39 protein-coding genes and 1 pseudogene are annotated in these 56025 nt (G+C 68.0%); 20 read left to right on the top strand and 20 right to left on the bottom strand.

What is annotated here, in order from left to right:
* The first annotated feature begins 235 nt into the window (after positions 1-235).
* The 7 genes from ACAM49_RS11355 to ACAM49_RS11325 all read left to right on the top strand — a co-directional run bounded on the left by ACAM49_RS11355 (position 236) and on the right by ACAM49_RS11325 (position 11785).
* Positions 236-769 (top strand): DUF732 domain-containing protein, encoded by a 534-nt coding sequence (locus ACAM49_RS11355; RefSeq protein ID WP_369635424.1) that lies wholly within the window; start codon positions 236-238, stop codon positions 767-769.
* A complete protein-coding gene (locus tag ACAM49_RS11350) occupies positions 766-1749 on the top strand; it encodes a cutinase family protein (RefSeq protein WP_369635423.1) in 984 nt (327 codons plus the stop codon). The genes ACAM49_RS11355 and ACAM49_RS11350 overlap by 4 nt, the downstream gene beginning before the upstream one ends.
* A 473-nt stretch (positions 1750-2222) precedes the next feature.
* Entirely contained in the window at positions 2223-4145 is a 1923-nt protein-coding gene (fadD32, locus tag ACAM49_RS11345) for a long-chain-fatty-acid--AMP ligase FadD32 (protein WP_369635422.1), read from the top strand.
* Positions 4146-4260: 115 nt separating this feature from the next.
* On the top strand, positions 4261-9372 hold the full coding sequence (pks13, locus tag ACAM49_RS11340; RefSeq protein ID WP_369635421.1) for a polyketide synthase Pks13: 5112 nt from the start codon (positions 4261-4263) through the stop codon (positions 9370-9372).
* Between the two features lie 52 nt (positions 9373-9424).
* Entirely contained in the window at positions 9425-10969 is a 1545-nt protein-coding gene (locus tag ACAM49_RS11335) for an acyl-CoA carboxylase subunit beta (protein ID WP_369635420.1), read from the top strand.
* A gap of 54 nt (positions 10970-11023) precedes the next feature.
* Positions 11024-11494 carry a hypothetical protein gene (locus tag ACAM49_RS11330; RefSeq protein ID WP_369635419.1) on the top strand — a complete coding sequence of 157 codons (471 nt, stop codon included), beginning with the start codon at positions 11024-11026 and terminating at the stop codon, positions 11492-11494.
* 84 nt (positions 11495-11578) lie between these two features.
* Positions 11579-11785 carry a DUF5988 family protein gene (locus ACAM49_RS11325; RefSeq protein ID WP_369635418.1) on the top strand — a complete coding sequence of 69 codons (207 nt, stop codon included), beginning with the start codon at positions 11579-11581 and terminating at the stop codon, positions 11783-11785.
* A gap of 88 nt (positions 11786-11873) precedes the next feature.
* On the opposite strand, the gene ACAM49_RS11320 is transcribed toward ACAM49_RS11325, so the two are convergent.
* Positions 11874-15173 (bottom strand): arabinosyltransferase domain-containing protein, encoded by a 3300-nt coding sequence (locus ACAM49_RS11320; protein WP_369635426.1) that lies wholly within the window; start codon positions 15171-15173, stop codon positions 11874-11876.
* Between the two features lie 178 nt (positions 15174-15351).
* Positions 15352-18633: an arabinosyltransferase domain-containing protein gene (locus ACAM49_RS11315; protein WP_369635417.1), complete on the bottom strand. Its 3282-nt coding sequence runs from the start codon at positions 18631-18633 to the stop codon at positions 15352-15354.
* 64 nt (positions 18634-18697) lie between these two features.
* Between ACAM49_RS11315 and ACAM49_RS11310 the strand changes: the two genes are divergently transcribed.
* Together ACAM49_RS11310 and ACAM49_RS11305 are read left to right on the top strand one after the other, a co-directional pair.
* Complete coding sequence (locus ACAM49_RS11310) at positions 18698-20572, top strand: serine/threonine-protein kinase (RefSeq protein WP_369635416.1); 1875 nt, start codon at positions 18698-18700, stop codon at positions 20570-20572.
* A 34-nt stretch (positions 20573-20606) separates the two neighbouring features.
* Entirely contained in the window at positions 20607-22154 is a 1548-nt protein-coding gene (locus tag ACAM49_RS11305; RefSeq protein WP_369635415.1) for a serine/threonine-protein kinase, read from the top strand.
* A gap of 4 nt (positions 22155-22158) precedes the next feature.
* Here the strand turns inward: ACAM49_RS11305 and ACAM49_RS11300 are convergent, their stop codons facing one another.
* Entirely contained in the window at positions 22159-24024 is a 1866-nt protein-coding gene (locus ACAM49_RS11300; RefSeq protein ID WP_369635414.1) for a glycosyl transferase, read from the bottom strand.
* Between the two features lie 157 nt (positions 24025-24181).
* Complete coding sequence (locus tag ACAM49_RS11295) at positions 24182-26137, bottom strand: galactan 5-O-arabinofuranosyltransferase (RefSeq protein ID WP_369635413.1); 1956 nt, start codon at positions 26135-26137, stop codon at positions 24182-24184.
* Positions 26138-26296: 159 nt separating this feature from the next.
* Between ACAM49_RS11295 and ACAM49_RS11290 the strand changes: the two genes are divergently transcribed.
* The gene (locus tag ACAM49_RS11290; protein ID WP_369635412.1) at positions 26297-27217 is read left to right on the top strand and encodes an NAD-dependent epimerase/dehydratase family protein; all 921 of its coding nucleotides are present in this window, start codon (positions 26297-26299) and stop codon (positions 27215-27217) included.
* Between the two features lie 50 nt (positions 27218-27267).
* On the opposite strand, the gene ACAM49_RS11285 is transcribed toward ACAM49_RS11290, so the two are convergent.
* The gene (locus tag ACAM49_RS11285; protein WP_369635411.1) at positions 27268-28029 is read right to left on the bottom strand and encodes a decaprenylphospho-beta-D-erythro-pentofuranosid-2-ulose 2-reductase; all 762 of its coding nucleotides are present in this window, start codon (positions 28027-28029) and stop codon (positions 27268-27270) included.
* On the bottom strand, positions 28026-29504 hold the full coding sequence (locus ACAM49_RS11280) for an FAD-binding protein (protein WP_369635410.1): 1479 nt from the start codon (positions 29502-29504) through the stop codon (positions 28026-28028). The genes ACAM49_RS11285 and ACAM49_RS11280 overlap by 4 nt, the downstream gene beginning before the upstream one ends.
* A gap of 71 nt (positions 29505-29575) precedes the next feature.
* Here ACAM49_RS11280 and ACAM49_RS11275 point away from each other — a divergent pair, with 71 nt between their 5' ends.
* Complete coding sequence (locus ACAM49_RS11275; protein WP_369635409.1) at positions 29576-30031, top strand: GtrA family protein; 456 nt, start codon at positions 29576-29578, stop codon at positions 30029-30031.
* 5 nt (positions 30032-30036) lie between these two features.
* On the opposite strand, the gene ACAM49_RS11270 is transcribed toward ACAM49_RS11275, so the two are convergent.
* The 5 genes from ACAM49_RS11270 to ACAM49_RS11250 all read right to left on the bottom strand — a co-directional run bounded on the left by ACAM49_RS11270 (position 30037) and on the right by ACAM49_RS11250 (position 36634).
* Positions 30037-30654 (bottom strand): pyridoxamine 5'-phosphate oxidase family protein, encoded by a 618-nt coding sequence (locus tag ACAM49_RS11270; protein WP_369635408.1) that lies wholly within the window; start codon positions 30652-30654, stop codon positions 30037-30039.
* Between the two features lie 392 nt (positions 30655-31046).
* Positions 31047-31706: a Crp/Fnr family transcriptional regulator gene (locus ACAM49_RS11265; protein WP_369635407.1), complete on the bottom strand. Its 660-nt coding sequence runs from the start codon at positions 31704-31706 to the stop codon at positions 31047-31049.
* A 13-nt stretch (positions 31707-31719) separates the two neighbouring features.
* Positions 31720-33717: an adenylate/guanylate cyclase domain-containing protein gene (locus ACAM49_RS11260; protein ID WP_369635406.1), complete on the bottom strand. Its 1998-nt coding sequence runs from the start codon at positions 33715-33717 to the stop codon at positions 31720-31722.
* Positions 33718-33730: 13 nt separating this feature from the next.
* Positions 33731-35965 (bottom strand): molybdopterin oxidoreductase family protein, encoded by a 2235-nt coding sequence (locus ACAM49_RS11255; protein ID WP_369635405.1) that lies wholly within the window; start codon positions 35963-35965, stop codon positions 33731-33733.
* 192 nt (positions 35966-36157) lie between these two features.
* Complete coding sequence (locus tag ACAM49_RS11250) at positions 36158-36634, bottom strand: hypothetical protein (RefSeq protein ID WP_369635404.1); 477 nt, start codon at positions 36632-36634, stop codon at positions 36158-36160.
* A gap of 339 nt (positions 36635-36973) precedes the next feature.
* On the opposite strand from ACAM49_RS11250, the gene ACAM49_RS11245 reads away from it, so the two are divergent.
* The gene (locus ACAM49_RS11245; RefSeq protein WP_369635403.1) at positions 36974-37561 is read left to right on the top strand and encodes a DUF4282 domain-containing protein; all 588 of its coding nucleotides are present in this window, start codon (positions 36974-36976) and stop codon (positions 37559-37561) included.
* Between the two features lie 106 nt (positions 37562-37667).
* Positions 37668-38540: a helix-turn-helix domain-containing protein gene (locus tag ACAM49_RS11240; protein ID WP_369635402.1), complete on the top strand. Its 873-nt coding sequence runs from the start codon at positions 37668-37670 to the stop codon at positions 38538-38540.
* 10 nt (positions 38541-38550) lie between these two features.
* Here ACAM49_RS11240 and ACAM49_RS11235 read toward each other — a convergent pair whose 3' ends face one another.
* On the bottom strand, positions 38551-38982 hold the full coding sequence (locus tag ACAM49_RS11235) for a MarR family transcriptional regulator (RefSeq protein ID WP_369635401.1): 432 nt from the start codon (positions 38980-38982) through the stop codon (positions 38551-38553).
* Positions 38983-39068: 86 nt separating this feature from the next.
* Between ACAM49_RS11235 and ACAM49_RS11230 the strand changes: the two genes are divergently transcribed.
* Complete coding sequence (locus ACAM49_RS11230) at positions 39069-40535, top strand: MFS transporter (protein ID WP_369635400.1); 1467 nt, start codon at positions 39069-39071, stop codon at positions 40533-40535.
* Positions 40536-40635: 100 nt separating this feature from the next.
* On the opposite strand, the gene ACAM49_RS11225 is transcribed toward ACAM49_RS11230, so the two are convergent.
* Both ACAM49_RS11225 and rfbA read right to left on the bottom strand, forming a co-directional pair.
* Complete coding sequence (locus tag ACAM49_RS11225; RefSeq protein WP_369635425.1) at positions 40636-41202, bottom strand: dTDP-4-dehydrorhamnose 3,5-epimerase family protein; 567 nt, start codon at positions 41200-41202, stop codon at positions 40636-40638.
* A 20-nt stretch (positions 41203-41222) separates the two neighbouring features.
* Positions 41223-42098 (bottom strand): glucose-1-phosphate thymidylyltransferase RfbA, encoded by an 876-nt coding sequence (gene rfbA, locus ACAM49_RS11220; protein ID WP_369635399.1) that lies wholly within the window; start codon positions 42096-42098, stop codon positions 41223-41225.
* 246 nt (positions 42099-42344) lie between these two features.
* Here rfbA and ACAM49_RS11215 point away from each other — a divergent pair, with 246 nt between their 5' ends.
* Positions 42345-43322, top strand: a complete 978-nt coding sequence (locus ACAM49_RS11215; RefSeq protein ID WP_369635398.1) for an alpha/beta hydrolase — start codon at positions 42345-42347, stop codon at positions 43320-43322.
* Positions 43323-43467: 145 nt separating this feature from the next.
* Here ACAM49_RS11215 and ACAM49_RS11210 read toward each other — a convergent pair whose 3' ends face one another.
* Positions 43468-44187: a hypothetical protein gene (locus tag ACAM49_RS11210; RefSeq protein WP_369635397.1), complete on the bottom strand. Its 720-nt coding sequence runs from the start codon at positions 44185-44187 to the stop codon at positions 43468-43470.
* Positions 44188-44621: 434 nt separating this feature from the next.
* Between ACAM49_RS11210 and rfbB the strand changes: the two genes are divergently transcribed.
* Entirely contained in the window at positions 44622-45626 is a 1005-nt protein-coding gene (rfbB, locus tag ACAM49_RS11205; RefSeq protein WP_369635396.1) for a dTDP-glucose 4,6-dehydratase, read from the top strand.
* Positions 45627-45629: 3 nt separating this feature from the next.
* Here the strand turns inward: rfbB and ACAM49_RS11200 are convergent, their stop codons facing one another.
* Positions 45630-47213, bottom strand: coding sequence for a DUF2142 domain-containing protein (locus ACAM49_RS11200; RefSeq protein ID WP_369635395.1), 1584 nt, complete (start codon positions 47211-47213; stop codon positions 45630-45632).
* Positions 47214-47263: 50 nt separating this feature from the next.
* A complete protein-coding gene (locus ACAM49_RS11195; RefSeq protein ID WP_369635394.1) occupies positions 47264-48223 on the bottom strand; it encodes a glycosyltransferase in 960 nt (319 codons plus the stop codon).
* Positions 48224-48319: 96 nt separating this feature from the next.
* On the opposite strand from ACAM49_RS11195, the gene ACAM49_RS11190 reads away from it, so the two are divergent.
* Both ACAM49_RS11190 and ACAM49_RS11185 read left to right on the top strand, forming a co-directional pair.
* A complete protein-coding gene (locus ACAM49_RS11190; RefSeq protein ID WP_369635393.1) occupies positions 48320-48823 on the top strand; it encodes a GtrA family protein in 504 nt (167 codons plus the stop codon).
* Between the two features lie 93 nt (positions 48824-48916).
* Complete coding sequence (locus ACAM49_RS11185) at positions 48917-50833, top strand: glycosyltransferase (RefSeq protein WP_369635392.1); 1917 nt, start codon at positions 48917-48919, stop codon at positions 50831-50833.
* Between the two features lie 58 nt (positions 50834-50891).
* On the opposite strand, the gene ACAM49_RS11180 is transcribed toward ACAM49_RS11185, so the two are convergent.
* On the bottom strand, positions 50892-51707 hold the full coding sequence (locus ACAM49_RS11180; RefSeq protein WP_369635391.1) for an SDR family NAD(P)-dependent oxidoreductase: 816 nt from the start codon (positions 51705-51707) through the stop codon (positions 50892-50894).
* Between the two features lie 39 nt (positions 51708-51746).
* Positions 51747-52595, bottom strand: a complete 849-nt coding sequence (locus ACAM49_RS11175; protein ID WP_369635390.1) for an SDR family oxidoreductase — start codon at positions 52593-52595, stop codon at positions 51747-51749.
* 264 nt (positions 52596-52859) lie between these two features.
* Here ACAM49_RS11175 and ACAM49_RS11170 point away from each other — a divergent pair, with 264 nt between their 5' ends.
* Positions 52860-54044: a serine hydrolase domain-containing protein gene (locus tag ACAM49_RS11170; protein WP_369635389.1), complete on the top strand. Its 1185-nt coding sequence runs from the start codon at positions 52860-52862 to the stop codon at positions 54042-54044.
* 13 nt (positions 54045-54057) lie between these two features.
* Positions 54058-55581 (top strand): alpha/beta fold hydrolase, encoded by a 1524-nt coding sequence (locus tag ACAM49_RS11165; RefSeq protein WP_369635388.1) that lies wholly within the window; start codon positions 54058-54060, stop codon positions 55579-55581.
* Here ACAM49_RS11165 and ACAM49_RS11160 read toward each other — a convergent pair.
* A pseudogene (locus ACAM49_RS11160) lies at positions 55582-56025 on the bottom strand (LuxR C-terminal-related transcriptional regulator); the annotation flags it as partial.

The raw sequence follows: 56025 nt of genomic DNA, 5'->3' as shown, positions 1-56025 counted from the left end.
CCCCCGCACCGGCACCCGCTCCCGCGCCCGAGCCGGTGCCCGCCGAGCCCGCGGGTCCGCCGCCGGTCCCGGCGCTCGGTCCCGAGGTCCGTCCCAACTGAGACTTTCCGGGCGAAAAGGCCCTAACCGGCCCTAAGAAGTAAATGAGGTTCCGTTGCGACCCGGGCTTCGCGCCCGGGTTGCGGCTAGCCTGGGGGCGACCTTTTGCCCTTGGACAGATATAGGAAGCGAATAGATGCACGGAACCCGTGGAAAGGTATTCGGCGTGGTGGCCGCATGCGCCGCCGCCGGACTGCTCGCCGCGTGCGGTAGCAATGATTCCACCGCCAAGAGCACGCCCACGCTGACCACCACGAAGGCCCCGGCCGCCGCGACCACGACGCCCGCCGCAGGCGCGCCGTCCACGGATCAGCAGAGCCCGCAGCCCGCGCCGGATTCCGCCACCACCACCTCGCCCGAGCGGCCGCAGCCGGTGCCGAGCCAGTTCCTCACCACGCCGAACGGGTCGCCGGCCCTGTCGGACAAGGAGAAGGGCTTCATCGACGAGCTGAAGAAGGCCGGCATCACCCCGGGCTCCTCGGATATCGCGATCACCGCGGCCAATCTGGTCTGCCAGGGCAAGGCCGAGAACGCCCCGCAGGATCAGATCGTCACCTACGTGACCGCCATCGCCGGTTCCGATCCGTCCTTCGATCCGTCCAAGATGTCGGTCGAGCAGGCGGGCAAGATCTACTACGACGTCGCCTCGAAGAGTTACTGCAACAAGTGACGACGCGACGCCGAATCGGACGACGCCGGCCGCGCCCGGCGGGTTGCCTGCTGCTCGTCATCGCCGCGATCGTGATCGTGATCGTGGTGGCGCTGCTGCTGTGGTACCTGCTGGCGGGCCGGCTGCGCCTGCCCGGCCCCAAACCGCCGGGCCCGCACCGTCCGACGACGCAGTCGGCCGACTGCCCGGACGTGCTGCTGCTGTCCGTGCCCGGCACCTGGGAGTCGAACAGCAATGACGACCCCTACAACCCGAGCGCGAACCCGGCGTCGCTGATGCTGAACATCTCCAACCCGATTCGGGCCAAGTTCCCCAACGAACGGCTCGAGGTCTACACCACGCCGTACGTGGCGCAGTTCTCCAATCCGATCGCCATTCCGCCGGACGGCCAATCCTCTTACAACAACAGCCGTTCCGAGGGCGCCAAGAAGTCGGCCGACCATCTGGCCGAGACCTACAAGAAGTGTCCGCTCACCACATATGTATTGGCGGGCTTCTCGCAGGGCGCGGTGATCGTCGGCGATCTCGCCGCGCAGATCGGCGCCGGCAAGGGGCCGATACCGGAAGATCTGGTGCTGGGCGTGACCACCATCGCCGACGGTCGCCGCGATGTCGGTGCTCCGGGCGAGGCCACCGAGATCGGCCCGACCCCGCCCGGCGTGGGCGCGGAGGTGGCGCTCAAGGGCCTCAACGTCCCCGGCATCACCATGACCGGACCGCGCGGCGGCTTCGGCAAACTCGCGGGCCGCACCTTCACCATCTGTGCCGCAGGCGATTTGATCTGCGACTCGCCACGCCAGGCGCTCAGCCCCGCCAATATTCTCGGCAGCGTCAACATCCTGGTGCGCGCCGCGGGCAATCCGGTGCACAGCCTCTACAACGGCTACCAGGTGGACGACAACGGCACCACCGCCACCCAGTGGACCGTGAACTGGGCGTCGGGCCTCATCGAAAATGCTCCGCACCCGGCACATTCGTAAGTCTTTGCTCAGAGATCTTCAAGCGCCGCGGCGCAGCATGGTCCATGGGCACTCCGCCGGGTGTGTGAGCCCCACCGACCGACCCCCCAGTTTCGGGGTCACCCGGTAAAGTGCTCCGGGTTGCGACACAGCCGGGACCCGGCACGTGCGGCAACTCACATCCTTGTCCTTGTTGTGTCCTATGTGGGGCGCTCCCCACCTATTTGGAGGCATTCGCGCCGGTGAAGCACTAGCCCAGAGGTGTGAGCTGGGAGATGTTCGGCCGCTCCGAAGCATGGCCGCGCAGCCCCTCTGTAACATGTCCCTGGTTTGAGAACATCTAGCCAATAGACGGTCACCGCGCAGACCGCAACACAATTCTGCAGGTTGGCTCTCGCATGGAGCTCCCGCGGGCGAAGAGAGTCGGGGCCTCACAGGTAACAGCGGCAACGCATGCCGTCTCATGCCGCGTGTGCCTCGGAGGAGAAGAAGGAATGGACGAGACTTTCGACGATTACCTCGACGAAACGGGGAACATCACGATTCCCGAGGGACGCACCCTCGTCGACTACGTCGAGAAGCACACCCACGGTAATGACGCCAATGACTTGGCCTACCGCTACATCGACTACTCACGCGAGCGCGACGGTGAGTACCAGGACCTCACTTGGAGTCAGTTCGGCACGCGGCTGCGCGCGGTGGCCGCCCGACTGCAGCAGGTGACCAAGCGGGGCGATCGGGTCGCGATCCTGGCTCCGCAGGGGCTGGATTACGTCATCTCCTTCTTCGCCGCCATCTACGCGGGCACCATCTCCGTGCCGCTGTTCGATCCCGACGAGCCGGGCCACACCGATCGCCTGCACGCCGTGCTCGGCGACTGCACGCCCTCCGCGATCCTGACGGCGAGCTCCTCCGCCGCCGGTGTCCGCCAGTTCTTCCGGTCGCTGCCCGCGGCCCAGCGCCCGCGCATCATCGCCGTGGACGCGATTCCCGACAGCGTCGGCGAGTCCTGGGTGCGCCCGGACATCCGCGTCGACGACATCGCGTACCTGCAGTACACCTCCGGCTCCACCCGCGTGCCCGCCGGTGTGGAGATCACCCACCGCGGTGTCGGCACCAACGTGCTGCAGATGGTGAACGCGCTTGATCTGAACGAGAATTCGCGCGGCGTCACCTGGCTGCCGCTCTACCACGACATGGGTCTGCTGACGGTGATCCTGCCCGCCGTGGGCGGCAAGTACATCACCATCATGTCGCCGGCCTCGTTCGTGCGCCGCCCCGCGCGCTGGATCAACGAGCTGGCCGCGGTCGCCGACGGCGCCGGAACCTTCGCCGCCGCACCGAACTTCGCCTTCGAGCACGCCGCCGTGCGCGGCCTGCCCAAGCCGGGCGAATCGCTGGACCTGTCGAACGTGATCGGCCTGATCAACGGCTCCGAGCCGGTGACCACCACCTCGATGAAGAAGTTCAACGAGGCGTTCGCGCCCTACGGCCTGCCCAAGACCGCCATCAAGCCCTGCTACGGCATGGCCGAGGCCACCCTGTTCGTGTCGGCGACCCGGCACGAGGACGAGGCCAAGGTCATCTACGTCGACCGCAACGAGCTCAATGCCGGTCGCGTGGTGAAGGTCGAGCCGGGCACCGAGAACGCCATCGCGCAGGTGTCGTGCGGTTATGTCGCGCTGTCGCAGTGGGCGACCATCGTGGACGGCGATTCCATCGACTCGCCCGAGGGTGCCCGCGAGGTGGCCGACGGTCAGGTCGGCGAGATCTGGCTGCACGGCAACAACATCGGCATCGGCTACTGGGGCCGGGCCGAGGAAACCCAGAGCACCTTCCGCAACCAGCTGGCCCATCGCCTGCCAGAGGGCAGCCACGCCGAAGGCGTTCCGGCCGACGGCATCTGGCTGCGCACCGGCGACTACGGCGTCTATGTGGACGGCGAGCTCTACATCACCGGCCGCGTCAAGGACCTGGTGATCGTGGACGGCCGCAACCACTACCCGCAGGACCTCGAGTACTCCGCGCAGGAGGCCTCGAGCATGCTGCGGGCCGGCTTCATCGCCGCCTTCGCGGTGCCGGCCAACCAGCTGCCCGCCGAAGTCTTTGCCCAGGACAGCCATTCGGGCCTGAGCTTCGACGCCGACGATTCCAGCGAACAGCTGGTTATCGTGGCCGAGCGTGGTCCGGGCGCGGGCAAGGCCGATCCCGGCCCCATCGCGGACGCGGTCCGCGCCGCCATCTCCTCCCGGCACGGTGTCACCGCGCGTGACATCCTCCTCGTTCCGGCCGGGTCGATTCCGCGCACCTCGAGCGGCAAGATCGCGCGTCGTGCCTGCAAGGCTGAATACATCGGAGGGACACTGCGTGGTGGTTACACGCAGCAGGCCTTCCCCGATGCACCAGACGAGGAGTGAGACGACCGTCTCACAGATGAATGGCGCGAGCCGGTTCGGCTCGCGCCATTCATGCATGGATCACCACCCGGATTCACGCCGCGCACCGTACGCAGACAGGTAGCTTGAGGAACTGATGGCTGAGAACGAGGGCATCGACCCGAACCAGACGACCGACAACGCTCCGACGGCCGGCGCGCCCGCGAACACCGATATGTCGGTGGCGGAGATGCAGGAGTGGCTGCGCCGCTGGGTTTCCGGCGCGACCGGCCAGCCGATCGAGAACATCACGGTGGACCGGCCGATGGAGGAATTCGGCCTGGCCTCGCGCGATGCCCTCGCCCTCGGCGGCGATATCGAGGAGCTGACCGGTGTCGTGCTGAACGCGACCATCGTGTTCCAGCACCCGACCATCGCCTCGCTGTCGGAGCGAATCATCAACGGGGAGCCCGAGCTTCCGGCCGAGGCGGCCGACGACTCGTTCTACACCCAGGGTTTCCAGCCGGGCGAGGCGCACGACATCGCCATCGTCGGCCTGTCCACCCGGCTGCCGGGTGCGGGCGATACGCCCGAATCCACCTGGGAATTCCTGATCAATCGCGGCGACGCGATTCGCGACCTACCCGAGGGCCGCTGGTCGGAGTTCATGGACGATCCGCGCCTGGTGGAGCAGCTCACCAAGACCAACGTCAAGGGCGGTTACCTGGATCAGGACGTCCTCAAGAGCTTCGACGCCGAGTTCTTCGCGCACTCGCCGGTCGAGGTCGAGCGCATGGACCCGCAGCAGCGCTGGGCGCTCGAGCTGACCTGGGAAGCCTTGGAGCACGCCCGGATTCCCGCGAACACCCTCAAGGGTGAGCAGGTCGGCGTCTTCATCGGTTCGACCAGCACCGAGTTCATGATCATCGCGGGCATGGCGGTCGGCAACGGCGACGCCAACACCCCGCTGTCGGCCGACGGCTACGGCGTCATGGGCAGCGTCTCGGCGATCATCCCCAACCGCGTCTCCTACTTCTACGACTTCCGCGGCCCGTCGGTCGCCGTCGACACCGCGTGCTCGTCCTCGCTGGTGGCGGTGCACCAGGCGGTGCGGGCGCTGCGCAACGGCGAGGCCGATCTGGCGCTGGCCGGCGGCACCAACGTGCTGCTCTCGCCCGCCGCCACCATCGCCTTCGACGCCAACGGCGGTGTGTCCAAAGACGGTCACATCAAGGCGTTCTCGTCGGATGCCGACGGCATGGTGCGCTCCGAGGGCGCGGCGCTGGTGGTGCTCAAGCGCCTGGCCGACGCCGAGCGCGACGGCGACACCATCTACGCGGTGATCAAGGGCTCCGCGGTCAACAGCGACGGCCGCTCCAACGGCCTGCTGGCCCCGAACCCGGACGCGCAGGCCGCGGTGCTGCGCCAGGCGTACCGCGACGCCGGAATCCCGCCGTCCCAGGTCGATTACATCGAGGCGCACGGCACCGGCACCCCCATCGGCGACCCGATCGAGGCGGACGCGCTGGGCCGCGTCATCGGCCGCGGCCGCGACGCCGACAAGCCCGCCCTGCTGGGTTCGGCCAAGACCAACTTCGGTCACCTGGAGGCCGCCGCGGGCGCCGCGGCGCTGGCCAAGGTGATCATGGCGTTGCAGCACAACGTCATTCCGCCGCACCTCAACTACGCCGGTCCGAGCCCGTTCATCCCGTTCGACCAGGCGCATCTGAAGGTCACCGACGAGCCGACCGAATTCCCGCGCTACAGCGGCAAGGCCGTCATCGGCATCTCCGGCTTCGGCTTCGGCGGCACCAACGCGCACGTGGTCGTCCAGGAGTACGTTCCGACCCCGGCCACCCCCGAACTGGCGGAGACCGCCGACCTCGACGACGAGACCACCGATGTGGTCGCCGAGGCGGAGGCGATCACCGAGGCCGTCGCACCGGAACCGGAGTGGGGCGACCGCTCCGAGCCGCTGCCGATGATCATCCCGGTCTCGGGCTACCTGCCCTCGCGCCGCAAGCGCGCCGCCAAGGATCTGGCCGACTGGCTGGAATCCGAAGCGGGACAGGCGACTCCGCTCGAGGATGTGGCCCGCACGCTGGCCAAGCGCAACCACGGCCGCTCGCGCGGTGTGGTGGTCGCCAAGACGCACGAGGAAGCCATCGCGGGCCTGCGGGCCATCGCCGAGGGCAAGCCCGGCAACAGCGTCTGGACCGCCGACTCCCCGGCCCCGCTGGGCGCGCTGTGGGTGATGGCCGGTTTCGGTGCGCAGCACCGGAAGATGGGCAAGCAGCTCTACCTGGAGAACTCGATCTTCCGCAAGGCCGTCGACCAGGTCGACGAGCTGGTCGTCGACGAGGCCGGGTACTCGGTCAAGGAGATGATCCTCGACGACTCCATGGACTGGGACATCGGCACCGGCCAGGTCGGCACCTTCACCATCCAGGTGGGTCTGGCCTCCGTGCTGCGCGCGCACGGCGCGGAGCCCGAGGGCGTGGTCGGCCACTCCCAGGGCGAGGTCGCGGGCGCGTACATCTCCGGCGGTCTGCCGCTCGAGGACGCGGTCCGCGTGATCTGCGCCCGCTCGCGGTTGATGGCCGAGGGCGAGGCCATGCTCACCGACGACCAGGTGCGCAATATGGCGCTGCTGGAGTACTCGGCCGATGAGGTCGCCAAACTCGTCGAGACCGAGTTCCCCGATATCGAGGTCGCGGTGTACGCCGCGCCGAACAACACGGTCATCGGCGGCATGCCGGACCAGGTGCACGCGATCGTGGCGCGCGCCGAGGCCGAGGGCAAGTTCGCGCGCGTGCTGCAGACCCGCGGCGCCGGCCACACCTCGCAGATGGACATGCTGCTGGGCGAGCTGGCCGCCGAGCTGGCGGGCATCGAGCCCACCAAGCTCAAGCGCGACCTGTACTCGACCGTCCACCGGGACGGCGTCTACAAGGCGGGCCACGCCCCGGTGCACGACGTCGACTACTGGGTCATGAACATGCGCGGCTCGGTGTACTTCACCAACGCCATCCGCAAGGCCGTCGACACCGGTATCACCACCTACCTGGAACTCGCGCCGAATTCCGTTGCGCTCATGCAGGTCATGGGCACCACCTTCGCGGCGGGCGTGCACAACGCGGCGCTCATCCCGACCCTCAAGCGCAAGGAGGACGAGGCCGCGGCCGTCATCTCCGCGCTGGCGCAGCTCTACGTGCACGGCCACAAGGTGGACCTGCCCTCGCTGCTGCCCGCCGGTGCGTACGCCGAGGTGCCGCGCACCGCGTTCGTGCGAAAGCAGTACTGGCCCAGGGTTTCCGGCGGCTTCGGCGGCGGCTCCGGCAACGGCCGCGTCCCCGGTGCGCACGTGGCGCTGCCGGACGGCCGCCACGTCTGGGAGGTGCAGGCCGCCGCCGTCACCGACCTGGCCGCACTGGTGAATGCCGCTGCCGCCCAGGTGCTTTCGGATGTCACCGTCGGCGCGTCGGTCGCGCACGAGGCCGTTCCGGCCGCCGGCACTCTGACCACCACGCTCACCCCGCACCCGGGCGGCGCGTCGGTGTCGGTGCATGCCAAGGACGGCACTGTCTTCCGCCCGCTCTTCGACGCGGTCGTCACCTCCGGCGCGCCGCTGCCGGAATCCGTTGTGGCGCAGCCGGTCGCGGCCGCCGCACCGGCCGAGGTCGCGGTGGTCGAGACGGTCGCCGGTGAGCGCTGGGATCCGAACGGCACCCAGACCATCGAGGAGCGGCTGGCGATCATCGTCGCCGAGTCCATGGGCTACGCGGTCGAGGACCTGCCCATGGAGATCCCGCTCATGGAGCTGGGTCTGGACTCGCTGATGGCCATGCGCATCAAGAACCGCGTCGAATACGAATTCGACATTCCGCAGCTGCAGCTGCAGGCGGTGCGCGATGCCAGCCTGCTCGAGGTGGGCAAGGTGCTGCGCTACGCCATCGAGCACCGCGATCAGCTCGAGGACATCGCCGCGCGCCAGGCCGCGGGCGAGGACATCGCGGTCGACGCCGACTTCATCGCCGCGGCCCGCAATGCCATGGCCGAGGGCAAGGATCCGGCCGCCCTGTTGCCGAAGACCGAGACCACCGATGTGGTGGCCGAGGCCGAGGCCATCGAAGAGGTTGCGGCCGAGCACGAGTCGGCCGCGCCGATCGCCGAGACCGACGCCGACAATGTGCCCCCTCGCAATGGCGAGGAGCGTCTCGCCTTCGCCACCTGGGCGCTGGTGACCGGCAAGACCGCGGGCGGCATCTTCAACCCGCTGCCCGAGATCGACGACGCCACCTTGGCGAAGCTGACGGCCCGGCTGTCGGAGCGGGTCAAGGCCGAGGTCGATCCGGCCGAGGTGAAGGCGTGCAAGACCATCGAGCAGCTGTCCGAGGTGGTCGTGCGCTACCAGGGCAAGAGCTCGGATCTGGACGGCTTCGTGCGCACGCTGCGCGCGAAGGAAGCCGGATCGGATGCCGTGCCGGTCTTCGTATTCCACGCCTCGGGCGGCAATACGCTCGTCTACGAGCCGCTGCTGAACCGGCTCCCGGCGGGCACGCCGATGTACGGTCTGGAGCGCGTCGAGGGCACCATCGAAGAGCGTGCGCGCCAGTACATTCCGGAGATCCGCAAACGGCAGCCGGAGGGCCCGTACATCTTCTACGGCTGGTCGCTGGGCGCGGTCTTCGCGCTCAAGGTCGCCGAGATCATGCGGGCCGAGGGCGCCGATGTGCGCCACGTCGGCCTGATCGATCTGGCGCTGCCGGTCGAGCCCTTCAACGACGCTCCCGAGGAGCGGGTGGAGCGGATCCGCCGGTACCAGTCCTTCGCGCAGAAGACCTACGGCTTCAAGGGCGAACTCGACCAGGAGCAGCTCGAGGAGCTGGCCGCCGCGTCCGACTCGGAGCAGATCGACATCATCCTCGAACTGATCAAGTTCGCGGGCGTCGATATCCCGGGCGGCGTGATCGAGCACCAGCGCACCTCGTGGATCGACAGCAAGGAACTGCAGAAGATCGAGCCGTCCAAGTACGACGGCGACGTGACCCTGTACCTCGCCGATCGCTATCACGACGGAATGATCGAGCTGGAACCGCGTTTCGCCGACCGGCAGCCGAACGGCGGCTGGCAGGAACACATTCCGAATGTGGAGGTCATCCACATTCCGGGCGATCACATCCAGATCATCGATGAGCCGCGCATCGCGACCATCGGCGCCGATCTCACCAAGAAGCTCGCCGAGATCGACACCACAGCAGGGAAATAGCACCACCGCGTCACGGGTTCTGCGAAAGTAGGTTTTTGCCGAAAGGAGACCAGTGAGCACGACCGCCGAAAAGCTCGCCGACCTTCGTCACAAGCTCGACGTAGCGAGGGAACCGGCGGGCGATGCGGGTATCGCCAAGCGGGCCCGGAAGGGCATCCCTTCCGCCCGCGACCGCATCAACATGCTCCTGGACCCCGGCACCTTCGTGGAAATCGGTGCGCTGGTGCGCAATCCGGGTGACAAGAACGCCCTCTACGGCGACGGCGTGGTCACCGGCCACGGTCTCGTGGAGGGCCGCCCGGTGGCCGTCTTCTCGCACGACCAGACCGTGTACGGCGGTTCGGTCGGCGAGATGTTCGGCCGCAAGGTCGCGGGCATCATGGAATTCGCGGCCAAGGTGGGCTGCCCGGTGGTCGGCATCAACGATTCCGGCGGCGCCCGCGTGCAGGAGGCGGTGACCTCGCTGGCCTGGTACGCCGAGCTGGGCCGGCGCCAGGAACCATTGTCCGGCTTGGTGCCTCAGATCTCCATGATCCTGGGCAGCTGCGCGGGCGGCGCGGTCTACGCGCCCATCAATACCGACGTGGTGGTGGCCACCGAAGAGGCCTACATGTTCGTCACCGGGCCCAAGGTGATTCGCGAGGTCACCGGTGAGGACGTCAGCCTGGAGGAACTGGGCGGCGCGAATTCCCAAGCGCAGTACGGCAATATCCACCATGTGGCCAAGACCGAGGCCGACGCGTTTCAGTGGGTGCGCGACTATCTGAGCTACCTGCCGTCCAGCTGCCAGGAACTGCCGCCGATCGTGAATCCCGGTCTGGAACCGGAGATCACCGAATCGGACCTGGAGCTCAACTCGATCGTGCCCGATGCCGACAATGCCGGGTACGACATGCACGAGATCCTGCTGCGCATCTTCGACGACGGCGCGTTCCACGAATTCGGGGAATCCGCGGGCCGCAACGTCATCTGCGGTTTCGCCCGGGTGGACGGCCGCACGGTCGGCGTGGTGGCCAATCAGCCGATGGTCTACGCGGGCGCGCTGGACGCCCGGGCCTCGGACAAGGCGGCCCATTTCGTCCGGCTCTGCGACGCTTTCGAGATTCCGCTGGTCTTCGTGGTGGATACGCCGGGCTTCCTACCCGGGGTGGAACAGGAGAAGATCGGCGTCATCAAGCGCGGTGGCCGGTTCATCTTCTCCTTCGTGGAGGCGACGGTCCCGAAGGTGACGGTCGTGGTCCGCAAGTCCTACGGGGGCGGCTACGCGGTCATGGGCTCCAAACAGCTGGGCGCGGATATCAATCTGGCCTGGCCGACCGCGCGCATCGCGGTCATGGGCGCGGAGAGCGCGGTCTCGCTGATCGGGGCGAAATCGCTGGAGGCGGCTCCCGAGGAGCAGCGCGCGGCCATGCGCCAGCAGATGATCGACTTCTACAACGCCACCATCGCGACGCCCTGGGTGGCGGCCGAGCGCGGCTATATCGACGCGGTCATCGAACCCGCCACCACCCGCCTGGAGATCCGCCGCGCCCTGCACGTGCTGCGCGACAAGAACATTCCCCGCAATCCACGCAAACACCACCTGCTTCCGCTCTAGCTGTGAAAATATCGCATTTCAGTTTTGAAATGCGAGCTTGGGAGCGAAGCATCTATGGCTACCCTTCGAATTCGGCGATCGATCCTCGGCGGGGTGGCGGCCGCCGCCACCGCGCTGGCCGTCACCGCCGGTGCGCCGTCCGCGTCCGCGCAGGTCACCGGCGTCTCGGCCGGAACCGCACTGGCACACGTCAACTCGACCTACACCGTGACCGCGACCGACAGCGGCGCGGCCGCCGGCACCCAGGTCGGCTTCTGGATCGCGGACTCCTCGGGCGGCAATCCGACCTACCTGGGCGCTTCCCCGGTGAGCTCGGGCATCGCGACCATCGCGTGGACCCCGACCGCGGCGGGCAGCTTCACGCTCATCGCGAGTGACGACGGCACCCCGGGCAGCAATGCCGCGCGCATCGGCATCAGCGTCACCGCCGTCCCCGCGGGCCAGCTGGGCACCGGCAGCGCCTCGAAGATTCCGATCATCGGCGGCGTGCTGAGCAGCCTGCTGAGCATGATGGGCCTGGCCTGACACCAGGCGGTCGGCTTGTTCAGGCGGCTCGCCGATTGCGCTGAATCTATCGGGTGGCTCGCACAGATGTGAGAGCCTTCAGCTATGAGTACCTCACCGATGGCGCTACTCGAAGGCGGGCCGGATGGCCTCGAAACGCGGATCGTCCGGATCACTCCGCCGGGTATCGAACTGCGAGTCGCGTACGGGGGTGGGTACGAGCGTTTCAAAGTGACGTCACGGTGGCAGGAGACCGCGGAGGGGAACCTGCCCGTCTACGAATGGGTCGCGCACGTAGACGCCAAGCATTAGCCGCTCACCATCTCGAATCGGTAAGTCCTTCAACGACAGTGGCCGCCCGCAATGTCGCGGGCGGCCACCGGTTACAGCATGTCCCGGGTCAGAAGACGCGCATCTTCCCCGGTGACCAGAGCCCGGAGCGATCCACCACGTGGGTGTCGATCTGCGCGGGCTTGGGGAACTTCGTCGGGTCGGACGAATTCGCGTAGTACGGGTTGTACTGCTCGAGTGAGCCCCAGTCGCGGGCGTAGTTGTCCTTCAGATAGGTCGGGACCGTCTTGGAGGACGCCAGCATTTCCGCCCAGCCCAGCGGACCGCCGAATTCCTCGGCCTGCCAGGTGTTCGTGGAGCTGATCGCGAGCGGGCGGTCCGGCAGGATGCGGAAGCGCGGGGCCGAATCCACCACGCCGTCGCGGTGATCGAACGGGTGCTGGCACGGGAACTGCAGGCCCACCGCCCAGTCCAGCAGGATCGGCTGCTCGCCGCCCAGGTAGTCGTTGAGCGACACCAGCTTCGGCACCCGCGGCGGGGTGAAGGCCAGCCACTGGTCGCCGATCAGGATCGGGTCGCGGGCGTAGATGCGCACGGCGTCGGCGTCGTCGGGCAGCGCCGAGCGCGGGATGCGCAGGTTGCGCCAGGACGGGGCCGGCCCGATATCGAGCGGGCGGTACTGGCCCAGCTCGGTGACACTGCCGTCCGGGTTGTGGTGGCCGTACTTCAGGAAGATGTCCTGGCCGTAGGTCATGTTCCCGGTGTCGTCGAAGGACATCACACGTCCCGCCGCCGAGATGACGATCAGCGGCGAGTCGTCGCTGCGGGCGGGCAACTGGTACCAGCTGGAGGTGAGCTCGGCGGGCTGCTGCACGCCGTCCTGGTAGCTGCCCATGATCGGGGTGGTGGCCGGGTCCAGGCCGAACGGCAGCGCCACGGTGGAGCCGTTGACGCCCTCGGCGCCCTTGCCGCCGCCGGTGCCCGCGTTCTGGCCCTTCTCGAAGGCCGGGCCGACGGTCTGGGTAGAGGTGTTGCCGGTGCCCGGCTTCACCTCGACGCTGTCCGCGTCCAGCTTGTCGGCGACGCCGTTGGGGGAGAAGCCGACCGGGTTCTCCCCGGCCAGCGGATCACCGTTGAGCGGCGGGTGCGCCGGATCGATGATCGGGGTCAGGTTGCCCTCGTTGACCTTCGGCTCCACCAGCACGTCATTGGCCAGCCCGCAGGACTTCCCGGCCAGAGCGTCGAAATTGGAGCGCGCCAGCGAGTACGCCGGGTACTGCGTCACCGCGCCCTTCACCAGCGACAGCACCTCGAACGCCACCATGAGCGCGGCCACCACGGTGAGCGGGATCGCGGCGAACTTGCGGATCCGCCTGCCGCGCCGGGTCTTCCCGTTCTCCATGGGCTTGGCGTAGCCCTCACGCAGCGACTGCCAGGCCACCACGGCCAGCGCCAGCCCGAAGAGCATGAGCATGAAGGTGTTGGACTGGAAGCCGTGCAGCGACACCCGCTTGTCGAACCACGGCACGCCGTAGCTGGAGACGTACCAGTAGCCGTTGATGCCGGAGAAGGCGACGGCGAGGGTGAACAGCAGCCCGGCCAGGAACACCGAGCGGTTCTTGCGGGAGCGAAGTGCGGTGGCGGACACCGCGACCGCCGTCACCGCGGCCAGCGAACCCGCGATGCCCGCGTACGAACCGAAGTGGTGGGTCCACTTGGTCGGGTTGAACATCATGAAGAAGATGGTTCCGAAGACCACGCCCATGAGCCGCCAAGTCGGCGCGCTCGCGATGCCCGGCACCTGCCGCCGGCGCAGCAGCACCAGCATGGTGGTGATCAGGCACAGGATCATGAGCAGGAACGCGAACCGGCGGGCCAGCGAGCCGTCCACGGTCTCGACGAACAGGTAGTAGTAGCGCAGGTAGTCCTCGTACCAGGCCAGGTTCGGCCCGGTCACCTGCCGCACCCGGTTGGCCTCCATGATTCCGGCGAAGGTCTGATCGGCGAAAACCGCCACCAGGACCAGGAATCCGGCCGCCGCGATGGGCGCCAGCAGGGCCACGTCACCGAACTGCTTGCGCCGCCGCACCACGATCCGCACCAGCGGCCGGATGCCCGCGAGCAGCGCCGCCACACACATCAGACCGGTCGGCGCGGCCGCCAGCGTGAAGGCCGCCACCAGCACCGCCACCGCGGCGGGCAGCAGCCGCGAGGTGGCGATGGCCCGTTCGATGGACACCCAGGTCAGCAGCGCACCCAGGGCCACGATCGGCTCCGAGCGCAGGCCGTTGTCGTAAGGCAGCCAGAAGGCCAGGAACACCAGGCCGCCGGTCCACAGCGCGACCTTCGACTTCGCGACCGCGTTGCCCAGCCGCGGCACCACCTCGCGGCTGATCACCAGCCAGCACAGGATTCCGCAGAGCAGCGCGGGAATTCGCACCCACGGGCTGGCGGTGGAGACCTGGGCGAAGGCCTGGATGACGTAGTAGTACCAGCCGAACGGCGCTTCCGGCACGCCGAACCAGCGGAAGTAATTGGCCAGGTAGCCCGCGTGCGGGGCCGCGCGCACCATGGTCAGGATGTAGCCGTCGTCGGAGGTGTTGGCGCCCACGAAATGCCACAGCAGCAGGGTGCCGATGATGCCGCCGTCCGCCCAGGTCGGCTTCAGCCAGTGGGCGGGCAGGATGCGCCGGTGCCCGCGGCCGTCGCTGGTGTCCAGCACCGCCAGCGCGCCCATGGCCAGCAGGGTGAGCAGCACCGCCGCGATGATCGCCACCAGCTTGATGACGGTCGGAGAAGAGGAGAAGCGCGAGTCCACCGTCATGTGGAACGAAAGGCCCTCGGGGACCGCGCCTTTCATATCGGTGAAGACGCCGACCACCTGCGGGCGCAGATCGCCGAGCAGCTTGCCCTCGACCGGCGCGGTGACCAGCTCGCGGCCGCCGTCGGCGGTCGGCTTCTCGACGGTGCGGGTGACGCCCTCGAAGACGGCGGTGGTCTGCTTGTCGTCGGAGGCGATGACCAGGCGCGAGCACTCGTTCATCTCGGCCCGGGTCGCGGTGGCCACCACGGCATTCCGATCCAGCACGTCGACGCTGTCGCCGGACACGCGGACGAACATGGCCTCCAGATCCGCGCCCTTGCCCTGCGGCGGCGCGGTTGCCAGCAGGATGCCGCCGCGCGGATCCAATTGCTGGACCGCGGAACACGGAATGCTGACGTTCACGTCGACCGGCACCTGCGACACCAGGGCCGCCTGCACCGGATCGAGCGAACCGCCCTGCGGCCAGCTCACCTCCGCCTGCGTCTGCTGCACCGGAAGGAACGGGGTCGCCAGCGCGAACAGCGCGCCGAGCACGCCGGCGACGATGGCGATGAGCTTCGCGATCCGGAAATCGCGCTGCGTCACAGGTGCGGTCGCCGAGGGATTCGGCTTAGTGAGGACTGCGGAGGCGTCGGGCACGGTTGCTGATCGTATCGGTACTCGCTGGGAGTGGCGGTGTTCACTGCCGCGCCGCGACAGGCATGGTGAAAATCATCGAAAAGGCCCGCCCGAAGCAGTGCTTCGAGCGGGCCTTTCGTGTCCGCTACTTGGCCTTGATCGGTGAATCCTTGGCCAGGCCGGAGCGGGTCTGGACGGTCACGTCCAGGGTCGGCGTCTTATTCGCATTCGGGACATATGGGGTGAACTGCTCGAGTGAGCCCCAATCCCGGCTCCAGTCGTGGTTCAGATAGCTCGGCCGGGTCTGCGATTTCAGCAGCAAACCTGTCCAGCCCAGTGGACCGCCGCCGATATCGTCTTGCCAGGCATTGGAGGCGTCCTGACCCACGCGGTCGGGCAGGATGCGCCACTGCGGCACCTCGGCAACGCCGTCGTGGTGGTCGAAGGGCCGCTGGCACGGGAAGGCCAGGCCGACGTGCCAGTCCTCGAGCACCGGAGCCTGGTCGCCGACAAGCGAATTGAGCGTCTCCAGCTTGGGCAGGCGCGGCGGGGTGACCGCCAGCCACTGGCGCGGGGTGATATCGGCGTCGTTGAGCACCAGGCGAATCGCATTGGCCCCGGCCGGAATCTGGTCCAGCGGCACGCGCAGGTTGCGCCAGGATGGGCTGGGCCCGATGTCGATGGGCCGGATCTGCCCGGTGTCGGTGACCGCGCCCGCGGCGTCGCGGGTGCCGTACTCGACGACCAGGTCCTGGCCGTAGGTCTCCACCCCGTCCTTGTTGAAGGACTTGATGCGGCCCGCCGCCGTCACGATCAGCACCTTGTACGCGGGATCATTGCGCACGGTGTTCAGCTTCTCGGCGTTGTACCACTGCGTGGTCAGCTTCGAAACCTGCTGCTCACCATCGGTGTAGCTGCCCTCGATCGGCGTCTTGGCCGGATCCAGCCCGAAGGGCAGCGCCACCGAGCTGCCATTGATGCCGGTCTCCTCGCTCTTGCCGCCGCCGGTGCCCGCGCCGGTGGTCTTGGAGGTCTTGTTGCCCGAGGACTTGTCGTTCACCGAGTTGGCCCCGCCGGTGACGGTCTCCTCGGCATCCGCGGTGAGGTCGGAGGCGACGCCGTTGGGCGTGAATCCGGTGTTCTCCGCAGACAATCCGTCGGCGTCCGAGCCGCTCCACGGGTGCAGCAGCGAATCGGCGGTATCGGTCTCGACCAGCACCTCATTGGCCAGCGCACACGAATCGCCCTTCAGCGCGCGCAGATTCGACTCGGTGATGGAATAGGCCGGGTACTGGGTGACGGCCGCCTTGGCCAGCGACAGCACCTCGAACAGCACCAGCGCGGCCGCGGCGACGGTCAGCGGCATGGTCGCGAACTTGTCGAACCCGCGCACCGGCTTCGGCCGCGCGTAGGGCTCCCGGAAGTGCTGGTAGGCCGCGATGAGCAGGCACAGCACCGCCAGGCCGAGGAACAGCGTGGAGAAGCCCTTGCCCGCAATGAGCGGCGCCTTGTCGAACCAGGGCACGCCGTAGCTGGACACGTACCACCAGCCGTTGGGCCCGGTGAAGGTGATGGCCAGCAGGAAGAACACGGCCGCGGTGAACAGCGTCCGGTTGCGCGGCGAGCGAATCCCGTTGACGCCCACCGCCACCGAGGCCAGCGCCGCCACCGACCCGGCCAGTCCGGCGTACACGCCGAAGTGGTGGGTCCACTTGGTGGGCGTGAACATCATCAGGAACAGCGACATGAAGATGATGCCCAGGATGCGCGCCGACGGCCCGCGCGAGGTGCCCGGAATGCGGCCGTTCTTGCGCAGCATCACCATGACGCACACGCCCAGGGCCAGCAGCATGGCCAGGATCCCGAACCGGCGGGCCAGCGAGCCGTCGGGGGAGAGCATGAGCAGCGAATCCCAGCGCGTGCGCTCGTCGAACCAGGCCACGTTGGGCCCGATCAGGGTGCGCACCCGGGTCGCCTCCATGACCGAGGCCAGGGTCTGATCGGCGAAAACCACCACCAGCACCAGGGTTCCGGCCGCCACGCCGGGGGCCAGCAGCGCGCCGTAGCGCAGCAGCCGGGAGCCCCAACCGCTCGGCTCGGTGGGGCCGCCCTTGGCGCGCTTGATGATGATCATCAGCACCGGCCGCGCGCCCGCGAACAGCGCCGCCAGACAGATCAGACCGGTCGGCCCGGCCGCCAGCGAGAAGGCCGCGATCAGCACGCCGATCGCCGCGGGCAGCAGCCGTCCGGTGGCGATGGCCCGTTCGATCGAGCACCAGGTCAGCAGCGCGCCCGCCGCGATCAGCGGTTCGGGCCGCAGCCCATTGTCATAGGGCATCCAGGCGGCCAGGAACACCAGTCCGGCGGTCCAGATGGCGACATTGTCGCGGCGCACCCGCGAACCCAAGCGCGGCAGCACCTCCCGGCTGATCACCAGCCAGCAGGTGATTCCGGCCAGCAGCGCGGGCAGCCGCATCCACGGGCTGGAATCGCTGATCCGGGTCATCCACGCCAGCACCTCGTACGGCCACCCGAACGGCGCCTCGGCAACGCCGAACCAGCGGTAGTAATTGGCCATGTAGCCCGAAACCTTCGAGGCCCGAGCCATATTCAGGATGTAGCCGTCATCGGAGGTGTTCGCGCCGATGACGTGCCAGACCAGCAGCGTGCCGATCACCGCGACATCCGCCAGCCGGACCCGCCACCAGTGCGCGGGCAGGAACCGGCGCGGCTTGCGGCCGTCGGAGGTGTCGAGGAAGTGCAGCGCCAGCAGGGCGAGCAGGGTGAACACCACCGCGCCGATGGTGGCCAGCCGCTTGATCCAGTTCGGGCTGGAGGTGAAGCGCGCGTCGATATCCACCGTGGCACTGGCGGTTCCGAGCTGATCCCGCTTCAGATCGGTGAACAGGCCCACCACCTGGGGCCGGGTGTCGCCGCCGACCCGGCCGACGAACGGTGTCCCGTCCTTGCGGTCGACGCCGGTGAATTCGACCCGGGTCTCGGCGGCGTCCGAATGCACGGTGATCGCGGTGCAGTTCTCGATCTCCGCCACCGGCGCCGACAGCAGCGGAATCAGCCGCGTCAGAACCGATACCGTGCGCCCCTTCTCGGGCTCGTCGGTGACCTTGACGACCAGGCCCTTCGACTCGGCCTGCCCCGAGGCCGCGGGGACGGTGGAGAACAGCGTGCCGGTCGGCAGGTCCCGTAGCACCTGGCAGGGCAGCGTGAGATCCAGGTTCAACGGCACATACGACACCAACGGGGCGTCGACATCGGCCGTATCTCCTTGCGGCCAATGCAGAGTCGGCCGATCCTGGTTCACGGGCAGGATCGGCGTGATCACCGCCAGCAGGAATCCGAGGAGACCGGAGACCAGGGCGATGATGCGGATGCGGTGAAACGCTCGGGAGTCTGCGCGCACGAGCATCGACTCTATGATGGTTCTTATCCGAACTGGGCGTGGGGCCGGGCCGGAAAGACAAAGAGGAAGCATGACCGAGCTGCGACCTGGCGAAGTTATCGCCGGGTATGTGATCGCGCGGCGAATCGGGGCCGGGGGGTCGGGCGTCGTCTATGCGGCGCGGCACCCGCGGTTACCGAGGCTTACGGCACTGAAGATCTTGAAGCGCGATGATGTCATGGGGGATGACGACGTCTGGCGGCGTTTCGAACGCGAGGCGGATATCGCCGCGCACTTCGACCATCCCAATATCGTGCAGGTCTACGACCGGGGCGTCGCCGAGGAGCTGTTCTGGATCTCCATGCAGTTCATCGACGGCGTGGATGCCGCTGAGCTGCACCATGTTTCGCCCGAGCGCGGGCTGCGCATCGCCACCGAGATCGGCGCCGCGCTGGACTACGCGCACGGCAAGGGCGTGCTGCACCGGGATGTGAAGCCCTCCAACATCCTGATCGCCGATCCCGACAACGGCCGTCCCGAGCGCGCCCTGCTCACCGACTTCGGCATCGCCCGGCTGCGCGACGAGACCACAAAACTCACCCATACCGGAAATATCTCCGCCACTTTCGCTTTCGCATCACCCGAACAGGTGAGCGGCAAGCCGGTCGGTCCGCGATCCGATCAATACTCGCTGGCCTGCACGCTTTTCGTGCTGCTCACCGACCAGCGGCCCTTCCGTGCCGACAATCCGCTGGGCTGGGTGCACGCCCACACCCAGGAGCGGCCGCTGCGGGTCAGCGAGGTGAATCCCGAACTCCCCGCGGCCATGGACGCGGTCTTCGATCAGGCCATGGCCAAGGATCCCGAGGACCGCTTCGAGAGCTGCGCGGACTTCGCGTACGCGGCCACCACGGCCTACTACTCCGATCCCGCGCTGGCGCACACCGCCCCGGCGCGGCTGCTGCCGCAGCCCATCACGCCCAAGCCGTTCCGGGGCCGGAAATCGGTGTGGCGGAACCTGGTTCACCGGCGCACCCTGATCCCGGTGGCGGTCGCCGCCGTCACCGCCGCGGGCGTCGGGTTCGCCATGCAGCAGCACAATCCGCCGCCGCCCGTGGCCACCGGCGGCCTGGTGCCGGACCGGTTCGTCGGCACCTGGCTGGCCACCGAGGGGCAGACCAATTACCGGCTGACCGTCCAGCAGGCCAAGGTCGGCGATCCGGTGCTGTCCAATCGCGTGGACGGCGTTCTCCCCAACGGGAATCCGTTCCACTGCGAGTTCTCCGCGCCGCTGGACTCGGTACCCGAGGACGGCGACCGGCTCATCGTGGGCACCTCCCAGACCGTGGTCCGGGAACCGGCCAATGCCTGCAAGGCCAACGGCCCCACCACCCTCACCCTGCTCGCCGACGGCCGGGTCAGCCGCAAAACCGATGTGAGCGGGCTGATCACGTACACCAAGTCCGAAACCCTGATCTCCTCGTGGGGTCGCGACGACGCCGCCATCGCCCGCGCCTTCCCCAGCCTGATCGGCCAGCTCGCCTCCACCGGCACCGCCGTCGGCTGGCAGGGCAGCTCGTGCCGGGCGGGCGATCCGGGTGCGGGCGAGCCCGCCCGGGGCGCGCACCGGGTGCGCTGCAATGCCGACGACACCACCGGCCAGGTGCACTTCGACGTCCTCGACTTCGACACTCGCCCCGGGCAATCCGTGGCCCAGCTGTTCTTCGACAACCAGGCCCGCGCCACCGGCGTCACCCACGACGACGTGGCGGGCGAGCTGACCGTCACCACCGCGGCCGCCGTCGAGCGCGACGCCACCACCGACACCGAGGCCCATCGCGCGGTCGCCGCCGTCACCTTTCCCGACGGCGATCCGCGCTCCCGCTTCGTGATGGTGCTGCGCTGGCCAGGGCACACGGTGGGCAGCCTCCTGACCGACTGGCTGGAGAGGGCTCCACTGAAGTAGGTATCGCAGAGCTGACGTAGGTAGGTGCGCCACCATGACCGATCTGAAGCCGGGCGAGGACATCGCCGGATACGTCATCGAGCGCTGGATCGGGGCCGGCGGCTCGGGCACCGTCTACGCGGCCCGCCACCCCCGGCTACCGCGCCTGGCTGCGCTGAAGGTGTTCAACCGCGAGGAGGTGAACGCCGACGCCGAGGGCTGGCGGCGCTTCGAACGAGAGGCCGACATCACCGCCCGCTTCGACCACCCGAACATCGTCACGGTCTACGACCGGGGACTCGACGAGGGGCGGCTGTGGATCGCCATGCAGTACGTGGACGGCCCCGACGCGGACGGCCGCGCGGGGCTGTCGCCGGAGCGGGCGCTGCGCATCGGCCGCGGCATCGCCTCGGCGCTGGACTACGCGCACGGCAAGGGCGTGCTGCACCGGGATGTGAAGCCGTCCAACATCATGCTGTCCCCGGCCGAGGACGGCCGCCCGGAACGCGCGCTGCTCACCGATTTCGGCATCGCCCGGCTGCGCGACGAGACCACCCATGTCACCAAGACCGGCGATATCTCCGCCACCTTCGCCTACGCCTCGCCGGAGCAGGTGTCGGGGCGGTTCCTGGATCCGCGCACCGACCAATACTCCTTGGCCTGCACGCTTTTCGTGCTGCTCACCGGCTCGCGGCCGTTCCTGGCGACCGATCTGGCGGGCCTGATCTACGCGCACACCAGCACCCCGCCGCTGCACGTGTCGCAGGTGCGGCCGGACCTGTCGCCGGGCTTCGATGCCGTCTTCGATCGCGCGCTGGCCAAGCATCCGTCCGAAAGATTCGACTGCTGCACGGATTTCATCGACGCCGCCTACGACGCCTGGCGCATGGCCGGCACCACGACCTCGGTGCGGACCCGCGTGACCGGATCCCGGACCGACCCGACCGCCATCGGGCCGGGCCACTACGCCGTCGACGACTCCGTGCCCGGCTATCGCGCGTTCTACGGCGGGGCCGGGGTACCGGTCGATGATGCTGTGCCGCACCGGCATCGGGCGCCGGAGCCGGTGTATGCGGGGTCGGGGACGGGTCGCGGGATCATCATCGGACTGTCGGTGGTGCTGGCGGCCGCGGTGATCGGCGGCAGCGCGATCTGGGCGGTCGCCGAACTCGAGAGTCACGGAACCCCCAGCGGCGCACCGCTGTCCGCGGCGATTCCGACCATGGGGTCGGTGGCGCCGACGACCACGGTGGCCGCCACCACGCCCCTACCGGCGGGGCGGGTGCCCGCGGAATTCGTCGGCGAATGGTCCGGGTCCAGCGACTCCAATGCCAACGACTACCGGCTCAGCATCCGGCAGGGCGAGCTGAACCAGGCGCTGGTGACCTCGACGATATCCAGTGGCGGACGGGTGATCTGCGTCTTCGACTACCGGCTGCTGGGCGTGCCCGGCACCGGCGACATCACCCTCGGCGCGGGCACGCTCAGTTCCGGCGGCAGCGGCTGCCAGGTCCAGGGCACGCACGAACTGGTGCTGAGCAATGGGGTGATCACCCGCGCGCTGTCGGTCAGCGGGTTCGTCACCTATCGAAAGATCGGCTGACTCCTCAGATCTTGCCGCGCACGTCCCAGAGCCACACGCCGTCAACGTATTCGGCGGGGAAGCCGAGCAGCTGGTCGACGGTCACGCGCAGGGTGTCGCCATTGTCGGTGGGCGGCAGCACCACCACGTCGGCGCGCCAGTAGCGCAGATCCTCCAGCGCCTGTGCACGGGTGGCGTCGTCGATGACCGGAACCGTATTGGTCCGCTGCGCCCGCATGAGCAGGCTCGCGGTGGGCCGGTCGTCGGGACCGTAGCGGCCCTTCTTGGACGCGCCGGTCGGTCCGACGAAATAGCCTCCGGCGAGCGGGAATTCGAAGCCGGAATCGACCTGCCAGCGCAGCGCGCGGGCATCCGGCGGGGTCGGCGGCGGGGCGATCACCACCGAACCCTGCGAAACGTAGTGCCGCACCGTGCCATCGGTGAAGAAGCTCGGGGTGGCGGGACGCTGTACCACCGGCAGGATGGTCGGGGTGAGCGGCAGCAGGGCCAGGGCCAGCGCCGCGAACAGGGCCAGCGGCCGCCAGTCGGTCGCCGACACCTTCCAATAGTCCAGTGCCCGTTGGGCGGCCAGGGCCAGGATCAGGGCGATGGCCGGAATCGCGGCCATGGTGAACCGCGACTCCAGCACCGTATCCAGCAGCGCCACATTCGACAGGCGCTGCCACGGCAGGCCGATCCCGGTGTCGACCTTCCCGATCCGCAGGGTCGAGCCCAGCGAGAGCACCGTGAACACCACGATTACCGTGGCCGCCGCCCGCACCACCCGCTCGCGCCACATGAGCACCGCGGCCACCGCGACCAGAATCCACAGCGGCCAGCCGAAGTACGAGTTCTCCTCGGTCGGGTTGATGGCCACGTTCTGACCGTGCGAGACCAGCCCGCCCAGCGATTCGGACGGGAACTGGAACAGCGCCTTCAGATCGTTCTGCATCGCCACGTGGTCGATGGAACGGTAGGACTGCGGGCCGAAGAACTGCCACCACAGCGGAATCTCGGTGAGCGCCACCGTGATCAGCGCGGCCAGCAGCACCGTCGGGGTGACGGCGCGCAGCGCGCGCAGACCGGTCTTCGGGGCGTGCAGGTAGTAGACGGCCGCGAAAAGCCCGAAGGACAGCGCGAAGATGAGCAGCGGCTCCTCGCCCAGGGCGATCTGCAGCGCCACCAGCAGGCCGAGGATGACGGCGTCGCGATTGCGCCGCGCCTTGCGGATCTCCTTGGCGGCGCCGGCGCGCCGCGCCATTCGGATGAGCTGCAGCGCGATCAGCGGAAGCAGGGCCAGCACCACGAAATTCGGGTGCGCGTTGGCGTGCGAGATCATGGCGGGCGCGAAACCGCAGAACAGGCCGCCCACCGCCGCCGCGGCCTTGGACGCGACCACCTCGCGCGAGAACAGCCAGTACCAGGCGAAGGCGGTGCCGAACAGGCCCAGGGTGAGCACCAGCACGAAGGTGACCGTCGGCCCGAACAGCAGCGTGACCGGGGTGAGCGGCACGCCGACGCCGAACATGGCGGTATTGGCCATCATGTTCACGCCGTCGGGATAGTTCTGCAGCAGCGTGCCCAGCGGGTTCTCGAGGTGCGCGACATTGTGCGCGGTGACGGCGAAGAACCACTCCCACATGGTCTGGTCCTGGCCGCTCTTGATCAGGTATCCGCGATCGGTGTGCAGCCACTGCCCGGAGAGCACCAGCACCGCCAGCGATAGGTAACCGGTGGCGACGATCAGATCGGCGCGGGCCAGGCGCAGGCGCCGGGCCGCACGGCGCGGCCGGGAAAGCTTGGGGGGAGCCACTTCCGGTGCGGGGCGGTCGAGAACCGCTACCGCCGAACCGTCTTCGACCCCCCGGTCGGATACCCGCCCCTGTGTCACGCTGCTAACTCCTTGGTGCCTGGCAATCAGCGGCCCACGCTACCGGGTTCGGCTGAGATTGCACTGGCAAGTCCCGAAGTTATCCACAGGAACGGGTATTTATCCACAGAAAATGGGCGAAATCTGTTGATAAGTGACCCTTGTCTCGTTGTTTTGTTCAGACACGCACCACGAGGGTGAACGGCCCGATATCGGTGATCCGGTAGTGCCCGTCGGTGAACAGCTCCTTGGGGAACGCCACTGTGAACCGCTTCACATTCGGGTCGTTCGGATACACGTCCTGCGACAGCCGCAGCGTGTAGTCGTCGCCGGAACGCCGGAACAGGAAGGCATCCGGCGCGTACCAGCGGCAGTGGTTCAGCGCGTCGGTCAGCTCCTGCGAGCTCTTCAGTGTGCTCCAGCGCTGGATCTCGGCGGTGCGCGCGGCGAAGTCGGCGAGCGGATTCGCGTAATGCGAAGTGAGCGCCTGGAATCCGTAGTAGGGGTAGACGGCCAGGAAGCTGGTGTCGGCGGTCAGCACCACACTCTTGTCGCGCGGCCGACCGGTCTGTTCCAGCAGTTTTGCGTCGATCTCGCGGTAATACGAGACCGCCGAGGGAGATCGCTTGTCCGCGCGTTCCCCGTTCCCGTCGGTATCGGTGTACGCGGTGTTGATCTCCGTCGCCAGCACCGTCGGAATGTGCTGGCTGAACCCGACCGCACCGGCCACCGCGACCGCCGCGGCCGCGATCCGGAACCGGCCGGGCTCGTTCAGCACCTGGTAGATCGCCCGCGCACCCTCGGCGAAGGCGAACGCGCCCGCCGCTGCGAGAAGCGCGATCAGCGGAGACTCGAGCCGAAAAGCCAGCAGTGTCGTGCCCGCGGCCGTCGCCAGCATCGACATCAGGCACCACAGATAGATAGCGACGACGCCGATTCCCAGCGCCTGCGCGCGCCGCGAACTCCCGGCCCGCAGTACAAGCCAGATTGTTCCGGCCAAGCAGAAGACGCCGAGCAGGTTGAACTCGGTCATCGGCAGGGGCAGCCGCGAACCAGACTCCGGCAGGTAGTGGAAGGCCGAGCCGGAGCCCAGGGATGCCTTGCCGGACAGGAACTTCAGCAAGAACGGAGTCCACACCGTCAGGGCCAGTAGGCCCGCGATCGCACCGATCCCGATGAGCCGCACCAGGATCGGCAGGATGGTCCGCCAGGTGCGCTGGGTACGCAACGCGAGACCGGCCGCGACGAGCGCCATCAGGCATACGGCGAATACCGCGACACCGAAATACAGGCTGTAAAAGGTGGCCGCGAGCCCAAGGAACAGTCCGGCTCCCAGCACCGCGCCCCAGCCCCCGGCCGTGCGTTCCGCCCCTTCAGCGCCTGATGCGGTCTCGCCCGCAGCCCGTTCGGCGGGCCGGTGCAGCGCGCCCCAAGCCAGCAGCAGGGCGGGGCCGAGCAGCAAGGTCAGTACCGCGCTGTACGCCTCCGGCGAGCCGTAAGCCAGCGCCACCGCGGTCGTCGCGGCGGCCACCGCCACCGCCCAATCGGCGCGGATCAGGTTGGACCACAACACGAGTGCGACCGCCGCCGCGACCGCCAGCCCGATGATCGCGTACGGCTTGAACGCTTCCCATCCGGCCATCCCGGTCAGACTCGCGAACCGCCCGCCGAGCCAGAACCAGCCCGCCGGATAGAACGGCGGCAGGTCGATGTAGTTCATATCGTGCAGCGCCGCGCTGTCGGTCAGCCGCGTCAGATACTGGGTCCGAAACTCCTGGTCCACGGACATTCCGAACAGATACAGCTTGGTGGCCGCCAGTGGCATCCCCAGCGTCACCGTCACAAACGCCGAAATCCCGCCCCAAGACAGCAGTTTTGCCAGCCATCCCCACTTGTGCAGCCGCAGCAGCACAACCGAGCCCACCAGCATGGCCAGCGCCACGACCTGTCCCACGGTGGTGAGCGAGCGGGTGACGTTGGAGGAGTTGAACGCGGGCCACTGCACGGTCGAGAACGCCTTCAGTCCGATCGCCGCCACCACGGCCGCCACCAGCGCCGCGAGTACGGCCTCCCCGGCTGCCCCGCCGGCCTGCCGCGCCAGCAGTGTCGCTCGCCCGCTCGCCCGCTCGCTCATCCGCACCCTGCCTTCGCATTCGTGTCCAGGACCGCGCGTCAGCCTAGCCAGTACCGCGCCCCCGAACACTTCGCCGGGCCTGACCGGGCAGGTAGCCGTTCCGAATGATCGACGGACAGCGCCGTCGCCGCGGCCGATCTGGCCCGGTAGCCTCGCGGGATGGTCGAGTCCCCCGATGTGATGAACGCCCGTCGCGTGCTGATCACCGGTGCGGGCGGTTATCTCGGCGGGGCGGTCGTGCGGGCGTTGAAAGCAGCCGGCCACCAACCGGTCGCCCTTGTTCGATCCGGTGGTGCGGGGTTCTCCGGAGCCGATGACGTCCGCGTGGCGGATCTGCTCGATCCGGACGGCCTGCGGCAGGCGGTCGCGGGCGTCGACGCGGTGTGCCATCTGGCCGGGCTGACCCGCGCCCGGGAGTCCTTCGACGAACCGGTCCGCTACTACGACGTGAACGTGGGCGGCACCATCGCGCTGCTCGAAGCCATGGACGCGGCAGGGGTGGCGGGCCTGGTGTTTTCGTCGACCTGCGCGGTTTACGGCTCGCCCGAGTGCCAGCCGATGACCGAGGACCTGCCCGTCGATCCACCGCATCCGTACGCGAGCAGCAAGGTGGCCGCCGAGGTGGCGGTCGAGACCCAGGCTCGCAGCGGTGCGCTCGGAGCCGTCGTGCTGCGGCTGCCGAATCTCGCGGGCGGCGACGACCACGACCCGACCCGCCTGATTCCCCGGGTGCTTGCCGCGGCAATGACCCAGACGCCCCTGGGGGTCAATGGGGATGGCACCGCCGTGCGCGATTACCTGCACGTCGATGATGCCGCCGCCGCATTCGTCGCCGCGGTGGAGCGGATGCCAGAGCCCGGCGGGTTCGCGCGCTACAACATCGGAAGCGGGCGGGGGACAAGCATTCTGGACGTCGTGGCCGCGGTCGAGCGAGTCACCGGGCGGCGAGTTCCCTTGGTGCACAATCCACCCGCTGTCGAACCGCCCACCTTGATTGTCGACGCGGCCAAGGCCGGAGCCGAACTCGGTTGGAAGCCGCGGCATTCGGAGATCGACGCGATCATCCGGTCCATCGGATAACAAAAACGCCGCCCCCGATAGATCGGAGACGGCGTTTCGAGTGCCGATGCCTAGATGGGCAGCTTGCGGAAGATCGGGCGCGGGACGTGCCGCAGGATCATCATGACGTACCGGAAAGTGCCCGGGGCCCAGACGATTTCCTTGCCCTTCTCGGAAGCCGCGACCGCGAGGACGGCGACGTCTTCCTTGTTCACGGTCAGGCCGTTCTCCTTGGCGTGCGCGGAGAGCTTGGTGCGCACCATGCCGGGGCGGATGACGGTGACGCGCGGGCCGAACTTGGCCAGCGCCTCGCCGAGGCCCAGGTAGAAGCCGTCGAGGCCCGCCTTGGTGGAGCCGTAGACGAAGTTGAAGCGGCGCACCCGCTCACCCGCCACCGAGGACATGGCCAGGATGCGGCCGAAGCCCTGCGCCTTCATCTTCTCGCCCAGCAGCACGCCGACGGAAACCGCGGCGGTGTAGTTGATTTGGGCCATCACGACGGCCTTGCGCTGGTCCTGCCAGAAGATCTCGCCGTCGCCGTCGATGCCGAACGCGACAATCGCCACGTCGATGTCACCGTTGGCCCAGGCCGCGTCGATGACGGCCGGGTGGCTGTCGGTGTCGAGCGCGTCGAAGTCCAGCACCTGGACCTCGGAGGCGCCGGCGGCCTTCATCTGGGAGACGGCCTCTTCGCGCAGCGGGTCGCCCGGCAGGGCGGCCAGGACGATGCGCATGGGGCCCTTCTTCAGGTACTCGGCGCAGATCGCCAAGCCGATCTCCGAGGTGCCGCCCAGCAGCAGAATGGATTGCGGGTTCCCTACCGCATTGATCACTGAAGCTCCAGCCTTCTCGCCATATCGGACATGAAAACGCCTGTGGGGTCGACACTTCGGCGGATCTTGATCCACTCGTCGATCCGCGGGTACATCTTGTGGAAGGTCTCCGCGTCGGTCCGGGAGTCCTTGGCAGTGTAGAGGCGACCGCCGAATTCCAGGACGCGCCGGTCCAGATCGCGCACGAACTCGTTGAGACCCGGGCGGACCGGGAAGTCCACGCAGATGTTCCAGCCCTCCATGGGGAAGCTCAGCGGGGCCGGGTTGCCCGGGCCGAAGAACTTCAGCACATTGAGCGCGGTGTAGTGACCCGACCGCTGGATATCCACGATGATCTTGGTGAATTCATCGAGGGCCTCGGGCGGCAGCACGAACTGGTACTGGATGAAACCGGCCGAGCCGTAGGCCCGATTCCACTCCGAGACCACGTCGAGCATGTGGTAGAACGCCGTCAAGTTCATGATCTTGCCGGTGTAGTTGCCGCCGAGCGCGTAGTACGCCTCGCCGACCATGCCCAGCGTGAACTTGTTCGCCGCGAAATTCGGGAAGATGTCCGGCACCGTCAGCAGATTCGGCGCGTCGAACTTCAGCGGGTTCTTCCGCAGCTTCTTGGGCAGCTCGTCCAGCTTGGCCAGTCGGCCGCGAGACACGTTGGCGCGCCCCAGCTTCGGCGGCGCGCTGATGGCGTCGAACCAGGTGGAGGAGTAGGTGTAGTTCGCCTCGGACCCGTCCTTGTGGACCGCGATGGTCTCGTCCAGGCCGGTGGTCTTGATGCCGTCGGCGATGAAGTACGCGGTCTCGGTGGGCGTCATCTCGATGGTCGCCCGCAGGATGATGCCGGTCAGGCCGTTGCCGCCGACCGTGGCCCAGAACAGCTTGGCGTTCTTCTTCGGCCCGATGGTCTGCACCTTGCCGTCGGCGGTGAGCAGATCCAGCGACCGCACGTGATTGCCGAAGCTGCCCGCGCTGTGATGGTTCTTGCCGTGGATATCGGAGCCGATGGCCCCGCCCACGGTCACCTGCCGGGTGCCCGGCAGCACCGGAACCCACAGGCCGAACGGCAGCGCCGCCTTCATCAGCTGATCGAGGGACACGCCGGCGTCCACGTCCACCAGCCGGGAGTCCCGGTCGATGCGGTGGATGCGGTTGAGCGTGGTCATGTCGACGACCAGGCCGCCGGCGTTCTGCGCGTGATCGCCGTAGGAGCGGCCCAGGCCGCGGGCGATGACACCGCGACGCAGGTGCGCGGGCTTGGCGTCGTTGTCCTCCGCGACCATGGCGACCGCCTTGGCGATCAGCTCCGGGTCACTGGTGGAGAGCACTTCCGAGGTGGTGGCTGCGGTGCGACCCCAACCGGTCAGGCGGCGGCTCTGCGTCGGCAGGTCGAAGGTCCCCTGCGATGCGGTCCGCTCGCTCTCGCCTGCGGAAGCGGGCTCCGCGGCGGCCGTGGTGGTGGTCTGAGCTTTCGTGGACATCGGCATAGAGGCTACAGGCATAACCGCCGCGAGGCTTGTGTCCTTTGTCCCGGGCATTACTCTTCTGCACTGTGACCGCGGAACCCCATCTGCCCCTCCCGCCCGAGCTGCCCCTGGTCGATGAACCGGGCGGTACGGACGTTGATCTCAAGACGCAGATCATCCGTTTCGCGGTCACCGGCGGGCTGTCGGCCATTGTCGACTTCGGGCTGTACACCCTGCTGTTCAAGGTGGTCGGATTCCCGCTGCCGGTGGCCAAGTCGATCAGCTTCATCGCGGGCACGACCACCGCGTATCTGATCAATCGGCGCTGGACCTTCAAGGCGGAACCGAGCCGTAGGCGATTCATCGCGGTCATCGCCCTGTACGCGCTGACCTTCGCTTTGCAGGTCGGTATCAACCAGGTCTGTTACTACGCCCTGCCCGATGCCTGGTGGCGGATGTTCTTCGCCTTCTGTGTGGCGCAGGGCACCGCCACCGTGATCAACTTCATTGTGCAGCGGGCCGTGATCTTCAAGATCAAATAGTCGATTCAGGACTCCACGAGGGCGTTGTTCTCTTCCTTCGCGTGGAAGTAGTCACCGCCCTTGGCGCGCATATTGTCGGTGCCCCACTGCCGCGCCTCGCGGTGCGCCGGGACCAGGTGCGGAATGTGCTTGCGGCAGTGGATATAGGCCTCTTCCACATCGACCACCACCCAGCGCTCCGGAATGCGCCCGCGCGGCTCGGCGGGCAGGTCGGGGACGCAGCGGCGCATGAGGGCGTCGTCGACGATGCGGGCGGTGCCATTGAGGTGCAGGCCGATCAGGTCCTGCACGAAATCGATCATGAGAATGCCGACGTGGGGGTTCTCGAGAATATTGCCGAGGCTGGCCATGACGCCGTTGCCGCGATACTCCGGATAAGCCACGGTGTGATCGTCGATGACGTGCAGGAAGCCGGGCGTGCCCGCGCGGAAGCTGGAATCGCATTCCCCGTGCTTGTCCGAGGTCGCTATGAAGGCCATATCCATCCGGCGAATGAAATCGATCATGTGGGTATTGAGTCGATCTCGCACTTGGTCGGAGTAGAAACGCTGCGCCCGATCATCGGTGCCGTAGCGTTCCTGCAGTTCCCGTTCGCCGTCGCTGCCGTTTCTGATACCGGGCATCGTGCGCCCCCTTTGGTAGCTGAATACCGGATGGAAGAGGCTCGGCCACGAACTTCGGCCATCCGAAATCCTATACGGTTTAACTATTTTCGTGTGGCGAATGCGTGAACCGGCATATCCGCCCTGGTGGGGCTTCTTCGACTGCTGCCGGACAAACCTTCCCGACGGAGGATCCTCCCGGATGAAAGGGTTCACAAGGGACCTTTGTCCCTTAACTGCGGGGATGCTGACCGCGGTAACGGGCGTCGGGTAGGCGAGATCCCCAGGGGCCCCGATGATTTCGCATTCCTGATTTGTCCATTTTGCAGAGATTGTGATGGCGGACTCCGGTCGTCATCCCCCTAGTTGCGACCGATCTTCGGTGCACGAAACCTAAATACCGAAAAGTCTTTTCAGCGCGCCCTTTTCGCCAGCCGGGCCCGATCCAGCACCGTGAGCGAGCCGCGCCCCAGCCGCACCACGCCCTGATCCTCCAGCTCCCGCAACACCTTGTTGGCGGTTGCCCGCGTGGTGCCCGCCATCGAGGCCAGATCCTCCTGGGTCAGCTGGATCACCGTCGGCGCTCCGCCCCCGTCGCCGTAGCGCGCGGCCAGATCGGCCAGCCGCCGCAGCACCCGCGTCTCCACCGGCAGGTACAGCGCCTCCAGCACCGCCGCCGACAGCCGCCGCACCTGCGCCGCCAGCGAGGTGGTGAGAAACCGCTCCACCTGCGGATACTCCCGCCGCAGTCGTTCGAGCTGGACCCGGTTCAGGGTCAGCGTCTCGGCGTCGGTGACGGCCACGATGGTGGCGGTGCGCCGCGCCTCCGGGCTCAAAAGAGCCTGCTCCCCGAACATTTCGCCGGGCCCGAGCATGGTGAGGGTGGCGGCGTGCCCCAGCGGCGTGGTCACCCGCACCAGCAGCCGCCCGGCCAGGATCAGGTGCACGCAGTCGCCGGGATCGCCCTCGTGGCAGACGATGTCGCGGCGCCGGAACCGGCGCGGCGTGCAGGCGGCCAGGAACTGCCGCCGCTCGTCCGGCGAGAGTCCTTCCAGCAGTTCGAATTCCGCCATGCTGTCGCCGCCTTCATCCCAGGGTGAGCAGCCGGTACACGGTGACCGGCAGGGTCTTGCCCTTGATATCGAAATCCCCCAGGCATTCCACAACGGCCCGCTCCCCGAGCCGTTCGCGAGTGAGCGGACCCACCACCACCGTCCCCGGCTCGGCCAGCCCCTCCAGCCGGGCCGCGAGATTCGTCGTATCGCCGAGCGCGGTGAAGTTCCGCATCTGCCGCGCACCGACATTCCCCACGATGGCGGGTCCGGTGTTCACGCCCACCCGGAACATCGGCCATTCGGGCTGCGCCCGCACCGCCGCCGTGGCGCGCTGCAGCGCGAGGCCGGCCCGGGCCGCCCGCACCGCGTGATCGGGCTGCCGCACCGGCGCGTTGAAGATCGCCATGACCGCGTCGCCCACGAACTGCACCACGGTCCCGCCCTCGGCCAGGATCTCCGGCACGATCGCGCCGTAGTAGGTGTTCAGCATGCGCATGACCTGTTCGGGGCCGACCCGCTCCGCGAACGGCGTATAGCCCCGCAGATCCGCCATCAGCACGCTGACCTCGTGAATCTCGCCGCCCAGACCCGCCTGCGTGGGGTCCGCCAGCAATGTGGTCGCCACCTGCGGCGACATGTAGGACCGGAACAGGCCGTCCAATTGCTGATACAGCCGGGCGTTCTCGATGACCGTGGAGGCCTGCGCCGCGAAGGATTGCGCCACCGCCTGCTCGGCCGGGTCCAGCCCCGGCGCGGCCTCCGCGAATCCCGGTGCCGGACGCGTGAGTTCGAGGACGCCGACCCGGATTCCCTTGACCGTCAGGGGAAAAACGAAGGCCGACGGCTGCGGCGGCCCGCCGTCCTCGAAGCTCAGCTGCCCGCGCCGCAGCATGCCGATGCGAACCGTGTCCTGGTCGAAGGCGAGATTGGCCAGGCGCTGGATCTCGCCCAGCAGCTGCCGCTCCCCGCGAATCACGCTGGCGCGCTCACCCACCGCGACCAGCGCGCCCAGTCGTCGCACCTGTTCGCGTTCGTTGCCGAGCGCGCGGGCGCCCTGCTGCAGCACCGCCACCTGCCGCTCGGTGAGCCCGAACCGGCGGGCCAGCTCCTGCCCGACCGCGCCCAGCGGCGCCCCGGCCGCGACCCCGCCGCTGGCCCGGGCGTCCAGCGCCCGCACCATCTCCTCGAGTGCCCGCGCGTAATCGCGCTGGATGGCGGTCAGGGTGCTGCGCTGGGTGATGCTGTCGAACAGCCCGCGCGCCGACCCCTCACGCCGGAAATTCCGGTGCGCGCTCACCGCGATCAGCAGGAACGCGATGCCCAGCAGCACATGCCATTCCCACCACGAAACCCGCCAGCTGCGGCCGAATCCGACCGCGAACAGCGCCTCGGCCAGCAGCACGAACGCGGTGAGCACGCTGAGCAGCAGGCTGCCCCGGGTGCGCAGGTACCGGTAGGCGTAGGCCCCGGCCGCGACCAGATAGCAGGCCGCGCCGACGAAGGCCAGCGCCACCAGCGGCCCCTGCGCCTCGGACGGATCGGGCACGGTGTCGAACGGCGGCACCCGGGTCAGCGACAGCAGCGCCCACGCCGCCATGATCGTGATCGGCAGCGCGGCAAGGACTTCGGTGAACCGGTGCGCCCGCGCGGTCGGCCCGTACTCGGGCACCGACGCCAGCGCCGCCAGCCCGCCCAGCACCATGCCCACCGGCACCGCCACGGTGAATCCGACATTGGGCGTGGACAGGATGACCCCGGGCGTGGCCAGCGCGTGCAGCCCGAGGAATCCCGAATTCAACTGGAACACCAGCGAAACCAGCACCAGCCGCATGTCCCGGTGGGCGCGCGCCGCGCGGAGCAGCAGCACGCCCAGCCCCAGCGACAGCGCGGCCGCGCCCAGGATCAGCCAGAAGTGGAACGCGTTGTGCAGGTACAGGTGATCCAGCTGCGGCCGGGTGACCAGCAGCCAGAGTCCCGCCGCGGGCAGCCCGACGTGCACCAGCCACAGCAGGACCCGGATGACCGACATGCGACTACCGGCGTCAGGCCCGCGTGAGCGTCACGGGCACGCCGTTGAACACGGCATTCCCGGACGGCGCGTCCACCAGCGAATCATCGGTCAGCGCATTGGCGTTCACACCCGCGTGCGCCCGCGCCACCGACTGCGCGCTGTCCTCGTGTCCCCAACCGTGCGGCAGGCTCACCACGCCCGGCATGATGTCGTCGGTCGGCTCGACCTCCACCGTGAGCGAGCCCGCGGCCGACTTCACCACCGCGTGGCCGTTGAGCCCCAGCCGGGCCGCGTCCGCCGGATTGATCTGCAGCGTGCACCGGTTCGACCCGCCCACCAGCGGCGGCACATTGTGCAGCCAGCTGTTGTTGGAGCGCAGCTGCCGCCGCCCCACCAGCACCATCTCCGGCGCCTGCGCGCTCAGCCGCTCCCGCAGCCGGGTCACATCCGAAAGCAACTGCACGGGAGCGAGTTCCACCTTCCGGGACGCGGTCCGCAGGACACCGGGCAGGCGCGGTCGCAACGGGCCGAGATCCAGGCCGTGCGGATTGTCCAGCAGCACTTGGAGATTCAGCTTACCGCGCCATTCGTCGGCCGCGTCGGGTTCGGCAGCGGCCTCATCGGGCTGGGAGGCCCATTCGCCGTACGGGCCGAGCCGCAGCATCAGGTCCAAGCGCTGCTCGGTGGTGTTCTCGCCGAGCAGTTCCCCGCGCCGATCGGCCATGCCCGCCTTGTGCAGCGTTCCGGCGATGACGATCTCGTCGACCACGGTGAGCGGGTCCAGCCCCGGCTGCGGTTCCTGGCCCGAGACCGCCAGCGCCAGCCGCGCCATCACCTCGGCCTCGGACAGCTCGCCATCACCCAGCGGCACCAGCGGCCGGGAGTACCGGGCGTAGTTGTGCACGGCGAAGTTGAGCAGCGCGAAATCGTAGTGCGGCGACTGCGCGATGCGCGGCGGCGGCAGGATGACATCGGCGTGGCGGGTGGTCTCGTTGAGGTAGCGGTCCACGCTCACCATGAATTCGAGTCCGGCGAAGGCGGCGTCCAGGCGCGCGCCGCTCGGCGCCGACAGCACCGGATTGCCCGCCACCGTCACCATGGCCCGGATCTGCCCCTCGCCGGGCGTGAGGATCTCGTCGGCGAGCGTGGCGACCGGCAATTCGCCCATGGCCTCGGGCAATCCGCGCACCCGGCTGCCCCTGCGCGCGGTCCGGAACGGCCGCGACCGCACGATGCCCAGTGCCGCCCCGGTGGCGAACATGGCCCCGCCGGGTGAGTCCAGATTGCCGGTGAGCACATTGACGACATCGACCAGCCACTGCGTGAGCGTTCCGAATTCGGCCGTGCAGGTGCCGATCCGGGCGTACACGGCCGCGGTCGGCGCGGCGGCCAGTTCGCGCGCGATCCGCACGATCGTCTCGGCCGGCACCCCGGTGCGCCCGGCGACCAGCTCCGGCGTGAAATCGGCCGCGGCGGCGCGCACCTCGTCCAGGCCGTTCACCTCGACGCGAACATCCACGAGCTCCTCGGCGAAGAGCGTGTGCACGATCCCGAACAGCAGGTAGGCATCGCTGCCGGGCCGCACGAACAGGTGCTCGTCGGCCAGCTTGGCGGTGCGGGTGCGGCGCGGATCCACCACCACGAAGCGTCCGCCGCGCTGCCGCAGCGCCTTCAGCCGTCCCGGGAAATCCGGTGCGGTGCACAGGGATCCGTTCGATTCCAGCGGATTCGCGCCCAGCATGAGCAGATAGTCGGTGCGGTCCAGGTCCGGCACCGCCACGGTGAGCGGATCGCCGAACATGAGCCCGCTCGACACCTGCTTGGGCATCTGGTCGGCGGTGCTGGCGGAGAACAGGCTGCGGGTGGCCAGCGCCCGGATGAGCAGCGGCACGTACAGCGCCCCGGCCACGGTGTGGGCATTGGGATTGCCGAGATACAGCCCGACGGCCTGGTTCCCGTAAGCCGCCGACACCTGCGGCAGCCGCTCCCGGATCACCCCGAAGGCCTCGTCCCAGCTCGCCGTGCGCCAGGTATCGGTGGCGCGGTCGCGAATCATGGGCGCGGTCAGGCGATCCGGGTCGGAGTCGAGATGGCCGAGGGTCGCGCCCTTGGGGCAGATGAAGCCCTTGCTGAAGGGATCGGCGTGATCACCGCGCACCGAGGCGATGCGGTCGTCGCTGTCCAGGGTGATTTCGAGGCCGCACACGGCCTCGCAGAGCGGGCAGGTGCGTAGCAGTGTCCGGGGGCTGTCCGTGACATGGGTCATACCCAATGATCGCCCGCGGTCGCATTCGGCGAAACACTTACGGCCGCTGAGCACGGCGAGTGCGTACGCCTGAGAGACTGCCTCGGATTATGTCCGCTCTCTCTGAATTTGCAACGTTCCGAGCTGGATACGTCGAAACCCGCGAGCACCGGGGATGCACTCGCGGGTTTCGGATCGTTTATTCGGTCGCTGTCAGGAGGCGATGCGGGCGGCCTGCGGCGCACCCTTGGCCGCGGCGCGCACGGCCGCCGCGATGGCGACCACCGGCGGGACCCAGCGGGCCTCGTGCGGGGCGACGCCCCAGCAGGCCGCACCGGCCGACAGCTTGCTCGGCGGCAGCGGGATGCCCGCGCCGTCGGTGTAGACGGTGACACCCGACGCGCGCAGCGCCTCGATGGCGCGGGCGGCCTTGCGCAGGCCGGTGACGAGGTGGATCTCGCGGCGCTCGGCGCCCGGGAACTCGATGACCGGGCCGGTCAGGCCGTTGGCGCGCAGGTAGCGGCGGACGAACGCGGCGGTGTCGCCGGTGACCTCGATGCCCGAAATTTCCTCGTCGGTGACCAGGCAGATGCCATTGGCGGTTTCGGCGACCGTCCAGCCACGCCGGATGTAGTCCTGCGCAGATTCTGCAACGGCTGACGAAAACGTCGTACGCACTGGATTCTCCATTCCCCGGTAGATCTCGTTCCTGCTCTGTGCGGGGTATCGGCACGGGGTGTCCGGGTCGTTACATCCTCTTTTTCACCTCGAGTCCGGTTGTGTCCCAAGGCGGCGGGTGTCCAGTCTGTTTTGACCCATTGACGAACATGTCGCAAAAGTGACGTCGAGCCGCGGCACCGCGTCCTGCCAGCGACAACATCGTCAAGGGTGCTGGCGCCCGATTCCGGGGTCCGCGGCCGCTCACCGGTATGACGTGTTCTACACCACACTGTCTCGGGCTGCCCTTCCCCGGTGTTACCGGCGACACTGGATCCGCCGAAAAGGTCTGCGGGAGAGGAGATCGTCGGCATGACCGACCAATCGGGTGGGAACACCGCCGAACTCGAGGAATTCGAGGAGTTCGGCGAGATCATCACCGAGGGCCGCTGGGCCGCCTTCAAGGAGTCCGCCACCCGGCGCATGTCCCGGCGCATCGCCGCGGAGGAAGAGGCCGAGGAGCCGGTCGAACCCTTCGCCAGCCCAAGCGCTTTCGGCTCCTGGAGCGTGGACGCCGCCCGCGCCCTGCTGGACGTGCAGTTCCATCGCGCGGCCACCCGCACCCTGCTGCCGCTGGCGTATCTGCTGGGGCTGGCGGGCGCGTTCGCCATTCCGATCGTGGGAACCGTAGGGCTGTGGCGGATTTCGGCCTGGCTGGGCATCGTCTTCGGGGTGGTGTTCGCCATTCCGCTGGGTCTGGTGATCGCCGCGACGGTGCGCCTGCTGCTGGAATTCGTGCTCAACGCCTCCCGGCTGGCCGCGCGGGTCTCCCATATATCCGATATGGCCGACGATCTCTTCCAGGCGCTCTCCGATGTGGCCGAACCGGTCAATCAGCTCTCGAAAGACGTTCAGGCCGTTCAGTTCTGGCGCTTTCGCAAGCGGTCGTCGAGGAAGTAGCCTGGCGTAGAGCGGACATCCTAACCACCCGGCCGCGTCCCGCGTCCGTGGATCGCTGAGTTTTCCTGTGCAACAATGCGATCGCAACACTGGTATAGGGGGACGAATGGCTCTACCGCAGGGGATTACCGGATCGACCGTGCCGCGGCGGCAGCTCGGCCGACACCTGCGCGACCTGCGCAATCGCGCGCGGATGACGACCCGGGTGGCCGCGCAGCGACTGGAATGGTCCGAGGCCAAGATCTGGCGCATCGAAACCGGGCAGACCTCGCTGCGCAGCCTCGATGTCGAGGCCATGTGCCGGATCTACGGCGCTCCCGAGGACGCCATCGAACCGCTCACCTCGCTGGCCCGCGAGACCAAGGCCCGCGGCTGGTGGACGGAATTCAGCGATGTGATCGACGAGGGTTACGAGGTCTACATCGGCCTGGAGGAGGCCGCGGGGCGGCTCACCAGCTACGAGAACGAGCTGGTGCCGGGCCTTTTGCAGACCGAGCAGTACATGCGCGCCGTGCTCGCCGGGGCCTACCCGGGCATCTCGGCCGAGCAGATGGACCGCCGGGTGCGGGTGCGCCTGGCGCGCCAGTCCCTGCTCACCCGCGACCGCGCGCCGCTGCAGCTGGACGTGGTGATCTCCGAGGCGGTGCTGTGGCATCGCATCGGCGGTGACGACGTGACCCGCGGCCAGCTCGACCGGCTGCGCAAACTGGGCGAGCTGCCCAATGTCCGGTTGCGCGTGTTGCCCGCCGAGTGCGGATACCACCACGGCATGGACGCCGGGCGTTTCGTGCTGCTCGAATTCCCCACCGCCGCAGGCGAACCCACCGAACCGCCGGTGGTTTACGTGGAATCCCTCACCGGCTCCTCGTATCTGGACAAGGAGCACGAGGTGGAGCGCTACCGCGAGGCCATCGCCGCGGTGAATTCCGTAGCGACGGACGCGCTTCCGGTCATCGATACGCTGCGCGCGGCGGTTTAGCCCGGCGGTCTCAGCCCAGATTCTGGGCCAGCACCTCCCGGTGCGTGGGCGCGGCCTGCCGATGCAGTTCGCGCCCTTTTTCCGTGAGGCACACGAAGATCGCGCGGCGATCGTAGGTACACAGTGAGCGGTCGACGAGTCCGTCGCGCTCGAGCCTGGCCACTGTGCGCGAGAGCGCGCTCTGGCTCAGGTAGATGTCATTGGCGAGATCGCTCATCTTGTAGCTGTCGCTACCCGCTTCGACGAGACGGTCGAGGGTTTCGAATTCGCTGAGCCCGATGTGGTGGCGGCCCTGCAGCTCCTTTTCCAGAGCGCACGAGGTCGTCGCGTGCCGGGCCAGCAGATCGCGCCATTCCCCCACCAGCCCAGACGTTTCGAAGGACGTCTTCACGGGCCGGTCGACAGCGCTCCCCCTCTCGGCGCTTGCTGTCGGCTTCGGCATGCGGTCATCCTAGTCCGTCCGGCAGAACCATGCAACCGCATTAAATGCTTGTGCATTTGATGCGTGTGCATGTACTGTCGCTTCTCGTGACTTCCACCGAGATCCGCCCCGCGGTGAGCAACGCGGCCGACTCCACCCAGTGGACCGGCCGGCTCTGGGGCATGCTCATCACCCTGTGCATCGTGCTGTTCCTGGACGGCCTCGACGTGTCGATGATCGGCGTCGCGCTGCCCTCCATCGGCACCGAACTCGACATCCAGACCTCGACCCTGCAGTGGCTGGTCAGCGGTTACGTGCTCGGCTACGGCGGCCTGCTGCTGCTGGGCGGCCGCACCGCCGACCTGCTGGGCCGCCGCAAGGTCTTCCTGATCGCCCTGGCCGTCTTCGCATTGGCCTCTCTCGCAGGCGCTTTGGTGAGCTCACCGGCCCTGCTCATCCTGACCCGCTTCATCAAGGGCCTGGCCGCCGCGTTCACCGCGCCCACCGGCCTGTCCATCATCACCACCAACTTCGCCGAGGGACCGGCCCGCAACAAGGCGCTGTCCATCTACACCGTCTTCGGCGCCGGCGGCTATTCCATGGGCCTGCTCTTCGGCGGCCTGATGACCGGCCTCGGCTGGCGCTGGACCTTCCTGCTCCCGGTGCCGGTGGCCCTGGCCGCACTGGTCTCCGCGTACTTCCTGGTCCCCAAGGACAAGCCGGCCGAGGAGGGCGGCCACGATCTGCTCGGCGCGCTGCTGTCCACCGCGACCATGCTGCTGCTGGTCTACACCGTGGTCTCCGCACCGGAGGCGGGCTGGGGTTCGGCCCGCACCATCGGATCGTTCCTCGCGGTGGCGGTGCTGGGCGCGGCGTTCGTCTACACCGAGACCAAGGTCCGCTACCCGCTCGTCCGCCTGGGCATCCTGCGCAAGCCCAGCCTGGTCCGGGCCAGCCTGGCCATCATCGCGGTCGCCGGTTCGTACTTCAGCTGGCAGTTCATCACCACGCTGTACCTGCAGGACACCCTGGGCTGGTCGCCGCTGAAGCTGTCCATGGCGCTGCTGCCGGTGGGTCTGCTGGTGGTCGCCTCGGCCTTCGTCTCCGACAAGCTCGTGGACCGCTTCGGCACCGGCCCGATCATCGCGATCACCATGGTGGTCATGGCCGTCGGCTACCTGCTGTACCTGCGCATCGACACCGCGCCGGCCTACCTGACCGTGCTGCTGCCCGCGGTGCTGCTGGTCGGCATCGGCTGGGTCGGCTTCCCGGCCATCAATATTCAGGCCACCAGCGGTATCGAGGATGACGAGCAGGGTCTGGCGGCCGGTGTGCTGCAGACCGCCATGCAGGTCGGCGCGGCCATCGTGCTCGCGGTGACCACCGCCATCGTCACCTCCAGCGTGCCCAGCCACCCGACTCCGCAGGCCATGCTCGACACCTACCGTCCGGGCCTGGAATTCGCCGCCGGCGTGTCGATTGTCGGAGCCCTGGTCGCCCTCACGGTGTTCCTCCCCAAGCTGCGGGCCCGCCGCCAGGAGGCGCGCGAGGTGGAGGTCGAACTGGTCGGCTAGTACTCCCCGGCCGGGCCTGCCGCTCACACGGGCCCGGCCGGTTTCCGAAAGACGCTGAGGCGCACCGCGAATCGCGGTGCGCCTCAGTTGTATTCGGGAATCAGCGCGGCAGCTTCAGATCCGCCAGGCGCGGGGCCGCGGCGTCCTTGTCCGAGCGGATGAAGGTGAGCGGCTCGCCGTTGCGGCCCACGGTCGGCCATTCGATGGCCAGGTCCGGATCGAAAGCGTCCAGATCCCGGTCGAATTCGGGCATGTACTCCAGCGAGCACAGGTAGTTGACGGTCGAATCGTCCTCGAGCGACAGCAGCGCGTGGCCCAGGCCCTCGGCCAGATACACCGCCTTGCGCTCCACATCGTCGATGACGACCGCGTCCCACTTCCCGAAGGTGGGGGAGTCGCGGCGCAGATCCACCACCACGTCCAGGAACGCCCCGCGCACGCAGGTCACGTATTTGGCCTGGCCGGGCGGGTTCTCGGTGTAGTGGATGCCGCGCAGCACGCCCGCCGCGGAGGTGGAGATATTGACCTGCAGCAGGTCGAAGGGCCGGCCCACCGCCTTCTCGAACTCCGAGGCCTTGAACGACTCGTAGAAGACCCCGCGGTCGTCCCCGCGCAGCACGGGCGTGAACTCCCAGGCGCCGGGCACCGACAGTTCCCGAATCCGCACGTCGTTGCGTCCCATACCGTCTACTCCCAGGTTCGGCCGTGGTCGAGCAGACCCAGCAGGTAGTTGCCGTAACCCGAGCGCACCAGCGGTTCGGCCAGTCGGGTGAGTTGATCGTCGTCGATGAAGCCGAGCCGCCAGGCCACCTCTTCGGGCACGCCGATCTTGAGGCCCTGCCGCTCCTCGATGGTGCGCACGTAATTGGCGGCGTCCAGCAGGGAGTCGAAGGTGCCGGTATCGAGCCAGGCGGTACCGCGGGCCAGCACCTGCACGTGCAGGCGGCCCTGCTCCAGGTAGGCGCGGTTGATATCGGTGATCTCGTATTCGCCGCGGTCGGACGGCTTCAGATCGCGGGCGATGGCGAGCACGTCGTTGTCGTAGAAGTACAGCCCCGGGATCGCGTAGTTGGAGCGCGGCTTGGCGGGCTTCTCCTCGATGGAAATGGCCCGGCCGTCGGCGAATTCGACCACGCCGTAGGCGGTCGGATCGGAGACGCGGTAGGCGAAGACCGCGCCGCCGTCGAGATCGTGGAAGTTCTGCAGCCCCGTGCCCAGGCCCGGGCCGTGGAAGATATTGTCGCCCAGCACCAGTGCCGCGCTGTCGGCGCCGATGTGATCGGCCCCCAGCACGAAGGCGCGCGCCAGCCCGTCCGGTTCCGGCTGCACCACATAGGAGATGGAGACGCCGAACTGGCTGCCGTCGCCGAGCAGCCGGGCGAAGGCGTCGCTGTCCTCGGGGGTGGTGATCACCAGGATGTCCCGGATTCCCGCCAGCATGAGGGTGGACAGGGGGTAGTACACCATCGGTTTGTCGTACACCGGGACCAGCTGTTTGCTCACCCCGCGCGTGATCGGGTGCAACCGCGATCCGGTGCCACCGGCCAGGATGATTCCGCGCATGTCACGAGAGTCTGCCAGTTCGATCGCGGAGCGCGGCGGTCAGGTTCCGAGTGGACCTCGAATCGATCACGCCCGTTTACCGGCGGACGGATGTGGCGATTTCTGTTGCGTAGGTCACGTTCTCATGGTGTTCTGAAATGACGCTATGTGAGATGTCAGCGCCGACTCTCGCGCGCCGGGTACCGAACCGTGTTTCGACTGCTCCGGACGAACGGTTCGGCGCGCCAACAACGAGGTAGGTGCGCGATGACTCACGACACGCCCGTCCAGAACCCCGACCGGACCAGCGCCGCCGCGCGCAGCCTGACAGTCTTCTCCCGCACCGTGATCCGGCCCGCCGGTGACCGGGCGACGGTCACGGTGGGCTCGATGCCGGTGGTCAACGCCGTCATCAACAGCCTCGCCAAACTGCGCCCGATGCCGCGCGGCGTGGAACGGGAGGAAGTGCGGCTCAAGGGCTTCCGCATCGAGATCGTGCGCCCCGCCGGCGCGAGCAGGTCACTGCGCGACGGCGCGGTGCTCTACATGCACGGCGGCGGCTTCTTCCTGTGCGGGCTCGACACCCACCGCCCGGTCGTGGCGGCCCTGGCCCGGCGCACCGGACTGCCGGTGGTGAGCGTGGAATACCGGCAGCTGCCGAAGACCGATATCAACGGATCCGTCGAGGACTGCCTGACCGCCTACAAATGGCTACTGGCACACGGTGTTCCGGCCTCGCGCGTGGTATTCGCCGGTGACTCCGCGGGCGGCTACATGACCTTCGCGACCGCCCTGCGCGCCCGCGACAACGGACTCCCCGTCCCCGCCGGACTGGTCGGGCTGAGCCCCGCGCTCGATCTGGACTGCGCCGAGAAGCGCGCCCACCCCAACTACCGCCGCGATGCCCTGATTCCGTTGTCCGCCTTGGAATCCGTGGTCAAGCTCGGCGCGGAGGTCGACGGCCGCCTGGATCCGATGATGTCGCCGGTCAATCACGTGCTCGCTGGCCTGCCGCCCGCCCTGCTGATCATCGCCGAACACGAGGTGCTGCGCCGCGACAGCGAGATCATGGCCCAGCGCCTGGCCCAGTCGGGCGTACCCGCCACCCTCGAGATCTGGCGCGGGCAGGTGCACGCGTTCCCGGCGATCTTCCCGAACATGCCGGAGAGCCGGGCGGCGCTGGCCCATGTGGCCCGCTTCGTCCGCGAGCGGCTGGAGGCGGCACAGATCGCGCGGACGGCGTAAACAGATCCGGCACAGCGTGATTCGATGATGTGGGGCTCGGAGTGCCTGCTCCGAGCCCCACATCGGTAGAGTGAATAACGAAAACCCCGCCCGTCGGAACCGGGCGGGGTTTTCGCTTTTCAGCGGCCGCTGGCGCGGCCGAGTATTACTTGGCCGGAGCCGGAGCGATGTGCGGGCCGTTGATGGTGATGAAGTACTGGATCGCAGCCGCGATGGCGACCGGCGCGGTCACGAACACCTGACCGGCCAGGGTGCCCAGGAAGCCGACGAGGCTGGCGCCGACGATGCAGCCGCCGAGCGGGCCGGCACCGAACATCAGCAGCAGCGGGGTGGTCGCCGCGAAAGCGACACCGGCGCCCACGACGCAGCCGAGGGCCGCGCCACCGAGGCCGCCGACCAGGGTGCCGATGGTGGCGCCCAGCGCGACGGTGTCCTTCATGCGGTTCCAGGCGGCCTGCTCACGGTCGTAGTCCGACTTCCACGGCGCCTGGTCCTCGTACGGCAGGGCGACATCCTTGACGTTCTCCGGCGTGTACTTCGCGTGGTCCATATCGAACTGCGGGGTCAGCGTCGCGCTGTTGCCGGAGATGTCCGCGGCGATCGGGAAGGTGAAGTCATCCACCTTGAACGACAGCGGCATGCCTGCGACAACGGTGCCGTTGGAGGCCTTGACCTCCAGGTTGCCGTTCTCCACGACCAGCGAGCCCGCGTCGGTGCGCAGAATGCTCTGGGTCTCGGTGGTGGTGATCGTGTAGTTGATGGCGCCGTTGTCTTCGGCAGCCGGGGCCGCGTTCACGGTGCCGGCGGTGACGGCCAGAGCGGCGGTCACCAGAGCCGCGGTGGCGGCGAACTTCCTCATCAGCATTGCTTGAAACCTCATCGAAGAGCTCGGGGGGACAACACGAATCGAAATGGAGAACAGCTAACGAGCGGTGAACCCATCGTGACCGTTCGTTCAAATTTTGTTCACCATCCCGGTCGTGCGGTTTGCAAGCTAGGGGAAATCTCCTGCGTAGTAAAGGTTTTGACGCAGATATATGAGCCCTCCCGCCGTCACTTTCGCGCCATCGTGTGACGAAGGTCACACTGAATGCGGGGAAAGTCGTGACCATTTGCGACTGAATGTCGCGGTAAGGCCACGAAATTCCGACATTTGGACCGAGCGTCCGCCTTTCAATTAAGTACGTATGTTTCAGCCGCGTGTCCGATTCCGCGCACAACAACGGCCTCGGTGGTGTAGAGAAGGCAACTTCGCCGACCCTGCGACGGTGCCCGGTCCGGCCCACGTAGGGTTTGCGTGTGCGACTGCTCGTAACCGGCGGTGCCGGATTCATCGGCTCGAACTTCGTGCATCAGACCGTGACTACGCGTCCGGGTGTGCAAGTGACCGTGCTGGACAAACTCACCTATGCGGGCAACCGCGCCTCGCTCGACCCGGTCGCGGACCGAATCGAGTTCGTGCACGGCGACATCGCCGACACCGCGCTGGTGGACCGCCTGGTCGGCGGGGTGGACGCGGTCGTGCATTTCGCCGCGGAATCACACAACGACAATTCGCTGGCCGACCCCTGGCCGTTTGTCCAGACCAATATTGTCGGCACATACTCCCTGCTCCAGGCGGTGCGGCGGCATCAGGTGCGTTACCACCACATCTCCACCGACGAGGTGTACGGGGACCTGGAACTGGACGCGCAGAAGGCATTCGACGAGAGCACGCCCTACAACCCGTCGAGCCCCTATTCGGCCAGCAAGGCCTCCAGTGACATGTTGGTCCGCGCCTGGGTGCGCTCATTCGGCGTGCGGGCGACAATCTCCAACTGCTCCAACAACTACGGCCCCTACCAGCATGTGGAGAAGTTCATTCCGCGGCAGATCACCAATCTGATCGACGGTGTGCGCCCGCGCCTCTACGGCAGCGGACATCAGGTGCGCGACTGGATCCATGTGGACGACCACAACAGTGCGGTGTGGGAAATCCTGGAGCGCGGTCGAATTGGTCAGACCTATCTGATCGGCGCGGACGGCGAACGCGACAACAAGTCGGTGATCGAACTGATTCTGGAGGCGTTCGGCCGCGCCCCCGACGATTTCGATCACGTCACCGATCGCCCGGGTCACGATCTGCGCTATGCCATCGATCCCTCGCTGCTGCGCACCGAACTCGGCTGGGAACCGCGTTATCGGGATTTCCGCCGCGGGCTGGAGGCCACCATCGACTGGTACCGCGACAACGAATCCTGGTGGCGGCCGAAGAAGGCCGCCACCGAATCCGCTTATGCCGCCGCGGGCGAGAAGGTCATCTAGCCGTCAGCCCCAGACCAGGGTGGAGTATTTGACCACGGCGGCGATGAGTGCGACCGAGGTCGCCGCCACCACGGTGATCGCCGCGCCGCGCACCGGAATCCGGCCGGCGGCATCGGTGAGGCGCAGCGGCATCCACCGCAACACCACCGCCAGACCCAGCACGGCCAGCGGCACGAAGTACCGGCCCTGCACGCCGTCGATGATGAAGTAGCCGACCGGCGTGAAGGACATGTACAGCGTCACGTAGATCATGGCGACGCTGGCGGCCACGGTCGCCAGCACCAGCCAGGTGCGCGTCCGGTTCGCGCCGCGCGGCGAGAAGCGTTCGGCCGTACCGATACTCACGGTGAAGGCCAGCAGGCTTGCCAGCACGGTGAGGGCGGGCACCTCCACGTAGGAGAAGCCGAGCTCGCCGAAGAACTGGACGAACCAGTGCTGGTCGCGGCGCGCGATGCTGTCGCCGAACACGCGCACGAAATGCACCGGATCGGTGAGGATGCCGTGCAGCTGATCGCCCGGACGCACACTGCCCCAATCCTTCTTGGGCCGCATCAGGCTCATGCCGTCACCGGTCGGGGCGGCGATCTTCATCCAGATCGCGAACGACACCGCGCCGATGCCCGCTGCCGCCCACGGCAGCACGCGCTGCCAGAGCGCGACGCGCGCGTCGCCCCCATTGCCCTCGGACCCGTCGCCGGCGCCGAAGCCGAAGCGACGCGCGGGAATCAGCACGATCAGCATGGCGATCAGCACGTAGGTCGGCTTGCACACCGGCAGCAGGATGGTGGTGGCCAGCGCGGCCACCGTCTCCGGCTTGGACAGCCGCCGCCCGAGGAACAAGCCCTTCACCACCAGCGCCGACAGCAGCAGCGCCAGCGCATTGGTGACGGTGTCGGCGGTGACGGTTCCGGCCTGGAACAGCGCGATCGGGAGTACGGCGACCGTGAAGGCCAGCCACTGCACCCGGTGCCCGCGCAGCACGCGCAGCGCGAACCCGACGATCACCAGGTAGGCCAGCAGCCCGGCCCAGCGGGTGGCCAGCACGATGCCGCCGACATTCAGGTCGAGGGCCTCGGCGAGACGGATGCCCGCGGCGGGCGGCAGATACGGAATCGGGGAGTAGGCGGCGGTATTGGTGAACCACACCTGCTTGGTCTGGTCGGAGACCGCCAGGCCGCCCAGCACGTCGTAGGCGTGCGGGTCCTCGACCATGGGCTCCGGCTCATCCGGATTGTCCTGGTAGTCGTGGAAGGCGTAGCTCATCAGCGCGTCGATGCTGACCGGCACGTCGCCGCCCCATGCGGGCCCGCGATCGTCGTGGATCTGCTCCGGCAGGAAGCCGCCGTGCGCGACCTGGTAGGCGCGGCCGAACTGGGTGATCTCGTCGTGGCCCCAGAACGGCGGCGTCAGCACCGACCACACCGCGCCGAAGATGCCCGCGATCAGCAGGAAAACCAGTGCGGCCGAACCGAATCGCCGCTCCACGCCGATCACCGCGCGGCGCAGTCCGGCCTGGCGCTCGGGCTCGGGGGCCGGGATCTGCTCCGGCCGGGCGACGTCGGGCTTCTCGTTCGCTTCGGTAACCACGGTGTCCGATTCTGCTTTGCCGTTGGGGTTCTGTCCGGCAAGCCCCACCGTCATCGCGTCGAACCGGCCGCGTCGCCCTCGCCGACCGCGGAGTAACGCAGGTACATCAGCCGGGCCGCCTCGTGCCGGGAGCGGCGGATGCCGTCCAGGATCAGGCCGGCGGTCCACGCCAGGCTGCCGAGCAGCAGCAGCGTGAAGCCGAGGAATAACGTCGGGAAGCGCGGCACCGTGTGGGTCTGATAGAACTCGACCACTATCGGCGTGATCAGGATGACCGACACCAGCCAGGCCAGCGTGCCGAACAGGCCGTAGAACGCGACCGGCCGCTCGTGCCGGGCCAGGCCGACGATCAGGCGCAGGATCTTGAAGCCGTCGCTGTAGGTGCGCAGCTTGGATTCGCTGCCCGCGGGCCGATCCCGGAAACCGACCGGAACGGACGTCTGCGGTACGCCCAGGTGCTGCGAGTGCACGGTCAGTTCGGTCTCGATCTCGAACTCGCGCGACACGGCCGGGAAGGACTTCACGAAGCGCCGCGAGAAGACCCGGTAGCCGCTGAGCATGTCCTCGACGTTCTCGCCGAAGACCTTGCCCACCACGCCGTTGAGCACCTTGTTGCCGGTCTCGTGGCCCGCGCGGTAGGCCGACCCGGCCTCGACCTCGCGGCGCACGCCCAGCACGTGGTCGTAGGGACCCTCGAGCAGGGTCCGGATCATCTCGGGGGCCGCGGCCGCGTCGTAGGTGTCGTCACCGTCGACCATGAGGTAGACGTCGGCCTCGATATCGGCGAAGGCGCGGCGCACCACATTGCCCTTGCCCTTGCGGTTCTCGGTGCGCACGATCGCTCCGGCCGCACGCGCCTTGTCGGCGGTGGCATCGGTGCTCAGGTTGTCGTAGACGTAGACGACAATGCCCGGGACGGCGGCCTGGAGGTCGGTGACGACCTTCGCGACGGCGGCCTCTTCGTTGTGGCACGGCACAATGGCGGCAATACGAAGCTCGGTGGAGTCCACCCGGTCAATCCTCTGATCGGAGGCGAATATGAACACCGGGAGGGTACCCGACCTTGACGGGTATATGGGTGCGGCGGGTTGGGGTACCGTCGGCCGGTGTCTGCGAACGAGTCCACGGCGGTGAACGAATCCGCGCCGAACGCGTCCTTGACCGGCAAGATCAGGGCTCTGCTGCAGCGCGGCGGCGCCTTCCTGGTGGTCGGCGCGATCGGATTCGTGGTGGACGCGGGCACCTACAACCTGCTGGTCTTCCTGGGCGGCGAGGGCCCGCTGTTCCACCGGCCGCTGCTGGCCAAGATCATCTCCATCGGCGTGGCCACCGTGGTCACCTATTTCGGCAACAAGTGGTGGACCTACTCCGATCACGACGGCGATACCGGGGCCCGGCACATCCTGATCTACGCGGCGCTGAATGTGATGGCCATCGGGCTGCAGCTGGGGTGTCTCGGCTTTTCCCGATATGTGCTCGGACTGGACAGTCCGTTGGCGGACAACGTTTCCGGCACCCTCATCGGCCAGGCCGTGGCCATGGGCTTCCGATTCTGGGCGTACGGGAAATTCGTCTTCACCAATGCGGCCTCGGGAACGAATAACGCCTGACACTGATATTGTCGGGCCGCCGAGCGTGACAGTGGCGGTGCGACCACGTCGGATGAGCCGGTGTCTAAGTATTCAAAGGATGTCGAGGGATTCATGGATGCGTCGGCTGGGCAGGCCGTGACCGAAACCGAGGACCGCAAGAGCGCTGAGTCGAAGGCGATCGAGAACGCGGAAGCGCCCGCGACCCTGCGCGCGGAACACGCCGCGCCGGAACGGCTGGTGCTGGCGCGCGGCATCTTCACCGGACCCGCGCCGAAGATCAGTGACGACCTGTACGCGGTGGCCAAGGGCAAGGTGACCCGGGAACGGCGGACCCTGCGCCTGGAGAAGGGCGCGTCGGTCCATACCAACACCTATTTCGGCCGTTTCGCCGCCGCCTATTGGCAGCGCTGGACCAGCGTCACCGAGGTCGAGGTGGGCATGACCCTCGAGGTGGCCGGCAAGGTGCGGATTCGGCTGGCGGCCTCCGATATCGCGGGGCATCGCCGGGTGGTCGACACCGCCGTGGTGCGGGAGACCGGCCGGGTGGTGCTGCGCGCGCCGCTGGACATGTACGTCGACGGCGGCGCGATCTGGCTCGAGATCGAGGCGCTGGGCGGCGAGGTCGTGGTCAGCGATCTGGAGTGGACCGCGGCCGCGCCCGAGCAGGTGCGCCCGGTGGCCATCGCCATCTGCACCTTCAACCGGGCCCAGGATTGCGCGAATACCGTTGCGGCCCTGGCCTCGGACCCGACGGTGCTGTCGCTCATCGACGCCGTGTACGTGGTCGACCAGGGCACCGATCTGGTGCAGGACCAGGCGCTGTTCACCGAGACGCAGCCGCGCTTCGGTGACAAGCTGCGCTACATCCGGCAGCCGAATCTCGGTGGCGCGGGCGGTTTCACGCGCGGCCTCTACGAGGTGTCCGCGGCCAATGAGCACGCCGACGTCATCCTGATGGACGACGACATCCTGTGCGAGCCCGAAACCGTGTTGCGGCTCAACGCCTTCGCGAACCTGACCGTGGAACCCACCCTGGTGGGCGCGCAGATGCTGTTCCTGTTCAACCCCGACTACCTGAATGTCGGTGCGGAGGAGACGAATCTGGGCAAGCTGCGCCACGGCCAGAAGGTGGCCAAGGCGCTGCGCAACACCTCCATGCTCAAGAAGCACCAGGAACGCCGGGTGGACGCGGGCTATCAGGCCTGGTGGACCTGCCTGATCCCGGCCGAGGTGGTCAAGCGGATCGGGCTGCCGGTGCCGATCTTCTTCCAGTGGGACGACGTGGAATACGGCCTGCGCGCGCGGGAGAACGGTTTCGTCACCGTCACCCTGCCGAACGCCGCGGTCTGGCACGCCGACTTCTACTGGAAGGACTTCGACGACTGGGCACGCTACTTCTCCTCGCGCAACTCGCTCATCGTGTCCTCGCTGCACCACGATCTGGACCCGAAAGCCGTTACCCGCCAGCTGTTCCGGGAGATCGGCGAGTACCTGGTCGGCATGCAGTACGGCCTGGCGCACACCACCCTGCAGGGCATCGAGGACTACCTGCGCGGCCCGGAGATCCTGCGCGACGGCGGTATCGAGGCGCTGGCCAAGGCCCGCGGCTCGCGCTCGGACTACCCGGAGACCATCAAGCATCCGGCCGCCACCTCCCCGGTTCCCAACGCGCACCTGCACGTGCGCCGGGCGGGCGGCGAGCCCAGCCACCCGCTGCTGGTGCTCTACAAGCGCGCGCTGAACCAGTGGCTCGGCCGGGTCATCCCGGGCCCCGTCGCGGTCACCCGCGAGGACGCGCACTGGTGGCATGTCGGCCTGTTCAACCAGGTGGTCGTCACCGATGCCTCGCAGTCCGGTGTCCGAGTTCGCGTGCGCGACAAGGAAACCGCCCGCAAGTTGCTGCTGCGCGCCTACCGCGTGCTGAAGCAGCTGCGCAAGGATCTGCCGAGCCTGCAGCAGCGCTGGCGCGCCGCCATGCCGGAGCTGACCAGCCGCGAGAACTGGGAACGCCTCTACGGAATCGACTAGAGGCGGCCATATTCGCCTGACCATGGCCCGGAACCCCGTGTCCCGGGCCATGTTCGTCTTACTCCGCGGTCCAGCCGATCACCCGCAGATGCTGCACCAGCTGCCCCGCGAAGGCGGGCACGATCGGATCCACGGCCAGCGAAACCACGTCCACCGCAGCGGCTTCGGGCGTCTGGGCCTGCGACATGTCGGCGAAATACGGCCGGGAGGCCGCGGTGTCGACCAACCCCGGGCACACCGCACCGATGAAAATCCCGCGCCGCTCCCCATCCGTCCGGGCGAAGATCCGCGTCGAGGCGACCTGTCCGATCTTGGACGGGTAATTGATGGACGCGGGCCACCCGGCGTCCCGATCCTTTCCCGCCTCGACCAGGTCGGCGTAATCCAGCATGACCCGGTCGATGTCGGCCAGATCCTGTGTCTCAGTGTCGAACAGGTGATGCAGGCTCGGATCCAGATACCGCAGGCTGCCGAAGGCGCTGGCCACCACCAGGAATCGGCCGCCGGTTCGGACCAGCGGCCCGAATTCGCGGATCATCCGGGTGGTTCCGAGATTGTTGGTGTTCACGAACTCCCGGATCGTCTCCGCGTCGGTGCGTTCCGGATCCCGCCGGGCGGCCGCGTTCGAGACGACGAGGTCGAGTCCGCCGTGCCGCTCCTCGATCAGCCGCGCCGCGGCGGCCACACTCGCGTCATCGCTGACATCCAGAACCAGCGGCTCCGCTCCGGGTATCGCGGCCGCCGCCTCCGCGACCCGCTCGGCATTCCGGCCGGTGACATAGACGGTGGACCCGGCCTCCAGACGCTGGGCGAGCAGCGCCGCCACCGCCCGTCCCAATCCCTGATTCGCACCCGTGACAAGGGCAATGCTCATGCGAGCAGTCAACCCGGATCGGCGTCACGTATTCCCGTGTCAGAGGAACAGATCGGTGGTGAGTTCGCCGTCGCCGGGGGCCACGCGGTACTTGTCCAGGTCGGTGATGCCGTGTGCGGCAAGGACATCCTCGTCGATGAAGAAGTTGCCGGTGGTGTCCTTGGCGGGGGAGGTGAGGACCAGGTAGGCCGCGTCGGCGTAGATGTCGGGGGTGCGGGAGGTGGCGATCATCTCGTCGCCGCCGAGCAGGTTGCGAACGGCCGCGGTCGCGATGGTGGTGCGCGGCCACAGCGAGTTCACGCCGATGCCGTACTTGCGCAGCTCCTCGCTCAAACCCAGTGTGGTGAGCGACATTCCGTACTTGGCGATGGTGTAGCCCAGGGCCATGCCCGCCCATTTCGGGTCCAGGTTCAGCGGCGGCGACAGGGTCAGGATGTGCGGGTTGCGGCCGGATTCCGCGGATTCCTTGAGGGCCGGGATGCTGAGCTTGGAGAGCAGGAAGCTGCCGCGGCAGTTGATGTCCTGCATCAGGTCGTACTTCTTCATCGGCAGCAGTTCGGTGGGGGAGATGTCGATGGCCGAGGCATTGTTCACCACCATGTCGATGCCGCCGAACCGCTCGATGGTCTGCCGCACCGCGTCCGCTACCGCCTCGTCGTCGCGCACGTCGCCCAGGTACTTGAGCACCGTGCCGCCGGCCTGCTCCAGTTCGGCCGCCGCGGTGTGAATGGTGCCGGGCAATTTGGGATGTGGCGCATCGGTTTTCGCGATGAGGGTGATGTTGGCGCCGTCGGCCGCCGCCCGCCTGGCGATCTCGAGGCCGATACCGCGGCTCCCGCCCGACATGATCATGGTCCGGCCCGCCAGCTGCTTCGGTGCTTCGGTCATGGCTCCGCTCCCGTTCCGTTGTGGTCGCCCCGAATGCGATCATCCGCGCCCGGATGACCCGGCGGGGCGGAAACTCTCGCATCTCGGACAGTAGGCCAGAAATGCACGCTATGCAACAAGGTGCATAGGGTAGCGCCGGCGCTACCCAGTACGCGGTCGCCGACACGACCACGATTCGGGCGTGTGGGGCATGGGCCGCGCGCCGTCGGCTTCCTAGCCTTGGAAGGGCCGGAGCACCCGGCCTGAACAGGAGGAATGCCTTCCATGAGCGCATTGCGGCGCCATCGTGCGCGGACCGCGGCGGCCGGGATCGGGTTGGCGGCACTGCTCGCCGTCCAGGGCTGCGCCACCCACGACGCGTCGGACGATCGACTCGGCGGCGTGGGTCCGCGGCTGACCCGGCTGCTCGACGACCTCGTGCATCGGCACGGATTTCCGGGCGCGCAGGTGACCATCGACGGGCCGGGCGGCCACCGGGTGCTGACCGCCGGGGCGGGGGACACCGCGACCGGCGCGCCGATCGCCGACGGTTCGCGGGTCCGGATCGGCAGCAATACGAAGACGTTCGTCGCCACCGTGATCCTGCAACTGGTGGCCGAGGGGAAGGTCGATCTGGAAGCGCCGATCGAGCGCTATCTGCCGAATGTGGTGCGCGGCAACGGCAATGACGGCAATCGCGTCACCGTGCATCAGCTGCTGCAACACACCAGCGGCCTGCCCGACTATCTCGCGAGCGGCGATCCCGAGCTCACCGCGAAACCGGACACGCCGCAGCTGAAGGCTGACCTGGACGAAATCCGCTGGGCCCATTACGAACCCGCGGATCTGGTGCGCATCGCCATGTCCATGCCGCCGCAGTTCGAGCCGGGTGCGCGGTCGGTCTACACGAATACCAACTACATCCTGCTCGGCATGCTGATCGAGCAGGTCACCGGCCGATCCGCCGAGGCCGAGATCAGCGCTCGCATCCTGGAGCCATTGGGCCTGCGCGACACCTACTTCCCCGATGCGCGCGAGACCGGCATCCGCGGCCCCCATCCGCGCGGATATCAAGTCGAGAACGGCAAGCGCATCGATGTCACCGATCTGGACCCGTCGTGGGGCGGTACCGCGGGCGCGATGGTCGCCACCCCGTCGGATCTGAACCGCTTCTTCACCGCCATGCTCGACGGCAAGCTACTGCCCGCCGCCCAGCTCGCCCAGATGAAGCAGACGGTCCCGTTCGATCGCGAACCCGACGCCGGGTACGGCCTGGGCTTGATCCGCCACCCCGTCTCCTGCGGTGCCGAGGTGTGGGGACACGGCGGCAGCATCCCCGGATTCGGGACCCGCAACGCCGTGGCCGCCGACGGCACGGCGGTCGTGGTCACCGTCAATCAGCTCCCGTCCGACAAGGCCGGCTCCGATGCGGTGTTCGAGGTCTTCGACACCGTGCTCTGCTCACGATGAGGGGGGATTGTTCGTGCTCCGAAAGCTGACCCCGGCCCGCAATGTCCTGACCGCGGTCGCCGTCACCGGGCTGATCGCCGCGGTGGCCTGCACCACGACCGCCGTCACCGATCACGCGGGTGCCGCCGAACCGCTGGACCGCTACAGCCACCAGCGGCTCGCGTGGAAGTCCTGCGACGATCCCGGCTTGGACGGCATGGGCGCGCAGTGCGCCGATGTCACCGTGCCGCTGAATTACGCCGAGCCGCAAGGCCGCACGATCACCGTCGCCATCTCCCGCATTCCCGCCACCGATCCGGCGCGGCGGCACGGTGTCATGCTCTCCAATCCGGGCGGGCCCGGCGGCGCGGGCCTGGACTACTTCGTCGAGACCAGCAAGGCCATGACTCCCGAGGTGCGGGCCCGCTACGACCTGATCGGCATGGATCCGCGCGGCGTCGGGCGCTCGTCGGCGGTGAACTGCCACTGGCCGCACGGATTCGGGCTGCAGTTCGCCGGACCCGATGCCAAGGGCTTCGCCGAATCCGTCGCCGATCAAGCCGACCTGGCGGCGCGCTGCGTCGCGGCGGAGGGGGATCGCCTGCCGCACTTCACGACTCGCAATACCGCCCGGGACATGGATGTCATTCGCGCGGTGCTGGGCCAGGACAAGATCAGTTATCTCGGCACGTCGTATGGCACCTATCTGGGTGCGGTCTACATGCAGCTGTTCCCGGAGCGTTCCGACCGTATGGTGCTCGACGGCACCGTGGATCCCGATCGCTACGGTGCGGTCGGCATGGTTCAGGACATGGGCGCGCCCAATGAGGCCGCACTCGATGCCTGGGCGGCCTGGACTGCGGAGCGCGACGGTGAATACCACCTCGGCGCGACCGGCGCCGAGGTGCGCGGATCGGTGCAGCGGTTGATCGAACGTGCTGCGGCCCAACCGATTCGGATCGGCGACTTCGAGGTGAATGCCCACATGCTGCCGCTGGTGCTGTACATCGCCTTCGATTCACCGCACGGTTACGGCCTTGCCGCCCAGCAGATCCGGGAACTGGCGGATGCCGCCGACGGCAAGCCGGTCCAGCCGGATCAAGATCTGGCAGGCAAGTTGAACATCATGCTGCGCTCCCAGCCCCGCGACCTGTCACCGCAGATGGCGATCCTGTGCGGCGATGTCGGCGCCCCGCGCGATCCCGCCTGGTACTGGCGCAATCTCGAGGCCTCCCGCGCCACCCAGCCGGTCTTCGGCGCGCTGGCCGACAACATCACGCCCTGCGCGTTCTGGGCCCCGCCCATCGAGACCTCCACGGCCCTGGCGAATTCGGTGCCGAACCTGATCATCCAGGCCACCGGCGACACCCGCACCAACTACGGCGGCGCGCTCGCCATGCACAAGGTGCTCACCGGCTCCCGCATGGTGACACTGCAGGACGTCGCCATCCACTCGATCCTCGGCCGCTACCCGAACACCTGCGTCTACGACGCCTTCAACGCCTACCTGGCCGACGGCACCCTGCCCGCCGCGGACCTCACCTGCCGCGACGACTGATCATCCGGCATTGAGGTAGGCGAGCACGGCCAGCACCCGGCGATGCCCCACCTCGTCGGCGAACAACCCCAGCTTGGCGAAGATGCTCCGAATATGTTTGAGCACAGCGCCTTCGGACACCACGAGGCGCTCGGCAATGGTGCCATTGTCGAGCCCCTCCGCCATCAACGCCAGCACCTCCCGCTCCCGCGGCGTCAACGCCCCCAGCGGATCATCGGTCTTCCGCCGCACCAGCAACTGCGAAATCACCTCGGGATCCATCGCCGTCCCACCCTCGGCCACCCTGCGCAGCGAATCCAGAAACCGATCCACCTTCCCCACCCGCTCCTTGAGCAGATACCCGATCCCACCCGCCCCCTCCCCGAGCAATTCGGCCGGCTAACTGGCCTCCACCCACGCCGACCAGCCCAGCACCCGCCGCCCGGGCTGAATCTCCCCGGCCCC

The sequence above is a fragment of the Nocardia sp. JMUB6875 genome (genome assembly GCF_041154655.1).
Lineage (GTDB): Bacteria > Actinomycetota > Actinomycetes > Mycobacteriales > Mycobacteriaceae > Nocardia.
The sequence above is the reverse complement of the archived record's forward strand: the minus strand, read 5'-3'. Positions and strand labels throughout refer to the sequence as shown.

Excerpts from the sequence above, each read along its gene's own strand:
- ACAM49_RS11250 (WP_369635404.1), bottom strand. The coding sequence starts at position 36,634 with ATGGAGAATCCAGTGCGTACGACGTTTTCGTCAGCCGTTGCAGAATCT.
- ACAM49_RS11260 (WP_369635406.1), bottom strand. The coding sequence starts at position 33,717 with ATGTCGGTCATCCGGGTCCTGCTGTGGCTGGTGCACGTCGGGCTGCCC.
- ACAM49_RS11355 (WP_369635424.1), top strand. The coding sequence starts at position 236 with ATGCACGGAACCCGTGGAAAGGTATTCGGCGTGGTGGCCGCATGCGCC.
- ACAM49_RS11185 (WP_369635392.1), top strand. The coding sequence starts at position 48,917 with ATGGATGCGTCGGCTGGGCAGGCCGTGACCGAAACCGAGGACCGCAAG.
- ACAM49_RS11325 (WP_369635418.1), top strand. The coding sequence starts at position 11,579 with ATGAGTACCTCACCGATGGCGCTACTCGAAGGCGGGCCGGATGGCCTC.
- rfbA (WP_369635399.1), bottom strand. The coding sequence starts at position 42,098 with ATGCGCGGAATCATCCTGGCCGGTGGCACCGGATCGCGGTTGCACCCG.
- ACAM49_RS11290 (WP_369635412.1), top strand. The coding sequence starts at position 26,297 with ATGGTCGAGTCCCCCGATGTGATGAACGCCCGTCGCGTGCTGATCACC.
- ACAM49_RS11295 (WP_369635413.1), bottom strand. The coding sequence starts at position 26,137 with ATGAGCGAGCGGGCGAGCGGGCGAGCGACACTGCTGGCGCGGCAGGCC.
- ACAM49_RS11265 (WP_369635407.1), bottom strand. The coding sequence starts at position 31,706 with ATGGCGGAATTCGAACTGCTGGAAGGACTCTCGCCGGACGAGCGGCGG.
- ACAM49_RS11245 (WP_369635403.1), top strand. The coding sequence starts at position 36,974 with ATGACCGACCAATCGGGTGGGAACACCGCCGAACTCGAGGAATTCGAG.
- ACAM49_RS11175 (WP_369635390.1), bottom strand. The coding sequence starts at position 52,595 with ATGACCGAAGCACCGAAGCAGCTGGCGGGCCGGACCATGATCATGTCG.
- ACAM49_RS11305 (WP_369635415.1), top strand. The coding sequence starts at position 20,607 with ATGACCGATCTGAAGCCGGGCGAGGACATCGCCGGATACGTCATCGAG.
- ACAM49_RS11170 (WP_369635389.1), top strand. The coding sequence starts at position 52,860 with ATGAGCGCATTGCGGCGCCATCGTGCGCGGACCGCGGCGGCCGGGATC.
- ACAM49_RS11235 (WP_369635401.1), bottom strand. The coding sequence starts at position 38,982 with ATGCCGAAGCCGACAGCAAGCGCCGAGAGGGGGAGCGCTGTCGACCGG.
- ACAM49_RS11255 (WP_369635405.1), bottom strand. The coding sequence starts at position 35,965 with ATGACCCATGTCACGGACAGCCCCCGGACACTGCTACGCACCTGCCCG.
- pks13 (WP_369635421.1), top strand. The coding sequence starts at position 4,261 with ATGGCTGAGAACGAGGGCATCGACCCGAACCAGACGACCGACAACGCT.
- ACAM49_RS11315 (WP_369635417.1), bottom strand. The coding sequence starts at position 18,633 with ATGCTCGTGCGCGCAGACTCCCGAGCGTTTCACCGCATCCGCATCATC.
- ACAM49_RS11310 (WP_369635416.1), top strand. The coding sequence starts at position 18,698 with ATGACCGAGCTGCGACCTGGCGAAGTTATCGCCGGGTATGTGATCGCG.
- ACAM49_RS11180 (WP_369635391.1), bottom strand. The coding sequence starts at position 51,707 with ATGAGCATTGCCCTTGTCACGGGTGCGAATCAGGGATTGGGACGGGCG.
- ACAM49_RS11215 (WP_369635398.1), top strand. The coding sequence starts at position 42,345 with ATGACTCACGACACGCCCGTCCAGAACCCCGACCGGACCAGCGCCGCC.
- ACAM49_RS11330 (WP_369635419.1), top strand. The coding sequence starts at position 11,024 with ATGGCTACCCTTCGAATTCGGCGATCGATCCTCGGCGGGGTGGCGGCC.
- ACAM49_RS11270 (WP_369635408.1), bottom strand. The coding sequence starts at position 30,654 with ATGCCCGGTATCAGAAACGGCAGCGACGGCGAACGGGAACTGCAGGAA.
- fadD32 (WP_369635422.1), top strand. The coding sequence starts at position 2,223 with ATGGACGAGACTTTCGACGATTACCTCGACGAAACGGGGAACATCACG.
- ACAM49_RS11240 (WP_369635402.1), top strand. The coding sequence starts at position 37,668 with ATGGCTCTACCGCAGGGGATTACCGGATCGACCGTGCCGCGGCGGCAG.
- ACAM49_RS11210 (WP_369635397.1), bottom strand. The coding sequence starts at position 44,187 with ATGCTGATGAGGAAGTTCGCCGCCACCGCGGCTCTGGTGACCGCCGCT.
- ACAM49_RS11280 (WP_369635410.1), bottom strand. The coding sequence starts at position 29,504 with ATGTCCACGAAAGCTCAGACCACCACCACGGCCGCCGCGGAGCCCGCT.